The 55599-nt window shown below is 59.8% G+C and carries 52 protein-coding genes and 3 pseudogenes (1 of these 55 only partly in view); 30 read left to right on the top strand and 25 right to left on the bottom strand.

Annotated features, from left to right (window positions below; translation table 11 throughout):
- Positions 1-423: 423 nt before the first annotated feature.
- The gene (locus ACEVQ6_RS20395; RefSeq protein WP_374890890.1) at positions 424-915 is read right to left on the bottom strand and encodes a GyrI-like domain-containing protein; all 492 of its coding nucleotides are present in this window, start codon (positions 913-915) and stop codon (positions 424-426) included.
- 485 nt (positions 916-1400) lie between these two features.
- Here ACEVQ6_RS20395 and ACEVQ6_RS20400 point away from each other — a divergent pair, with 485 nt between their 5' ends.
- The 5 genes from ACEVQ6_RS20400 (at position 1401) to ACEVQ6_RS20420 (ending at position 5446) form a co-directional block, all read left to right on the top strand.
- Positions 1401-2213, top strand: coding sequence for an oxidoreductase (locus ACEVQ6_RS20400; RefSeq protein ID WP_374890891.1), 813 nt, complete (start codon positions 1401-1403; stop codon positions 2211-2213).
- Between the two features lie 52 nt (positions 2214-2265).
- Positions 2266-3267 carry an NADP-dependent oxidoreductase gene (locus ACEVQ6_RS20405; protein ID WP_374890892.1) on the top strand — a complete coding sequence of 334 codons (1002 nt, stop codon included), beginning with the start codon at positions 2266-2268 and terminating at the stop codon, positions 3265-3267.
- A gap of 6 nt (positions 3268-3273) precedes the next feature.
- Positions 3274-3753 carry a PaaI family thioesterase gene (locus ACEVQ6_RS20410; RefSeq protein ID WP_374890893.1) on the top strand — a complete coding sequence of 160 codons (480 nt, stop codon included), beginning with the start codon at positions 3274-3276 and terminating at the stop codon, positions 3751-3753.
- Positions 3754-3881: 128 nt separating this feature from the next.
- Positions 3882-4664, top strand: a complete 783-nt coding sequence (locus tag ACEVQ6_RS20415; RefSeq protein ID WP_374890894.1) for an SDR family NAD(P)-dependent oxidoreductase — start codon at positions 3882-3884, stop codon at positions 4662-4664.
- A 203-nt stretch (positions 4665-4867) separates the two neighbouring features.
- Positions 4868-5446 (top strand): TetR/AcrR family transcriptional regulator, encoded by a 579-nt coding sequence (locus tag ACEVQ6_RS20420; RefSeq protein ID WP_374890895.1) that lies wholly within the window; start codon positions 4868-4870, stop codon positions 5444-5446.
- 37 nt (positions 5447-5483) lie between these two features.
- Here the strand turns inward: ACEVQ6_RS20420 and ACEVQ6_RS20425 are convergent, their stop codons facing one another.
- Positions 5484-6053, bottom strand: coding sequence for a TetR/AcrR family transcriptional regulator (locus ACEVQ6_RS20425; RefSeq protein ID WP_374890896.1), 570 nt, complete (start codon positions 6051-6053; stop codon positions 5484-5486).
- Between the two features lie 267 nt (positions 6054-6320).
- Between ACEVQ6_RS20425 and istA the strand changes: the two are divergent.
- A pseudogene (gene istA, locus ACEVQ6_RS20430) lies at positions 6321-7930 on the top strand (IS21 family transposase).
- Positions 7920-8746: pseudogene (gene istB, locus ACEVQ6_RS20435) on the top strand (IS21-like element helper ATPase IstB). Before istA ends, istB begins: the two co-directional pseudogenes overlap by 11 nt.
- Before the next feature lie 65 nt (positions 8747-8811).
- Here the strand turns inward: istB and ACEVQ6_RS20440 are convergent.
- From ACEVQ6_RS20440 to ACEVQ6_RS20450, 3 genes are all read right to left on the bottom strand, one after another.
- Complete coding sequence (locus ACEVQ6_RS20440; RefSeq protein WP_374890897.1) at positions 8812-9051, bottom strand: YgaP family membrane protein; 240 nt, start codon at positions 9049-9051, stop codon at positions 8812-8814.
- Positions 9052-9152: 101 nt separating this feature from the next.
- Positions 9153-9584 (bottom strand): ArsR/SmtB family transcription factor, encoded by a 432-nt coding sequence (locus ACEVQ6_RS20445; RefSeq protein ID WP_374890898.1) that lies wholly within the window; start codon positions 9582-9584, stop codon positions 9153-9155.
- The gene (locus tag ACEVQ6_RS20450; RefSeq protein ID WP_374890944.1) at positions 9581-10228 is read right to left on the bottom strand and encodes a peroxiredoxin; all 648 of its coding nucleotides are present in this window, start codon (positions 10226-10228) and stop codon (positions 9581-9583) included. The genes ACEVQ6_RS20445 and ACEVQ6_RS20450 overlap by 4 nt, the downstream gene beginning before the upstream one ends.
- 125 nt (positions 10229-10353) lie before the next feature.
- Between ACEVQ6_RS20450 and ACEVQ6_RS20455 the strand changes: the two genes are divergently transcribed.
- Genes ACEVQ6_RS20455 through cydB form a run of 7 tightly spaced genes read left to right on the top strand, consistent with a single transcriptional unit; the run spans position 10354 to position 17114 of the window.
- A complete protein-coding gene (locus tag ACEVQ6_RS20455; RefSeq protein ID WP_374890899.1) occupies positions 10354-11292 on the top strand; it encodes an MBL fold metallo-hydrolase in 939 nt (312 codons plus the stop codon).
- A gap of 19 nt (positions 11293-11311) precedes the next feature.
- On the top strand, positions 11312-11743 hold the full coding sequence (locus ACEVQ6_RS20460; RefSeq protein ID WP_374890900.1) for a YeeE/YedE family protein: 432 nt from the start codon (positions 11312-11314) through the stop codon (positions 11741-11743).
- Complete coding sequence (locus ACEVQ6_RS20465; protein ID WP_374890901.1) at positions 11740-12180, top strand: DUF6691 family protein; 441 nt, start codon at positions 11740-11742, stop codon at positions 12178-12180. The genes ACEVQ6_RS20460 and ACEVQ6_RS20465 overlap by 4 nt, the downstream gene beginning before the upstream one ends.
- 14 nt (positions 12181-12194) lie before the next feature.
- A complete protein-coding gene (locus ACEVQ6_RS20470) occupies positions 12195-13886 on the top strand; it encodes a TIGR01244 family sulfur transferase (protein WP_374890902.1) in 1692 nt (563 codons plus the stop codon).
- 17 nt (positions 13887-13903) lie between these two features.
- A complete protein-coding gene (locus ACEVQ6_RS20475; protein WP_374890945.1) occupies positions 13904-14695 on the top strand; it encodes a sulfite exporter TauE/SafE family protein in 792 nt (263 codons plus the stop codon).
- A gap of 21 nt (positions 14696-14716) precedes the next feature.
- The gene (locus ACEVQ6_RS20480; RefSeq protein ID WP_374890903.1) at positions 14717-16120 is read left to right on the top strand and encodes a cytochrome ubiquinol oxidase subunit I; all 1404 of its coding nucleotides are present in this window, start codon (positions 14717-14719) and stop codon (positions 16118-16120) included.
- Entirely contained in the window at positions 16110-17114 is a 1005-nt protein-coding gene (cydB, locus tag ACEVQ6_RS20485) for a cytochrome d ubiquinol oxidase subunit II (RefSeq protein ID WP_374890904.1), read from the top strand. The genes ACEVQ6_RS20480 and cydB overlap by 11 nt, the downstream gene beginning before the upstream one ends.
- Positions 17115-17650: 536 nt before the next feature.
- Here cydB and ACEVQ6_RS20490 read toward each other — a convergent pair.
- Positions 17651-20551 (bottom strand): beta strand repeat-containing protein, encoded by a 2901-nt coding sequence (locus ACEVQ6_RS20490; protein WP_374890905.1) that lies wholly within the window; start codon positions 20549-20551, stop codon positions 17651-17653.
- 388 nt (positions 20552-20939) lie between these two features.
- On the opposite strand from ACEVQ6_RS20490, the gene ACEVQ6_RS20495 reads away from it, so the two are divergent.
- The 10 genes from ACEVQ6_RS20495 to ACEVQ6_RS20540 all read left to right on the top strand — a co-directional run bounded on the left by ACEVQ6_RS20495 (position 20940) and on the right by ACEVQ6_RS20540 (position 29605).
- Positions 20940-21203 (top strand): hypothetical protein, encoded by a 264-nt coding sequence (locus ACEVQ6_RS20495; RefSeq protein WP_374890946.1) that lies wholly within the window; start codon positions 20940-20942, stop codon positions 21201-21203.
- Complete coding sequence (locus tag ACEVQ6_RS20500; protein ID WP_374890951.1) at positions 21088-21435, top strand: hypothetical protein; 348 nt, start codon at positions 21088-21090, stop codon at positions 21433-21435. Before ACEVQ6_RS20495 ends, ACEVQ6_RS20500 begins: the two co-directional genes overlap by 116 nt.
- 9 nt (positions 21436-21444) lie before the next feature.
- Complete coding sequence (otsB, locus tag ACEVQ6_RS20505; RefSeq protein ID WP_374890906.1) at positions 21445-22260, top strand: trehalose-phosphatase; 816 nt, start codon at positions 21445-21447, stop codon at positions 22258-22260.
- A 15-nt stretch (positions 22261-22275) separates the two neighbouring features.
- Positions 22276-23655: an alpha,alpha-trehalose-phosphate synthase (UDP-forming) gene (gene otsA / locus ACEVQ6_RS20510; protein WP_374890907.1), complete on the top strand. Its 1380-nt coding sequence runs from the start codon at positions 22276-22278 to the stop codon at positions 23653-23655.
- Positions 23656-24131: 476 nt separating this feature from the next.
- Positions 24132-25355, top strand: coding sequence for a DUF2254 domain-containing protein (locus ACEVQ6_RS20515; protein WP_374890908.1), 1224 nt, complete (start codon positions 24132-24134; stop codon positions 25353-25355).
- Between the two features lie 571 nt (positions 25356-25926).
- Positions 25927-26613, top strand: a complete 687-nt coding sequence (locus tag ACEVQ6_RS20520; protein WP_374890947.1) for an SDR family NAD(P)-dependent oxidoreductase — start codon at positions 25927-25929, stop codon at positions 26611-26613.
- 392 nt (positions 26614-27005) lie between these two features.
- Positions 27006-28106 (top strand): Rieske 2Fe-2S domain-containing protein, encoded by a 1101-nt coding sequence (locus ACEVQ6_RS20525; protein WP_374890909.1) that lies wholly within the window; start codon positions 27006-27008, stop codon positions 28104-28106.
- Positions 28103-28864 carry a hypothetical protein gene (locus tag ACEVQ6_RS20530; protein ID WP_374890910.1) on the top strand — a complete coding sequence of 254 codons (762 nt, stop codon included), beginning with the start codon at positions 28103-28105 and terminating at the stop codon, positions 28862-28864. The genes ACEVQ6_RS20525 and ACEVQ6_RS20530 overlap by 4 nt, the downstream gene beginning before the upstream one ends.
- A gap of 8 nt (positions 28865-28872) precedes the next feature.
- Positions 28873-29091, top strand: coding sequence for a hypothetical protein (locus tag ACEVQ6_RS20535; RefSeq protein WP_374890911.1), 219 nt, complete (start codon positions 28873-28875; stop codon positions 29089-29091).
- Between the two features lie 70 nt (positions 29092-29161).
- The gene (locus ACEVQ6_RS20540) at positions 29162-29605 is read left to right on the top strand and encodes a YHS domain-containing (seleno)protein (protein ID WP_374890912.1); all 444 of its coding nucleotides are present in this window, start codon (positions 29162-29164) and stop codon (positions 29603-29605) included.
- Positions 29606-29677: 72 nt separating this feature from the next.
- Here the strand turns inward: ACEVQ6_RS20540 and ACEVQ6_RS20545 are convergent, their stop codons facing one another.
- From ACEVQ6_RS20545 to ACEVQ6_RS20555, 3 genes are read right to left on the bottom strand one after another with little or no spacing between them, the layout of a single operon-like run.
- A complete protein-coding gene (locus ACEVQ6_RS20545; RefSeq protein ID WP_374890913.1) occupies positions 29678-30889 on the bottom strand; it encodes a CaiB/BaiF CoA transferase family protein in 1212 nt (403 codons plus the stop codon).
- 25 nt (positions 30890-30914) lie between these two features.
- Complete coding sequence (locus ACEVQ6_RS20550; RefSeq protein WP_374890914.1) at positions 30915-32075, bottom strand: OpgC family protein; 1161 nt, start codon at positions 32073-32075, stop codon at positions 30915-30917.
- Positions 32053-33687, bottom strand: a complete 1635-nt coding sequence (locus ACEVQ6_RS20555; RefSeq protein WP_374890915.1) for a thiamine pyrophosphate-binding protein — start codon at positions 33685-33687, stop codon at positions 32053-32055. Before ACEVQ6_RS20555 ends, ACEVQ6_RS20550 begins: the two co-directional genes overlap by 23 nt.
- Before the next feature lie 291 nt (positions 33688-33978).
- Here ACEVQ6_RS20555 and ACEVQ6_RS20560 point away from each other — a divergent pair, with 291 nt between their 5' ends.
- Complete coding sequence (locus ACEVQ6_RS20560; RefSeq protein ID WP_374890948.1) at positions 33979-34587, top strand: poly(3-hydroxybutyrate) depolymerase; 609 nt, start codon at positions 33979-33981, stop codon at positions 34585-34587.
- Between the two features lie 173 nt (positions 34588-34760).
- Here the strand turns inward: ACEVQ6_RS20560 and ACEVQ6_RS20565 are convergent, their stop codons facing one another.
- The 3 genes from ACEVQ6_RS20565 to ACEVQ6_RS20575 all read right to left on the bottom strand — a co-directional run bounded on the left by ACEVQ6_RS20565 (position 34761) and on the right by ACEVQ6_RS20575 (position 37615).
- Complete coding sequence (locus ACEVQ6_RS20565; protein WP_374890916.1) at positions 34761-35243, bottom strand: hypothetical protein; 483 nt, start codon at positions 35241-35243, stop codon at positions 34761-34763.
- 46 nt (positions 35244-35289) lie between these two features.
- Positions 35290-36606: a tetratricopeptide repeat protein gene (locus ACEVQ6_RS20570; protein ID WP_374890917.1), complete on the bottom strand. Its 1317-nt coding sequence runs from the start codon at positions 36604-36606 to the stop codon at positions 35290-35292.
- A 328-nt stretch (positions 36607-36934) separates the two neighbouring features.
- Positions 36935-37615, bottom strand: a complete 681-nt coding sequence (locus ACEVQ6_RS20575; RefSeq protein ID WP_374890918.1) for an RNA polymerase sigma factor — start codon at positions 37613-37615, stop codon at positions 36935-36937.
- A gap of 657 nt (positions 37616-38272) precedes the next feature.
- On the opposite strand from ACEVQ6_RS20575, the gene ACEVQ6_RS20580 reads away from it, so the two are divergent.
- Positions 38273-39661, top strand: coding sequence for an HD-GYP domain-containing protein (locus ACEVQ6_RS20580; protein WP_374890919.1), 1389 nt, complete (start codon positions 38273-38275; stop codon positions 39659-39661).
- A gap of 197 nt (positions 39662-39858) precedes the next feature.
- Here the strand turns inward: ACEVQ6_RS20580 and ACEVQ6_RS20585 are convergent, their stop codons facing one another.
- Together ACEVQ6_RS20585 and ACEVQ6_RS20590 are read right to left on the bottom strand one after the other, a co-directional pair.
- Positions 39859-40638 carry an SDR family oxidoreductase gene (locus ACEVQ6_RS20585; RefSeq protein WP_374890920.1) on the bottom strand — a complete coding sequence of 260 codons (780 nt, stop codon included), beginning with the start codon at positions 40636-40638 and terminating at the stop codon, positions 39859-39861.
- On the bottom strand, positions 40635-40958 hold the full coding sequence (locus tag ACEVQ6_RS20590) for a nuclear transport factor 2 family protein (RefSeq protein WP_374890921.1): 324 nt from the start codon (positions 40956-40958) through the stop codon (positions 40635-40637). The genes ACEVQ6_RS20585 and ACEVQ6_RS20590 overlap by 4 nt, the downstream gene beginning before the upstream one ends.
- A 93-nt stretch (positions 40959-41051) precedes the next feature.
- Here ACEVQ6_RS20590 and ACEVQ6_RS20595 point away from each other — a divergent pair, with 93 nt between their 5' ends.
- Complete coding sequence (locus ACEVQ6_RS20595) at positions 41052-41960, top strand: LysR family transcriptional regulator (RefSeq protein WP_374890922.1); 909 nt, start codon at positions 41052-41054, stop codon at positions 41958-41960.
- 352 nt (positions 41961-42312) lie between these two features.
- Here ACEVQ6_RS20595 and ACEVQ6_RS20600 read toward each other — a convergent pair whose 3' ends face one another.
- The 10 genes from ACEVQ6_RS20600 to ACEVQ6_RS20645 form a co-directional block, all read right to left on the bottom strand.
- Positions 42313-43614: a methyl-accepting chemotaxis protein gene (locus tag ACEVQ6_RS20600; protein WP_374890949.1), complete on the bottom strand. Its 1302-nt coding sequence runs from the start codon at positions 43612-43614 to the stop codon at positions 42313-42315.
- Positions 43615-43800: 186 nt separating this feature from the next.
- Entirely contained in the window at positions 43801-44310 is a 510-nt protein-coding gene (locus ACEVQ6_RS20605; RefSeq protein WP_374890923.1) for a hypothetical protein, read from the bottom strand.
- 164 nt (positions 44311-44474) lie between these two features.
- Positions 44475-46223 carry a sensor domain-containing diguanylate cyclase gene (locus ACEVQ6_RS20610; protein ID WP_374890924.1) on the bottom strand — a complete coding sequence of 583 codons (1749 nt, stop codon included), beginning with the start codon at positions 46221-46223 and terminating at the stop codon, positions 44475-44477.
- Positions 46224-46285: 62 nt separating this feature from the next.
- The gene (gene arsK, locus ACEVQ6_RS20615; RefSeq protein WP_374890925.1) at positions 46286-47497 is read right to left on the bottom strand and encodes an arsenite efflux MFS transporter ArsK; all 1212 of its coding nucleotides are present in this window, start codon (positions 47495-47497) and stop codon (positions 46286-46288) included.
- Positions 47494-48219 (bottom strand): arsenical resistance protein ArsH, encoded by a 726-nt coding sequence (gene arsH / locus ACEVQ6_RS20620; RefSeq protein WP_374890926.1) that lies wholly within the window; start codon positions 48217-48219, stop codon positions 47494-47496. Before arsH ends, arsK begins: the two co-directional genes overlap by 4 nt.
- On the bottom strand, positions 48194-48616 hold the full coding sequence (gene arsC / locus ACEVQ6_RS20625; protein WP_374890927.1) for an arsenate reductase (glutaredoxin): 423 nt from the start codon (positions 48614-48616) through the stop codon (positions 48194-48196). The genes arsH and arsC overlap by 26 nt, the downstream gene beginning before the upstream one ends.
- Complete coding sequence (locus ACEVQ6_RS20630) at positions 48613-49317, bottom strand: aquaporin (RefSeq protein WP_374890928.1); 705 nt, start codon at positions 49315-49317, stop codon at positions 48613-48615. The genes arsC and ACEVQ6_RS20630 overlap by 4 nt, the downstream gene beginning before the upstream one ends.
- Positions 49314-49757 (bottom strand): arsenic resistance N-acetyltransferase ArsN2, encoded by a 444-nt coding sequence (arsN2, locus tag ACEVQ6_RS20635; RefSeq protein WP_374890929.1) that lies wholly within the window; start codon positions 49755-49757, stop codon positions 49314-49316. The genes ACEVQ6_RS20630 and arsN2 overlap by 4 nt, the downstream gene beginning before the upstream one ends.
- Positions 49754-50281 carry an arsenate reductase ArsC gene (locus ACEVQ6_RS20640; RefSeq protein WP_374890930.1) on the bottom strand — a complete coding sequence of 176 codons (528 nt, stop codon included), beginning with the start codon at positions 50279-50281 and terminating at the stop codon, positions 49754-49756. Before ACEVQ6_RS20640 ends, arsN2 begins: the two co-directional genes overlap by 4 nt.
- Positions 50278-50631, bottom strand: coding sequence for an ArsR/SmtB family transcription factor (locus ACEVQ6_RS20645; protein WP_374890931.1), 354 nt, complete (start codon positions 50629-50631; stop codon positions 50278-50280). The genes ACEVQ6_RS20640 and ACEVQ6_RS20645 overlap by 4 nt, the downstream gene beginning before the upstream one ends.
- A 321-nt stretch (positions 50632-50952) precedes the next feature.
- Here ACEVQ6_RS20645 and ACEVQ6_RS20650 point away from each other — a divergent pair, with 321 nt between their 5' ends.
- Together ACEVQ6_RS20650 and ACEVQ6_RS20655 are read left to right on the top strand one after the other, a co-directional pair.
- Positions 50953-53238 carry a M10 family metallopeptidase C-terminal domain-containing protein gene (locus tag ACEVQ6_RS20650; protein ID WP_374890932.1) on the top strand — a complete coding sequence of 762 codons (2286 nt, stop codon included), beginning with the start codon at positions 50953-50955 and terminating at the stop codon, positions 53236-53238.
- Between the two features lie 137 nt (positions 53239-53375).
- Positions 53376-55142, top strand: a complete 1767-nt coding sequence (locus ACEVQ6_RS20655) for an alpha/beta fold hydrolase (protein ID WP_374890933.1) — start codon at positions 53376-53378, stop codon at positions 55140-55142.
- Positions 55143-55150: 8 nt separating this feature from the next.
- Here the strand turns inward: ACEVQ6_RS20655 and ACEVQ6_RS20660 are convergent, their stop codons facing one another.
- Positions 55151-55336, bottom strand: a complete 186-nt coding sequence (locus ACEVQ6_RS20660; protein ID WP_374890934.1) for a hypothetical protein — start codon at positions 55334-55336, stop codon at positions 55151-55153.
- Here ACEVQ6_RS20660 and ACEVQ6_RS20665 point away from each other — a divergent pair.
- A pseudogene (locus ACEVQ6_RS20665) lies at positions 55325-55599 on the top strand (transposase) (its annotated part continues 155 nt past the right edge of the window); the annotation flags it as partial. The gene ACEVQ6_RS20660 and the pseudogene ACEVQ6_RS20665 overlap by 12 nt on opposite strands.

The raw sequence follows: 55599 nt of genomic DNA on the forward strand, positions 1-55599 counted from the left end.
TCACCAGGACCAGTGAATCAGACAAGCCCGACCGCGTGAATCATCAATCCGACTCCGCGTTCATCGAAGACGCTCTAGGCTGGAACTCATCGTGGGTTTGGACCCCAAGAATCCCGGTGCCGAGCAGGAGCATGTTTGGGTGCCACCGACTATGCTCCTGCTTCTCGAAAAAGCCACGTGGCTGAGTAGGTGGCGGTGATGGAAACCTTAGAAGAAGTTGTCTGTAGGCAATTCAAATACTTATGTTGAAATGATGTTAAAGTGGGAAATGTCTTTGGTTCGATTCCCATCAAGGCGAGGCTGTGACCGCTTAGCGCCTTCATCTCGGAAGTAGAGGCCCCGCCTGCGTACCCGAAAGCGGACACGAACCATGAAAACGCCTGTCGCCAGTGCGTCAGGATCGGCCTTCCGGCAATCGCTCAGTCAATCTAACAGCTTGAATAGTAACGTCGTGATCAGCTTGCTTGGATCAGGTTCGACAGAGGGATTGTTATCGTAGACTTCGAGCCGGGCGGTAAAGAGCTCGCCTGCCTCCGTGCTCCTTGCATCCCATTTCAAACCCTTCTCTTTTGCCCATCCGACAAGCATGGCGGTGGCATCGTAAAGTCCCTCATACGGACCGGTATAGGTCATTCGGACGTATCGTCCGGCCGGCAGAACGCCTTCAACGAGACGACCCGAAAGAGGAATGAGTGCATCATTGATTATGCCCACTTCGATTTCAAGATGCGGCATAGCGACGAGGTTATACTTGATGAACTCGACCCCAACTGGCGAAACACCCGCGCGCGCAAACGCATCGAAAAGTTCGTCGAAGGCTGGACCGACCTGCTGGTCGAACGGGATCATAACGGGCAGACGAACCGCGACATACCGCTGTGGTTCGCGTTCGAGCATCTCAGGCATCGTCAGCATTGGCCTTCCCTCTTCGTCTTCAAGACCTCGGGAATATAAACCGGCCGATACGCCAGTTCCTGGATTTTTTGGCAGGTTATCGCCGAAGCGTTCTCGCCGTTCGCGTGCGGCCGAACACGGACCACATAGTCCGAGGCGGCGATTTTCGGTTTGCCCGATTGGCGCCCCCGCACACGAACCGATGCGAAATGAGTTCCGCTTAGCGCCTTCGTTTCGGACATAGACGCCATCTCTGCAAGTGCCTGAAAGCGGACTCAGCTTGCTTTGGTGGCGTCTTCTCATCTGTGCGCGTTTCCAACGATGTAATCCATACGTCCCCCCGGATCCCTATCGCAGATGACGTGTGCAGCCTGGCATCTCCAGGGCGTCAAGCTGGACAGATGCGTCCCTTGACTTTTGATTATGGTCATCATATTTAATGATGACGAACATAATCAAAACTGGTTGTCCTGAGGTCGGCCAGCGTAAATGAAGAGGCAAGTCGCATGAGCAGGCAACAGAAGACAGCATTCTTGACGGGCGCATCAAGCGGGATTGGCAAGGCCACGGCCCTATCTCTCACGAAGGCTGGATACCGGGTCATCGGTACAAGCCGGACCGCAAAGCCTGGCGAAATCCGGGATGGGATCTGTCTGATCGCCTGCGACGTCACGTCGGATGCTTCTGTTGCAGGAGCGGTGGCATCAGCGCATGCTGAGCTTGGACGCATCGATCTTGTCGTCAACAATGCAGGCTTCGGTATCGTTGGCGCCGCAGAAGAAAGTTCGATCGAGCAGGTGCGGGCGCTCTACGACACCAATGTCCTCGGTGTCGTGCGTGTGACCAACGCTGTGCTTCCAATCATGCGTGCGCAGGGCAGTGGTCGGATTCTGAACGTCGGGTCCGGACTTGGTTTCATCCCCGCACCGTTCAACACGCATTATTCGGCCACCAAGCACGCGCTGGAAGGCTATTCGGAATCGCTCGATCACGAAGTCCGCGGTTTCGGCATTCGTGTCCTGATGATCGAGCCGGGTACGACGGCCACCTCCTTCGAAGCAAGCTCCGTCCCCGCAGACACGGCGCTCAAAGACTACGATCGCCTGCGTGTCGGCTACAACGTCGCCTATGCCAAGGCGATGGAAGCGGCAGACACGGCGCAAAGCGTTGCCGACACCATTGTCCGGGCGGCGACCGACAAGGCGCCGAAGCTGCGCTATCCCTCCGGCAAAGTGGCGCAGCAAGGCGCCTTTGCCCGCCGCTTCCTGCCGCGTGGCCTCTTCGACAAAGTGCTGCACAAGCAGTTTGGTCTCGGCTAGGGCCCCGCTTTCGGTGCCTGTGGAAGACCTCGTATAATTGGAGAGCAAGCCGATGAAGGCTTTTATCGTTGAGAAATACAAGAAGAACGGCCCGCTGCGAATGATCGATGCGGCAGAGCCTGTGCTTGGCGCGAATGACGTCCTGGTGGAGATCAAGGCGACGGCCGTCAATCTGCTGGATTCCAAGATCAGGGATGGCGAATTCAAGCCGCTTCTGGCCTACAAGCCGCCGTTCATCCTCGGGCATGATCTGGCCGGCACGGTCATCGCCGTCGGCTCAAGTGTCCGTCGCTTCAATGTCGGCGACGAGGTCTATTCGCGGCCGAGAGATCACCGGATTGGTACATTCGCACAGCGTCTTGCTGTTCATGAAAGCGATGTCGCCCTCAAGCCCAAGAACCTCTCCTGGGTCGAAGCGGCTTCCATTCCACTGGTCGGTCTGACGGCCTGGCAGGCGTTTGTCGAACTTGCCAAGCTCCGCAAAGGGCAGAAGGTGTTCATCCAGGCGGGTTCTGGCGGCGTGGGCACCTTCGCCATCCAGCTTGCCAAGCATCTGGGCGCCTTTGTCGCGACTACCACGAGTGCGAAAAATGCCGAGCTTGTCCGCTCTCTCGGCGCTGATGTCGTGATCGACTACAAGGCCCAGGACTTCGAAACCGTCTTGTCCGGCTATGACCTTGTGCTTCACAGCCAGGATCAGAAGGCGTTGGAAAAGTCGCTTCGTGTCCTCAAGCCAGGCGGCCATCTCATCTCGATCTCGGGACCGCCGGACCCGCAATTCGCCACAACACTGGGGCTGAATTTCGTGCTGAAGCTTCTCTTCACCGTGCTCAGCAGAGGGGTGCGGAAAGAGGCGCGGCGGCGTGGCCTGCGCTACGACTTCCTGTTCATGCGCGGCGATGGCCAGCCATTGTCCGAGATCACCTCCCTCATCGAGAATGGCGTTATCAAGCCGGTCGTGGACAGGATCTTCCCGTTTGAACGAACCGGTGAAGCGTTGGCCTATGTCGAGACAGGGCGCGCCAAGGGCAAGGTCGTCATTGAGGTGCAATAAGTACCGATGAGTGAAACCCCCGAACCGGTATTTGGCATCGCGACGCTGGAGCAAATCTCTGACATGTCCGGCAAGGAGCATCTGCAGGCGATCATCGACGGGGTTTTGCCAGCGCCGCCGATTGCCAGAACCCTGTCGTTTCGAATGGTGGAGGTTGGGGACGGCGAGGTTCTGTTCGAAGCCACTCCAGGCCCCGATCTTCTCAATCCCATGGGCGGCGTGCATGGCGGCTGGGCTCTGACATTAATCGATACGGTGACGGGATGTGCCGCGCATTCGACGCTCCCTGCGGGTGTCGGCTATGCCAGCATCGAGACCAAGGCCAATTTCTCGCGTCCAATCAAGGCCGATACGGGGCTGGTGCGCGCCGAGGGGCGTGTGGTCAGCAAAGGCCGCACGATCATTTCTGCCGAAGGCAAGATCATCGATCGTGAGGGCCGGGTGCTGGCCCATGGAACGTCGACGCTGATGGTTTTGCCGCGATAGCCATCCTGCCTCGCCGTTAGAGTAAATTACCTCAGGCAGGTTCTTGACATTAAATATGACGATCATCATCTATCATTTTAGATGACGAACGTCATCAAAGAATCATTCAAAGACGAAAGAAGCGATACATGTCTTCCAAATCCAAAGTCCTCATCACCGGCGCCTCGACAGGGATCGGTGCGACCTATGCAAAGCGGTTCGCGGAGCGCGGCCACGATCTAGTGCTCGTCGCGCGTTCGGTCGAAAAGCTCGAGGCGAATGCCGTTGAACTGAGACAGCAGACGGGTGTGACCGTTGATCTCCTGCCTGCCGATCTGACGACAGAAGCTGGCTTGCTGGCTGTGGAAGCACGACTGCGCGATGACGCATCGATTGGCATTCTCGTCAACAATGCAGGCAGCAATGTTGGCGGCTCCTTCGTCACGCAGAGCATCGATGACCTGACGAAGCTGGTGACGCTCAACGCGACCAGCGTCATGCGTCTCTCGCATGCCGTCGCCCCGCGCTTCGCCGAGAAGGGTGAGGGCTCGATCGTCAATATCAGCTCCGTGCTTGCTTTTGCCCCGGAATGGCAGACCTCCGTCTATACGGCGACAAAGTCGTTCGTCCTGTTGCTGTCCCAGGCCCTTCAGGCGGAACTTGGCCCGAAGGGCGTCTATGTCCAGGCGGTTCTGCCTGCGGCGACGCGCACTGAGATCTGGAACTTCGTTGATGAAGACAAGCGTCCGCCGTTGATGGAAGTCTCCGAGTTGGTCGACGCTGCTTTGGTCGGATATGACCGCCGGGAGCCAATCACAATCCCCCATCTTCACCGTGAGGCCTTTTGGGAGGTTCTGGAGGCAGCGCGTCTGACTTTCCTGGATGATACCAGCCATATCACCGCAGCAAATCGCTATCTCAAAGCGACCTGATCCAAGGTCTATTAAAGGCGCGGTCCAGGGACGCACTGTTGTTGATGTGAACGCATGACGTTGCCCACTGCATGAAGCGCTTAGCGCGAAGTGATTGAGTGGCCTAACAGGGGGCACCCCGTGCCCCTGGCTTTCCTAGACGTGTTTTCTAACGGCAGGACGCGAACTTCTTCGTTGTCGCAGCCAAGGAACCGAGGAATGAAATGAAAGTCACGCGCGAACAGGTCACCGAAAACAGACGTCGGATTCTCGATGCCGCAAGCCGGCTTTTCCGAGCCAAGGGCTTTGAGAGCGTCACGGTTGCCGAAGTGATGCAAAGCGCCGGATTGACCCATGGTGGTTTCTACGGGCACTTTTCGTCGAAGGATGATCTGATCGAGCAGACGCTCGCGCATTGCCTGACGATGGGAAGCGATGAGCCCTTCGATCTGCAGGCCTATGTTGCGCATTACCTTTCGCCTGAGCACCGTGACAATCCAGCCAATGGCTGTCCGTTCGCCGCGCTCGCGGCGCATGTCCAGCGGCGGGGGCATGATGCGCGGGCGGTTATGTCCGATGGCGCACGGACACTTGTCAGCCGGATGGCCGGCGATGAGGAGACGCAGGGTGGTACAGGACCTTCCATCATTGGTAGCTGGGCGGCCATGGTTGGCGCCATGATCCTTGCACGAGCTGTCAATGACCGAGATCTTTCGGACCGAATCCTTGAGGATACGCGCAGTCTGGTGGCTTCAACTCTGGCGCGGCCGAATACCGAAGTCACGGCTCTAACGGGCGCATAGTTCTCGCGTTTAAAGGTGTCGCGATCCTCGCGACGTTTCATTTTTGAAGGATAGAATGAGCCGCTGCTTCAAGGATTTCGCTGGAAACTGCTGTATCTTCTACCGCTCGTGCCAGGACCAAGGCGCCCACCATCGTCGCCATGGTCGCGATCGCTTCTTGCCGACTGGAACCCTTTCCTTCGGTTTCAACCACGGATTCGAGAAGTGTGATCTGGTCCTCGATGCCCCGTTGCATCACACGACGGGCCTCCGGACCATGGCGTGCAACATCGGGGCCGAGTGCCGCAAAAGCACAGCCCTCTGCAACACCGTTACGGTGCTGGCCGGAAAGATAAAGCCCGACGGCCTTCTCCAACGACGCGCGCTTGTCCTTGCCAATCAAGGACGACATGCGTTGCGCTGTCTGGTCCAGCGCCGCTTTCGTGGCCTTTGCGATGAGGTCGTCCTTGGATTCGAACTGCTTGTAAAAGCCGCCATGGGTTAGCCCCGCAGCCTGCATGAGCGTGCTTACGCCGACGCCGTCGAAACCCTTCTCGCGAAACAGCCGGCTGGAGGTCTCGATGACCTGCTGTCGGTTTTCCTCGGCCTTTTCCTTGGTCACCTTCATGCGAATATCTCATTTGAACTAATGCCAATTATATATGATGAATGACATCCATGTTCAACGGTGCTGGACGAAGAAGCGGTCATGAAGGCTTATCCGGGAGTCGACTGGCGTTGGGTGTCAGTTTTCTGACGCCTTAACTGAATCTGAAGCTCAGCTGTTGATTTGCAGTGAGAGCTGACCCGGGATCGCGGGATAATATCATCGAGAATTGACCCATGTTTGAACCGTCCCTCGCGTCATCGAAGCGGGGGCTCAGGAGTGATCGACATGGAGTTATTGAGCGTTATTCGTCGCTGGCGTCATCGCGATGATTTTTCGATCCGCGAGATTGCGCGTCGGACCGGTTTGTCGCGGAACACGATCCGTAAATATCTGCGGTCTGATGGCGTTGAGCCGAAGTTCAAGGTGCCGGACCGGCCGAGCAAACTCGATCCGTTTGCCGATCGGCTTTCCGCCTGGCTCAAATCCGAGACCAACAAACCGCGCAAACAGAAGCGCACGATGAAGCAGCTTCATGTCGATCTGCTGAGCCTCGGCTGTGATGGTTCGTATTGCCGGGTTGCGGCCTTTACTCGCGAATGGAAGGCGGACTGGCACAGGGAGCGCCAGACGACCGGGCGCGGAACGTTGCGGAACGTTCGTGCCCCTGATGTTTGAGCCGGGCGAAGCCTTCCAGTTCGACTGGTCAGAAGACTGGGCGATCATCGGCAGCGAGCGGACCAAACTGCAGGTCGCTCATACCAAGCTGGCCTATTCCAGGGCCTTCATTGTCAGGGCCTACCTCCTGCAGACGCACGAGATGCTGTTCGACGCCCACAATCATGCTTTCCGCGTGTTTGGCGGCATCCCTCGCCGCGGCATCTACGACAACATGAAGACTGCGATCGACAAGGTCGGCCGCGGCAAGGAGCGAGACATCAATATCCGCTTTCAGGCGATGGCCAGCCACTATCTCTTCGAACCGGAGTTCTGCAATCCGGCGTCCGGCTGGGGTGAGGAGGACCGGGAAAACAGTCCAGTGGACTGTTTTCCCGAGGAACGCCCGAAGCTCAAGCGCAGGGCCGGGTGGGGCAGGTCGAGAAGAACATGTGAGGCATGCGCGTCATCGCTTCTTCCAGCCGATACCCCGCTTTCCATCTCTTGAAGCGCTGAACGCGTGGCTGGAGGCGCGCTGCAAAGCGTTCTGGACGGAGACACCCCACGGAAAGATGCAGGGTAACATCGCCGATATCTGGGCCGAGGAAGCGCGGTCTTTGATGCCCGTTACCCGGCTGTTCGATGGCTTCGTCGAATACACCAAACGCGTCTCGCCCACCTGCCTCGTGCATCTTGAACGCAATCGCTATAGCGTCCCGGCCTCCTTTGCCAATCGGCCGGTGAGCCTGCGGGTCTATCCCGATCGCGTCGTCATCGCTGCGGAAGGCCAGATCGTATGCGAGCATCGCCGCATCATCGACCGCTCCCATGACCGGCCTGGACAGACCGTCTACGACTGGCGGCACTATCTGGCCGTGCTCCAGCGCAAACCGGGCGCTCTGCGCAACGGTGCACCCTTCGCCGAGCTTCCCGAGGCATTCCGGACCTTGCAGCAATACCTGCTCAAGAAGCCGGGCGGCGACCGGGAAATGGTCGATATCCTCGCGCTTGTCCTAAAGCACGATGAACAGGCTGTCCTGTCGGCGGTCGATATGGCGCTGACGTCCGGCGTTCCGACCAAGACCCACGTGCTGAACCTGCTGCATCGCCTCGTCGATGGCAAATCCCTCACACCGCCCACCATCGACACACCGCAGGCCCTGACACTCATCAACGAGCCCAAAGCCAATGTCGAACGCTATGATGCGCTGAGAAAGACGGATGCTCGCCATGCGTCATAACCCGGCAAGCGGCGCGATTGTCATCATGCTGCGTCAACTGAAGATGCACGGCATGGCGCAAGCCATCGGTGAACTGACCGAGCAGGGATCGCCGGCATTCGAGGCAGCCATTCCGATCCTGTCGCAGCTTTTGAAAGCAGAAACAGCCGAACGCGAGGTGCGATCGACCGCCTATCAGCTCAAGATCGCCCGCTTTCCGGCCTATCGTGATCTGAACGGCTTCGACTTCACCAGTAGTGAGGTCAACGAAGCGTTGGTGCGGCAGCTCCATCGCTGCGACTTCCTCGACGAGGCCAACAACATCGTTCTGGTCGGTGGCCCAAACATATGGGGCTTGGCACGGGTAAGACCCATGTCGCCACCGCGATCGGCGTCCAGGCTATCGAGCATCACCACAAGCGGGTCCGGTTCTTCTCGACTGTGGAACTCGTCAATGCTCTCGAGCAGGAGAAGGCCCAGGGACGTGCTGGCCAGATCGCCAATCGTCTCGCCCATTCCGATCTCGTCATCCTCGATGAGCTGGGATACCTGCCGTTCAGTGCATCAGGGGGCGCGCTGCTCTTCCATCTGCTGAGCAAGCTCTACGAACGAACCAGCGTGATCATCACCACAAATCTGAGCTTCAGCGAATGGGCCAGCGTCTTCGGCGATGCCAAGATGACCACTGCACTTCTCGATCGGCTCACGCATCATTGCCACATTCTTGAAACCGGAAACGACAGCTTCCGCTTCAAGAACAGCTCAGCCCAAGAACCCAAAACCAGAAAGGACAGAAGCAAAATCTTGACCACCAACGCCGACCCGAAACATACCTAGAAGGCGCGTCAATTCTCGGCGCAAATCCCGGGTCAGCTCTCACTGCAAATCAACAGCCGCATAACTTAAACGAAATGGCCTCCGGCACAATCGGTCCGGTTCAATTTGCAGGTCCGGATGCCAAACAGCGTATAAGCTGGGCAGAAGCGGATGATCCCCGTCACGATCAGCACTAGGCCGATTGCCGAAATGGCGACACGAAGGTAGCCCAAGGACGCCAGCCATGACGTCATGAAGGGCAATGCCATCAGGCAAAGGCCCAAAACCAAGCGGATCACGCGATCCATCGAACCGAAATTCTTCATTTCATCCTCCTGGCGTGGCTAGTGACTCCGATTGCGTCGCGTCTCGACTGAAATGGCGGCGTTGCTTCTTCACTCCCGAGGCGCCGTCTCGGGCTTGCGGCTCAGTTGGCATTTTCCAGACGCGCCCAACGCGCCACCTCTCCGGCAAAGCCTCCCTGCGCGACCGGCTTTCGTCCGGCCTGCGAGGCCGGCATCTCGATCTCGGGCGGGTTCCGGGTGACCTCGACGCCGCAAAAGACGCGCATCAGCATCTCCATGACGGCTGTCACGCGATCATCGGCGATGGAATAGTAGACCTGCCGAGATTCACGTCGCGTCTGGACGACGCCGGCCTGGCGCAGTTCTCCAAGTTGCTGCGACAGCGCCGGCTGCTTGAAGTCCAAGTCTTCCTGGATCTCACTGACCGATCGCTCCTTCTGCGCGATGTGACAGAGCAGTATCAGGCGGCTTGGCGTGCTGAACAGGCGCATAAAGTCCGCAGCCTCAGCTGCCTTTTCCTGCATCGTGTCGAGTGAGAGTGCGGCATCAATCATGCACGGCGCTCCCGATAGTACCAGGACTGACCCTCCGTTACATCCTCGGCATCTTTCATCGAAGATGCCGCCGGCTCGACCAATGGGTCGCCGGGATGCCAGCCTTCCGGTGTCAGGGCGCATTCACGCTCGGACGTCTGCAGCGCTTCCACCAGCCGCAAGAGCTCATCGACCGACCTGCCCACATTCATCGGATACCAGACGATGGCGCGAATAATGCCTTCCGGGTCGATCACGTAGGTGGCGCGCACCGTGCCGCTGTTTTCTGACGAAGCGTCCAGCATCCCGTAGGCCCTGGCAATGACCATCGCCGAATCCTCGATCAGCGGAAAGCCAATCTTGACGCCAAAGCTGCGCTCGATATCGCGCAACCAGGCTACATGAGAATAGAGGCTATCGACGGAAAGGCCGAGCAACTCACAATTCAACCTGGCAAATTGCGTCTGCGCCTTGGCCAGCGCGATGAACTCGCTCGTGCAGACCGACGTGAAGTCCGCAGGATGTGAAAAGAACATCACCCAGCGGCCGCGATAACCGGACAAGGACACATCTCCGCTCGTAGAGCGAGCCGAGAAGCCCGGCGCCTTGTCATTCAGGCGGAGCGCAACGGCGGCGTCAGCTGCGTTCAGGCTCATCTTGTCCATCATGCGTCCTCATCGTTCCCGACACGAACTGCCTATAGCGGGAGCTCAATTTCATAGCCATCGAAAATACATACTTGCATTGTTAATGTAAATATGTATTTTAAGCCCATCGACAGGAGACGACCATGGCTCACGCTAATCTCGATACGCATCTTTCGCACGCGACGGGCATCGTTCGCAGAGCTCTGGAAAGCGCAACGCTGCGCCCGGTGGTTCGGTCATTTTTCGATCCCGCCACCTTCACCATCAGCCACGTCGTAAGAGATCCGTCCTCTCATGCCTGCGCCATTGTCGACAGCGTCCTCGACTATGACCCGGCTTCCGGAAAAACAACGAACGCCTCGGCCCAGGCGCTCATCGATTACATAAAATCCGAAAGTCTCGAAGTGCAGTGGCTTCTTGAGACGCATGCGCACGCTGACCACCTGTCGGCTGCGCCCTTCCTGCAAAAGGAAATCGGTGGTCAGCTCGCCATCGGACGCGAAATCATCCGGGTTCAGGAAGTCTTCGGGAAAATCTTCAACGCCGGTACGGAATTCCAGAGGGACGGCAGTCAGTTCGACCAGCTCTTTCTGGACGGCGACCGTTTCAGCATCGGCAATCTCGATGCAACAGTCCTGCATGTGCCCGGTCACACGCCGGCATGTCTCGCCTATGTCGTCGGCGACGCCGTCTTTCCGGGCGATACGATGTTCATGCCGGATTACGGCACGGCGCGCTGCGACTTTCCAGGCGGTGACGCGCGCCTGCTTTATCGATCGATCAAACGCCTGACACAGCTTCCGGACGAAGCGCGTATGTTCATGTGTCACGATTACAAGGCGCCGGGCCGTGACGATTATGCCTGGGAGACGACGGTCGGCGCCGAGCGCATAGGCAATGTGCATGTCCACGACGGCATCAGCGAGGACGAGTTTGTCGCGATGCGCAATACGCGCGACGCGACGCTCTCGATGCCGAAACTGATCCTGCCATCGGTCCAGGTCAACATGCGCGGTGGACTGATGCCGCCGGCCGAAGACAACGGCGTGCAGTATCTGAAAATCCCTCTGAACGCGCTCTAATAACGAACGGCTTCGCGTGATGTCCGACCTCAACGTCCTCTGGCCGCTGTCCGGTGGCCTCCTCATCGGCCTTTCAGCGGCGCTCTATCTGCTGCTGAACGGCCGTATCGCCGGGATCTCCGGACTGACCGCATCCGCCTTCGGCTGGACAGGCGCAGGGATCAGCCCGCTCGGCCTCGGCTTCCTCGCCGGAATCCTGTCCGGCGCGGCCCTCGCTTTCGCCTGGATACGGCAGGCGGATCTCGCGATCACCTCCTCGCCCGTGCTTCTGATCGTGGGCGGCCTTCTGGTCGGCTTCGGGACACGCTTCGGCTCTGGCTGCACCAGCGGCCACGGCGTCTGCGGTCTGGCGCGGCTGTCGCCCCGCTCTGTCGTCGCTACTGTCGCATTCATGCTCGTCGCGGCGATCACCCTTTTCATCGTCCGCCACGTGATCGGAGGTGTCGCATGACATTCAGGGTACTCGCGTCCGTTCTATGCGGCCTGTTTTTCGGCGCAGGGCTCGTCATCTCAGACATGGTCAATCCGGGGCGCGTTCTCGCCTTTCTCGACGTCACCGGCGCATGGGACCCGTCGCTCGCCTTCGTCATGGGCGGCGCGCTGATCCCGTCGTCGATCGCCTATGCGATCAGGCGGCGCTGGCGCCGCCCGCTCCTCGAGACGCAGTTTCACGTTCCCGAAAGCAGGACCATCGATGGCCGGCTCGTGGGTGGGGCTGTGCTGTTCGGCGTCGGCTGGGGCCTCGTCGGTCTCTGCCCAGGCCCCGCCATCGCATCCCTGGTGACAGGTCGTTGGGAGGCGGCCGTGTTCGCTGCAGCCATGCTCGCAGGCATGTTTGCCTATCGCATGGCCACTTCCCCGCGCAATGCGCCGCGTCCCGCTCACTGAGGAGGAGTTTTTTCATGGATATCCGCAAGATAAACGACAGCATCAGCGTTTCGCCCCAGATCAGGCTTGACGACGCCCATGAGCTGGCGCGGCTTGGCTTCAAGTCCATCATATCGAACCGGCCCGATCGGGAGGAGGATGGTCAGCCAACCGCCGACATGATGGGCATGGCCGCCAAAGGTGCCGGCCTGGAATTCCGGCACGCCCCGGTCGTCGCGTCCGATATCGGTGATCGAGACATTGCGCTCTTCGGCGAAGCGCTGAAGCACCTGCCCAAGCCCGTCCTCGCCTTCTGTCGATCCGGCACCAGAGCTGCGACGCTCTGGGCGCTTTCACAGGCACCTCTCCTTGGCGAAGACGCCGTCCTTTCCGCCACGAAATCCGCCGGCTACGACTTGTCTCAGCTTCGGCCCCGTTTGTCTCTGGCGCCCGTTGCCGAGAATATGGGAGCGAGAGACACGACGCCCTCGACAGCCTGTGACGTTCTGATCGTCGGAGCCGGTGCTGCCGGCATCGCGACGGCCGCCAGCCTACTGAAGCGTCGTCAATGCCTTAACATCGTCCTCGTCGATCCCTCCGAGCGTCATGCCTACCAGCCCGGCTGGACCATGGTCGGAGGCGGGATCTTCAAGCCCGAGGATACGGTCAGGCCGATGCGCGATCTCATCCCCGAGGGAGTCAAATGGGAAAAGGCTTCGGTTGCGGAATTCGAACCGGATCATGATCGCGTGGTTGTGTCCGGCGGTCGTCGCATCAGCTATCGTATGCTGGTGGTTGCTCCCGGGATCAGGCTGAACTGGTCGGCGATCGAAGGCCTCGAGGACTCGCTCGGCCGAAATGGCGTGACCTCCAACTACCGCTACGATACCGCCCCCTATACCTGGTCTCTGGTCCAGAACCTTAAGGGCGGTCGAGCCCTTTTCACCCAACCGCCCATGCCGATCAAATGCGCAGGTGCTCCGCAAAAAGCGATGTATCTGTCGGGCGACCACTGGTTTCGACAGGGCCGGATCAAAGATATCTCGATCCAGTTCCACAATGCCGGACCGGTTCTGTTCGGTGTGAAGGACTACGTGCCGGCGCTGATGGAGTATGTGAAAAAGTATCGCGCCACCCTGAATTTCGGATCTAGGCTTCTTGCGGTCGATGGTTCTCGAAAGGAAGCTCGGTTTGCCAATACGGCTGCCGACGGTACTGTCACCGAAGAGACCGTCGGTTTCGACATGATCCATGTCTGCCCGCCTCAGGTCGCTCCCGACGTCGTCCGCAACAGTCCGCTCGCCAACCAGGCCGGCTGGATCGAGGTCGATGAGGCAAGCCTGCAGCACAAGCGCTATCCGAATGTCTTCTCGCTTGGAGATGCGGCAGGCACGTCAAATGCCAAGACTGCGGCCGCCGCCCGCAAGCAGGCGCCAATCGTTGCGGAAAACGTCCTCGCCGTGCTCGATGGCACATCCATGCCCGCCGCCTATGACGGATATGGATCGTGCCCCCTGACGGTCGAGCGCGGCAAGATCGTGCTCGCCGAGTTCGGCTACGGCGGCAGGCTGCTGCCGACCTTTCCGACCTGGATCATCGACGGCACCAGGCCATCGAGCCTTGCCTGGTACCTGAAGGCCGAAGCGCTGCCGCCGATCTACTGGCATGGGATGCTGAAGGGTCGCGAGTGGCTCGTCCGTCCGGACCTCAAGAAAACGGCCGCCTGAGGACCGAGACAATGACCATGATGCTCGATCCGCTACAATACGGTCTCGGCGCGGTCTCCGGGGGGCTTGTCGGCTTCACGCTGGGCCTGTTTGGCGGTGGCGGCTCGATCCTGGCCGTGCCGTTGATGGTCTATCTTGTTGGCGTGCCGAGCGCGCACATGGCGATCGGCACCAGTGCCTTTGCCGTCGCTGCAAACGCGTTCACGAATCTGCTTGGCCATGCTCGTCTCGGCAACGTCAAATGGCGCTGCGCAGGCATCTACAGCATCACCGGGATCGTTGGCGCCTTCATCGGCTCGACCTTCGGCAAGATGGTCGACGGCCAGAAACTGTTGATCCTGTTTGCCCTGCTGATGCTGGTGGTCGGCGTCCTGATGTTCCGCAAGCGCGGTGCGCTCGGCAATCCGGGCGCCCAGTGCTCGCGCGAAAACGTCCACAAGGTCGCCGGCTTTGGCGGGATGACGGGTATTTTCTCCGGCTTCTTCGGCATTGGCGGCGGCTTCCTGATTGTGCCAGGCTTGATTGCTTCGACGAATATGCCGATCCTCTACGCCATCGGCTCCTCGCTTGTTGCAGTCACTGCCTTCGGTTTGACGACCGCGCTGAACTATGCGTTTTCTGGTTATGTCGACTGGCTGCTCGCAGCAATCTTCATCGCCGGCGGTGTCTTCGGAGGTTTCGCCGGATCGTTCCTTGCAAAACTACTGTCGGCGAAAAAGGGGACACTCAACAGCCTTTTTGCCACACTGATTTTCGTCGTGGCAGCCTATATGCTTTACAGAAGTGTCGGCCCGGCGATGCACGCCTGACGCTCAATAGCTGGAGTTTCCATGTTCGAGCATTTCGACGCGGTCGTCCTCGCCCGCATCCAGTTCGCCTTCACGGTCTCGGCGCATATCATCTTTCCTGCCTTCTCGATCGGCACGGCGAGCTACCTGTTCGTACTCGAGGCGCTGTATCTGAAGACCAGACGGGAGGTCTATCTGGAGCTCTTCAATTTCTGGAAAACGATCTTTGCCGTCGCCTTCGGCATGGGTGTCGTCTCCGGCATTGTCATGTCCTACCAGTTTGGCACCAACTGGGCTGTCTTTTCCGACAAGGCAGGCCCGGTCATCGGCCCGCTGATGGGCTACGAGGTGCTGACGGCTTTCTTTCTGGAGGCAGGGTTCCTCGGGGTCATGCTGTTCGGACGAGAGCGGGTTGGCCCCGGCCTGCATTTCTTCGCCACCGGCATGGTCGCCCTTGGCACACTGATTTCGGCGACATGGATTCTTGCCGTGAATTCCTGGATGCAGACGCCGGCCGGCTTCGGCATGAACGACAAGGGGCAGTTCATCCCCGTCGACTGGTGGGCGGTGATCTTCAATCCGTCTTTCCCGTATCGGCTCGTTCACATGGTTCTCGCCGCCTACCTCACCACGGCTTTCGTGGTCGGCGCGGTCGGTGCCTGGCATCTGCTTCGGCGCACCGCACCGCTGCGGGCCCACACGATGTTCTCGATGGCCATGTGGATGGCCGCCATCGTGGCGCCGATCCAGATTCTCGCCGGCGATGCTCACGGTCTTAACACGCTCGAGCATCAGCCCGCCAAGGTCATGGCGATGGAAGGGCATTTCGACAGCCATCCGGATGGCGCGCCCCTCATTCTGTTCGGTCTGCCCAATCAGGCGGAGAAGCGCGTCGACTATGCGATCGAGATTCCGAAGCTATCGAGCCTCATTCTCAAACATGGTCTGAACGAGCCGCTCGCCGGACTCGACACAATCCCTGACGATACGGAGCCGCCGGTTGCGATCGTCTTCTGGTCGTTCCGTATCATGATCGCGATCGGCTTTGCCATGCTCGGCATGGGCATCTGGTCACTGTTCTGTCGCTACCGCGGGACGCTGACGTCAAATGTCTGGTTGCAGCGCGCGGCAGTCGCCATGGGTCCTGCCGGTTTTGTCGCGGTTCTGGCAGGTTGGGTCACAACGGAAGTCGGCCGGCAGCCCTATACGATCTATGGTCACCTGCTGACATCTCAATCGCACTCCCCGATTGCTGCGCCTGCCGTTGCGACGTCACTGATCGCCTTCGTCATCGTCTACTTCTTCGTTTTCGGAGCAGGCACGTTCTATATCCTTCGGCTCATGGCGCGTTTGCCGCGCGATCCCACCCCGGAACTGCAGGAAGGGCCGATCCGAACCCAAGGGATAACACCGGGTCCTGCGCAAGGAGCCTCCCATGCCCATTGATCTCGCCTTCATCTGGGCTGCCATCATTGCTTTCGCCGTTCTCGCCTACGTGGTCATGGACGGTTTCGATCTCGGCGTCGGCATTCTGTTCCCGTTCTTTCCGGCCGAGAGGGATCGCGACGTGATGATGAATTCCGTCGCACCGGTCTGGGATGGAAACGAGACATGGCTGGTGCTCGGCGGCGGCGGCCTGCTCGCTGTCTTTCCGCTTGCCTATGCGACCATCCTTCCAGCCCTTTACATGCCGCTGATCGCGATGCTGCTCGGGCTAATTTTCCGGGGTGTCGCCTTCGAGTATCGCTGGCGCACGAAGCGCTGGAAGCGCGTCTGGGACGTTGCGTTTGCTGGCGGCTCGATCCTCGCCGGTTTCTGTCAGGGGATCGCTCTCGGTTCTCTCGTCCAGGGTATAGCCGTGGTTGATCGCGCCTATGCCGGTGGCTGGTGGGACTGGCTGACGCCGTTCTCCGTTGCGACTGGACTTGCTCTGGTGATCGGCTACAGCCTGCTTGGCTCGACGTGGCTCGTCATGAAGACGGAAGGCACTCTCGCTGTCCGAGCGAAAAGGCTGGCTTTGCCGCTCGCCATTGCAACCGTGGGAGCCATGGGCATCTTCAGCCTCTGGACGCCTTGGCTGCGGCCGCTCTATCTCGACCGGTGGTTCGGTTTCCCGACGATGATCTTTAGTATCATCGTTCCGCTTCTCGTCCTCGGCTGCCTCTATCTGATCATGATGGGGCTGCGATCCGGCAAGGACGTCCAGCCGTTCCTGGCGTCTCTCGGACTGTTCATCCTTGGCTACGCCGGCATCGGAATCAGCTTCTATCCCTATATTGTCCCTCCCTCACTAACGATCTGGGATGCGGCCGCGCCTCCCGAAAGCTTGTCGTTTCTGCTTGTTGGCGCTTTGGTGCTGGTGCCCATCATTCTGGGTTATACTGTATACGCTTACTGGGTGTTCCGCGGGAAAGTCCGACACGGCGAGGGATATCACTGATGACGAGCGGCGTCGTCTGGGGAAAGCGTTTCCTTTGGTTCGTATCCCTCTGGATCGTCGGTGTCGGAGCAACCGGCGTCATAGCGTTCGGTATTCGCCTATGGCTAACGCTGAATTAACATTAAAGCGACTGCACCATGCAATATCAACAAGGATTGACCAGTCTAACATCTGGCGCTGTCCCGCAAAATTTGCAGTGCGCACTTCAACGGAATTTCGATTTTAAGCAGAATTTGAGGCGCCTAATAGGCGCTGTCAGCATAAACATTGTCGGCATTGTCAGGCAGTTGGTACGGCTCCTGGTCGCGCGGAAAGGTTCAATCTGGCAGGCCGGCGGTAAACGTCGGGGCGGCAACCGGTGAGGTGCCGCACACACCAATGACCGACAGCATAGGCCATGCGTGCGGATTATGACGGTGCGAAGTCAATAAACGCGCCGATGGTCTTTACCATGTAATAATCGATAATCTTCCATTATCGATTGTTTTCCGGAAACCCGGATTTCGGCCCTTGCGGAGCCCCGGACAACCTCCCGGCTAGGCGATGACGAGAAAATCGGCCGCCGTGAGAACCGCCTTGTTGTCGAGCGTGGCGAACTGCACGGAGCCGCCCGCGCCATCGCCGTTGCCGTCGAACAGCAGCACGCCGGTCTTGCTGTTGTAGACGATGCGGTCGCTTGCATCGAGCGTTGCACCGGCGACGCCGAGATCCTTGAAGGCAGCGCCGTTGAGGGGGCCGAGCGCCAGGCCGGCGAAGAACGAGCGGTCGAGGCGGATCGTTTCGCTCGGCGCATCGAAATCGGTGATCCGGTCGATGTTGCCACTGCCGGTCGTCGAGGCGAAGGCGAAGGTGTCGGCGCCGCTGCCGCCGGTGAGGATATCGGCGCCTAGGCCGCCGTCGAGGATGTTGGCGACGCCGTTGCCCTTGATGATGTTGGCGAGACCATTGCCGGTAGCCTTGATTTCGGCGCGCCCTGTCAGCGTAAGGTTCTCGATCGCCTGGCCGGCCAGCGAGAAGGCGACGGAACTGTTGACCATGTCCGTGCCCCCGCTGGCGGCCTCGAATACACGGTCGCCGATGTTGTCGACGATATAGGCATCGTTGCCGCCGCGCCCGTGCATCTGGTCGGCTTGGGTGCCGCCGTCGATGCGGTTGGCGCCGCTGTTGCCGGTGATGACGTTGGCGGAACTGTTGCCGGTCGCGTTGATCGCGGCCGACCCGGTCAGGGTCAGGTTCTCGATGGCCTGGCCCGACAGCGAGAAGGACACCGCGCTGTTGACCGTGTCCATGCCTGCATTGTTCGCCTCGAACACGCGGTCGCCGGCGTTGTCGACGATATAGGTGTCGTTGCCGCCTTTCCCGTACATCTGGTCGGCGTTGGTGCCGCCGTCGATGCGGTTGGCGCCGCTATTGCCAGTGATGACGTTAGCGGAACTGTTGCCGACGCCGTCGATTGCGCCCGAGCCGGTCAGCACAAGGCTTTCGATCGCCTGACCCGAAAGCGAAAAGGAAACGGAGGCATTCACCGTGTCCGTACCCTTGTTCTTCAGCTCGACGATCCTGTCGCCAATGGCGTCAACGACATAGATGTCGTTGCCCGCGCCGCCTGCCATCACGTCGGCATGGGCGCCGCCATCGAGCCTGTTGTCGCCCGCATTGCCGGCCAGCGTGTTGGCGAGACCGTTGCCCGTTGCCGACAGGTTCAGCGTTCCCATGAGAATGACGTTCTCGATGTCGCCGGCGAAATGGCCGGTATCCGAGATATCGACAGAAAGGACGCCCGATTTCACCGTGTCGTCGCCGTCCGGAGGAAGGGCGTCGTCGTCGTAGGCGGCAACCTCGCTGACGACATCGTCGGCATCGTCGACGACGTAGGTATCGTTGCCCTGGCCGCCCGCAAGCCGATCAGCACCGGCGCCGCCATCAAGCGTATCGGCGCCGTCATTGCCCCAGAACGTGTTGGAAAATTCGTCTCCCGTCAGGCTGTCGTCCGAAGCGCCACCGAGAATATTCTCGACACTGTAGATTTCCGAAGCGTAGAAGCCTCCCACCATGATGTAGGATTGTGCAGCACCCTGCATCTGCGCGACGACAGAGCCTGCTGCCGTACGGTAATCGACGGTATCGCTGCCATTGCCGCCGAAGATGCTGTCGAAGCCGCCGCCGCTGGCGCTGTCGACGATGAGGTCGTCGCCATCGCCCCCATCGAGGGTGTCCGCTCCGTAGCCGCCGTCGATAATGTCGTTGCCATTGCCGCCGGACAGGATGTCACTGTCAAATCCGCCGACAATATCGTCGATGAAATCGTCGCCCTTGACGATGCTGGCGCCGGATGAATACCGGTCGACGATCGAATGCCGGACGATGTTGACGATCTGCCCGCCGGTGAACCCCGCCGTCGGATCGCTGTAGACCACGGCCATGCGGCCGACGCCGATGGGGGCGATGCTCGGATCGTGCGGGTCGTTGCCGCCGTCCGGTGATCGCAGAATGTCGCGCGCCGCCAGTTCGTTGCCGTTGGCGTCGATCAGTTCGACGAAGGTTTGTATCCCGTCGCGAACGACCGTCACCGCGAAGAGACCATTGTCCAGCTGTGTGATGTCCGGCTCGGTATGGCCCGGTGCGCTGACAGTCTTCACCTGGAGGCGGACGGCATTGTTGCCCTGCGCGTTCACTTTTGCCAGCGTGATGCCGGCGGCATCCGCTCCCCACTGGTTGTCCTCGTAGGCAATGGCAAAGCCACCGTCCTTCGTCGCCGTCACGCTGGCATTGCGATTGACGGTGCCGTCCGTGTCGAGAAGGGTCGCCGCCTTGACCTGACCGCCCGTCGAGGAGCGGACGGCATACCAGATCTCGGTCTGGCTTCCGATGGTCCGGGTCCAGGTGATGGCGACGTTGCCGCCTTCCAGACGCGCCATGGAAACGTCCGTATCCCGTGCGCCCGACGTATCCAGAGCGACGGTCATGCCCGGCGTTCCGTCGTTGCCGAAGAACGAGACGACCACATCGCTGTTCGAACTGGTGATCGCCTGCTGGTAGCCAACGGCGAAGCCGCCGCCCGAAAGCCCGACGACGTCGGCATGCGTCGAATCCGGCGCGCTGAAATCCGTGGCCGGGGTGACGACATCGCCGAACGTGCCGTTGACGATGGTGAAGCCGACCGAATCGGAATCCTGGCCGGCGATGACGATATTGCCGTTGCTCAGCTCGCTGACGGCACTGTTGGTGCTGATGATCGGCCCGAACCGGCTTTGGGCGAGCTCGCCATTGCTGCCGGTGAAAAAGATATCCCCTTCGGTATGCCCGAACTGATCGCCGATACCCACGATGCCGCCATGGGAAAGGCGGGCGATGGACGCCTTTCCACTGACGAAATCGAAGGGAAGCGGCTGCGCCTCATGGCCGTCGTCGAAATCGTAGGTGACCGTCACCGTCATGGGGCCAGCTTTCTTTTTTAGCTCATTCTCGATTTCTAACATAGTTCGGCGGATTGAGAAGCGTGAACCCGACCGGCGCATGACTGCGCTTCAAAACGGCGGGATCTGTCGATGTCGCGTTTCCGGTGGGCTTTCCAGCTGGCGGCGAGCCTGAGATGAAGCAGGTGAACCACGCCGCCCTGCCGATGGAGCCGCAGTCCCCCGATCCGCAAAAAGCAATCCCGGCGAAAATGAATGCCGTCCTCGAGACAGCCGAAAGCCACTGACGTTCGTCCTGGTGCGTAGTGCAGTCCACAAAACACTCCGAAGGGTCTGGTATACGGCAGTGCAACGGGCCTTTTCCGGCGTCTTCGGGATCGGCGGTGGATTTCTGATCGCCTCCACCAGAATGCCGATCATCAATGCACTCGGCTCGTCCCTAGTCGCTGTGACCGCGCTCGGACTGACTGCCGCCGTCAGTTATGCGGTGTCCGGTCTGGTGGACTGGCCTTTGGGGCTACTCTTTGTCGGTGCGGTATTTTGGGCGGCTTCGGAGGATGACGCTGGTCAGGTGGCTTTCGGCGAAAAGAGGCAACCTCAACGCGCTATTTGCTATCCTCATCGTCATCGTCCCGATCTACACGATAGGTCATGGCCGTATTGTCATGAATAGCGGCAGAACTCTTAGGGTAGAACGCATCGGCCTGTTTTTGAAGCCAATTGCCGTCCTCGTCGCGAAGGTTGTCGAGCACCCGATGCACATTTTGTCTTCAGCCGAATGGTGCTTGTGCATGACGCGGCGAATATATCTGGATATCATAATAAAGACGCAGCACGGTATCATTGACCCAACCTGGCTCGAATCCAGCCGAGGGGAGGTTGCCACGACAGCGCCGATGTCGTAGGTAGGCGTCATGTCGCAACGGGTACAGGCGGGGCAGCAAGATGCTGCTCAGCCATTCCGCAAAGAGCCACCAGAGCTTGCCGCGCTATCTCTTTATCCCGATGACTGGGCCCTGTTTCTTGATGTGGATGGGACATTGGTGGATCTGGCCGTAACGCCGGATGCAGTTGTGGTGCCCACTGGACTGGCCAGTGACCTTGTCTCCCTGTCGCAAAGGCTGAATGGCGCATTGGCGCTCGTCACCGGACGATCCATCGCATTCATAGACGGTCTATTGTCGCCCTGCCTGTTTCCGGTGGCAGGCCTCCATGGAAGCGAGCGGCGCGGACCCGACGGCGAGCTTCATACGCTGGCGCATTCGCAGGTCTTCGAGCGGATCAAGAATGAAATCTCCATCCAAGCAGGATTGTGGGAAGGCGTTCTGTTGGAGGACAAGAGGGCGGCGGTCGCCCTGCACTATCGCATGGCCCCCGAAAGGGAGCCGGATGTCGAGCAACTGATGCTGCGATGCGCGGGCGAGGCTGGACCGGACTGGGCCCTGCAGCGCGGCAAGATGGTGATCGAGATCCGGCCCGCGCTTGCCGACAAGGGTAGCGCAGTGGAATCGTTCCTGGCCCGCGAACCCTTCAAGGGACGCCGTCCGATGGCCATCGGCGACGACATCACGGACGAGGCCATGTTCGATATCGTCAATGCACGGGGTGGGCTGTCCGTTCGGGTCGGGCCTCTCACGGACCAGACAGCGGCGCGGGCATCGTTCTGTACGCCGGGCGAAGTCCGTGCTTTTCTCGCACGATCCGGACGCGGAATCGTTCCGAAAAATTGATGGAAAGGACTCTGCATGAGTCGACTGGTTGTTGTGTCCAACCGCGTGTCCCTGCCGGCGAAAGATGGCTCCCCGCCGGCTGGCGGCCTTGCCGTTGCCCTGCAGGCGGCGCTGGAAGAGCGGGGCGGCGCTTGGATGGGCTGGTCGGGAAACACAAGTGCCCTGGCCGAATCCGCGGCGCTGACGCTCCAGCAGCGCGACAACATCACCTACGCCCTTACCGATCTGACGGAAACGGATGTCGAGGAATATTATCACGGCTTCGCCAATCGCGTCCTCTGGCCGCTCTGTCATTACCGCATGGATTTGGCGGAATACGGTCGAAAGGAGATGGCAGGATATTTCCGCGTCAACCGCTTCTTCGCGCAACGACTGGCGCCGCTGATCCAGCCTGATGACGTGCTCTGGATCCATGACTATCATCTGATCCCGCTGGCCGCCGAACTGAGGCAGATGGGCATTCAGAACCGGATCGGATTTTTCTTGCACATTCCCTGGCCACCCGCCGATCTCGTCGTCATGATGCCGGCTCACCAGGACATTGTGCGCAGCCTCTCCCATTATGATCTCGTCGGTTTCCAGACTGATTACGATTTGCAGAATTTTGTTGGTTACCTGCGGCGCGAGGAGATTGGCGACGACATCGGCGATGGGCGGTTCCGCTCGCATGGTCGCGTGTTCAGGGCCGGTGCGTATCCGATCAGCATCGAAACGGCAACGTTTGCCGACTTTGCGAAGAAAGCCGCGTCCAATGCCATGGTGCGCAAGGCTCGCCAGAGCGTCGAAGGTCGCGACCTTATCATCGGCGTAGACCGTCTTGATTATTCGAAGGGGATCATACAGCGGCTCGACGCCTTCGAGCGGTTCATCACTACTAATCCCGCCTATCAGAACAAGGTGACATTTCTCCAGGTCACGCCAAAATCACGCTCGGAAGTGCCCGAATACGAGCAGATGCAGAAGATGGTGGCCGAGCAGGCAGGGCGGATCAACGGCGCCATCGGCACAGTCGATTGGGTGCCGATCCGTTACATCAACCGCTCGATCAGCCGCAGCGTCCTTGCCGGACTCTATCGGCTGGCGGCGGTCGGCTTCGTAACCCCGTTGCGTGATGGCATGAATCTTGTGGCCAAGGAATACGTGGCGGCGCAAGACCCCGAACGGCCAGGCGTTCTCGTCCTGTCGCGTTTTGCCGGAAGTGCGCGGGAGTTGAAGGGCGCGGTCCTCGTCAATCCCTACGATTCCGAGGGGACAGCCAACGCCGTGGCGAAAGCGCTCTCCATGTCGGTACAGGAGAGACGGGAACGCTGGCGATCGATGATGGATTATCTGCTCGACAACGACGTCATGCAGTGGTGCGACACCTTCCTACAGGATTTGACGATGGGGCAATAGGGCGCGCAGTCAAGTGCGGCGCCACTGGAGGACATTTGGGGCATCAGCTATCAAGATCCGCCCGAGGCGCGCGCCCCGGAAAACTCAGTGCGTTGGCGGGATTGGCGTAGAATCTCGAACCGATCAGGCGGACCCTTTTTCCGGACACGTCCATAATGTAGCGCCCCGCCTGCTCGGGAGTTGTCTGGCGCATGCTCAACCCGACGGACAACGCACTCATATCGTTATCATCCGCAAGGCAAGCGCTCGGCGCGCCCACGCCTGCTGTCATGAGCATAGCAAGAATGCATAATTTTCCCATGTTATATCCCCTTCTGTCTGCCAAAAGACAGAACGACGGCCAAAGTTCCATCGCGCCTGCATCTCGAGACTTGTGATCGGCACCATGACAGGCAATAGACACTGCACCAACCTCGCCTGTCTGACCATGCTGATCCGGCGCGGAATTCACTGTCCGGCGTCAGGAGCGAGCACGTATGTCGAAATGGCAATGGATGATCGGCAGGCTTCTCAAGCGCCTATGGCTCCGGCCGGCCCTGTTCGCGCTTGCGGGTTTGTTTACCGCCCTGTTCTCCGTATTTTTCTCGCCTTCCTTACCGCTTGATTTCGGGAGCCGCATTGGCGCCGACGCCGTCGACAATATCCTCAACATCCTCGCCTCCAGCATGCTGGCTGTAACGACATTTTCGCTGAGCACGATGGTGACGGCCTATGGCGCGGCAACGACGAATGTCACCCCACGCGCTACGACACTGGTCGTCGAAGACACGACGACCCAGAACGTCCTGGCGACATTCATCGGCACCTTCCTGTTCAGCCTGGTGGGCATTGTGGCGCTGAGTACCGGCGCCTATGGCGAGGAAGGGCGCGGCATTCTGTTTCTGGTAACGCTGGTCGTCATCGCCATCATCATCGTCACGATGCTGCGCTGGATTGACCACCTTTCACGGCTGGGCCGTGTTGGCGACACGATCGACCGGGTCGAACGGGCTGCCATGCAGGCCCTGATGGCGCGCGCCGGATCTCCCCACCTTGGCGGCGTCCCTGCGAAAACCGACCCGGCCGGCGGCGTCCGCCTGTACCTCGACGATATCGGCTACCTACAGCATCTGGACATTGGCACCTTGAACCGCCTTGCCGAGAACCACCAGCTGCGCCTGCAGGTCCTCGTCCTGCCGGGCGCTTATGTCGATCCGTCCCGAACCGTTCTCTGGCTGCCGAGGGAACTGCACGATGACGACATGAATGCCTTTCGGGCGGCATTCACGGTCGGCGTGCGGCGGTCGTTCGAACAAGACCCACGCTTCGGACTGTCGGTTCTTTCGGAAATTGCGTCCCGTGCCCTGTCACCCGCGGTCAATGATCCGGGCACGGCCATTGATGTGCTGAGCCGCTCCGTCCGGTTGTTTCATGCGTACAGCCTGCGTGACGATCACGAGATCGTCTATCCGCTGGTCGCCGTGCCCGGTCTCAACGCGGACGATCTTTTCGACGATTTTTTCCTGCCAATAGCGCGGGACGGGGCCTCACTGGTGGAGGTTCACATCAGGCTGCAAAAGACCCTGCAGGCCGTTGGCTATATGAGCGATAGCTATCGGATTGCGGCCCGGCGCCAGTCCCGTCTGGCACAGGAACGTGCGGAGATTGCATTGCAGATTGAAAGTGACAAACGCATCCTGCGCACGCTCGTCATTCAATAGCCAATCCAAGTAAGGCAATATCCCGTTGTCTTGCAAAGGAGAATCCGCTTGTGATAGCCTGAATTGGACACCCGACCTTATCTCATATGCGACCTTGCCAAACACAACGGAATAAGCCCTGCGGAGGCGGAACGGCTGCTGAACCAGTTCGGGAATGATCGTAAGGCATCAATAGCGGACAGACCATCATGTGTGTTCGAGATGACAATTGACGGCCTGTTTTTCTTTAGAACAGGATATTGTGCTGTTCCTGTTCCGATGTCGCCCGAAATCTCTCCCGCGTGCTTTTGAAACATTTGAACTCGCCGATAGAGGGTGACACCTCCGGTTAAGGACCATTTCAGGACGACATTGTTAATTTAAAACCTCAATTATTATGGAACTTCAGCGTTGCGCAACGCTTGGGGTATGGTGAAAAAGACGTGCTTATCCTGAAGCCAAGATTTTATTTCAGCCCGTCGTAACGTTGAGCCATCACCGAAGTCCAACCCGTATGGCCCTACATTGAAGCACCTTCGATGTCGCGTCTTTCAAAACGGAGGTATTGGCTTTGCGAGATCCGACATGTGTGATCGTTACCGGTGCTGCCGGTAATCTCGGCCGTGCAGTTGTTGCCACGCTCGCTGGGCGGGATATTTGCCTGGTCTGTGTCGACAGATCCTCAGAGGAGCTGGAAGCCTTTGCGCGTACACTTCCTCCCAAAGCGAGAGTGCTAACATTCGCCGGCGCAGACCTCAGCGATCCGATAGTGGCGCAGGCTATGGTCGAGGCTGCGGTTGATCGTTTCGGCCGTGTCGATGCCATGGTCAATACGATCGGAGGCTTTGCGACCGGTCCCGTCACCACGCACGCACTGGCGCAATGGGACATGATGATGACGCTGAATGCCCGCGTCGCGCTGGTTACGAGCGTTGCCGTCTTGCCAGTCATGCAGGCAGCAAGTTATGGGCGAATTGTCCATATTGCAGCCGTCCCGGGCTTGAAGGCGGGTGCACACCAGGCGGCCTATGCCGCGTCAAAGGCTGCTGTCATCCGACTGACGGAGAGCATCGCGGCCGAACACCGCAATGATGGCATCACCGCGAACTGCATCCTGCCGGGCACCATCGACACACCACAAAATCGCGCAGCCATGCCGGATGCCAAAACGACGGCATGGGTTTCATCCAGTTCCATAGCGCAACTCATTGCGTTTCTGATTTCGCCGGCAGCGGCGGTCGTTACCGGTGGTGCCATCCCGGCAACTGGATTGGCATGAGGGCCGGGCGTATGATCAGTTTCGCCGATCCTGCTCAGTTGGCTTTAGTTCTTTGGGGCGCGCCAGGCGTCGTGGTCGCGGTTGCATTTTTGGCCCTGGGGATAGACCGCATCGATAGCGCGGCCGTTGGTGCCTATGCTTTTCGGCCCCTGCTTGTGCCCGGCCTCATTCTCTTATGGCCTCTGGTCATATGGCGTTGGGTCATTCTTGCCAAGAGCCGGGGGGAGTGAAGATATGCAACGTGCGCACAGGAGGGCTCATGCGCTGATTTGGAGCATTCTTGCCATCGCTCTGCCGCTTTGCCTCGGGGTGATACTCATATCCACGTCGGGGCCTTCGCGAGACGCACCATCTGTCCGCCTTTCAGCGCCTGTCCAGCAGGAGACGACACCATGAGCGCAGCTTACAAGCCGGTCGGTTGGAACCGGAACAAGCTTCTCTATGATGGATTTCTCCTGTGCGGTGTCATTGCCTATCTGCTCGTCTATCTGGAGCTGGCACCCCGGCTTTCGCTAGCGGTGCGGTTGGTTGATGTACCAATACTGCGCATGCGCGCCTTCGGATCGCTGGCCTTCCTGCTGCTGACCGTTGTTCTCGCCATTGGGCCGCTGGCACGATTGGATAAGCGCTTCCTGCCTCTGCTTTACAATCGCCGGCATTTCGGCGTCATGACTGCGATCGTCGCCGCCACGCATGCTATGTTTGTTCTGGACTGGTATTTTTCCTTTAGTGCGACACCAAGGCTGACGGCGCTTTTCACAAGCAATACGAGTTTCGACAGGCTCGTCGGATTTCCTTTCGAGCTCTTCGGTGTCTTCGCCCTCATTATCCTGATCGTACTTGCAGCGACCAGTCATGACTTCTGGCTTTCGTTTCTGTCGCCTCCTGTCTGGAAGGCAATGCATATGAGCGTCTATGCGGCCTATGCGGCGCTCGTGTTGCATGTGGGTTTGGCGGCGCTTGCCGATACTCAAAGCGCATTAAAGGCGGTTCTTGTAGGGGCCAGCCTAACCCTTTTGGTTGTGCTTCATCTTTTGGCCGGCCGAAAGGAACATGCCATCGACGCCAGCGGCTCGCCGGTTGCGCCCGGCACCGGCTGGATCGATGTGGGGCAAATGGCAGACCTGTCCGAAGGGCGGGCGATCATTGGCATCTTGCCAGGCGGAGAGCGCGTTGCCGTCTTCCGGTTCAAGAACAGACTGTCGGCTTTGTCCAATCTCTGTTCGCACCAGAATGGTCCGATTGGCGAAGGGAAAGTGGTACTGGGATTCGTGACATGCCCCTGGCATGGCTATCAGTACCGGCTTGAAGACGGGTGTTCGCCGCCGCCCTTCAGGGAGCGTATCCGCAAATACCGCGTATCCCTGTCAGGAACGCGCGTGTTGGTCGATCCGGTCGGAGTGCCTCTTGGAACACGGATTGAACCCCTCGATATTACCGAGGCACTGTTGCCAGCATCGCTTTCACCCGCGACCGCGAGGACGACGCCATGACGCTTCAAATGCCGGACCACGGCTTTTTCGTTGGCTATTTCAGGAAGGTTCCGCCTGCGATTCGCCGGTTTGCCTTGGTATTCGGCGCCTTTTTTCTGACCGGGCTTGTCGGCGCGTCGCTTGCTCTTGCGCTATCGGAGAAACGACCCGGCTCCGGTGGCTATGTCGATGAGCTGCGCGGCGGGCGTGTCGCCGGCTTTGTCGAAATGCGGCCTTACCCCATCCTGCGTGTTCCTGGGCAGGATGGAGGTGCACCCCGTGCCATCATGCTTTCGGGGCAAGGCAAGACCGGCGTGGCAGGCAGTGCCGCGCCGCTAAGCGGTCAATGGGCGGAGGTCAGCGGCATTTTCGTTAAGCGCGGTGATCTCGATATGCTGCTGGTCGGCGGACACGACGGCCTGCGCGCTGCGCCGCAACCTATCGATGCCGCCCAACCGATGACGGCAGTTCCGCTGGGGCGATGGCGTCTCACAGGAGAAATTTGCGACGGTAAGTGTTTCGCCGGTGCGATGAGGCCTGGATCTGGGCTCGCGCATAAGGCCTGTGCAAACCTGTGCATCACCGGTGGCGTTCCACCTGTGTTCGTTACGACATCGCCCATCGACGGCCGCAGTTTCTTGATGATGGCAGATGCAGAAGGTGGGCCGCTGCCAAAGGCGCTTCTCGATCAGACCGCTGTCCTGATCGAGTTGGAGGGTGATGTCGAGCGGCGCGATGACATCCTGGTCTTTCGCGTTGACGTGTCTCAGCAGAGGTGAACCGGCTTATGAGCGATGAGAAGAAACTGTCGGTCGTCCATCATCTTGCAGGGCTTTCTCTTGTCGCGGGCATAGTAGTCTGTCTCGCCGCCCTGTGGGTATACGGTCTGCCATTCTTGCGCGGCTCAGTTTTCAACGACCTCTTTTTGATCATCTATGCCGTCGTTGCCTTCGGCTTTCTGACAATGGCAGACCGTCTCGCAAACGCGTTGCCGCTTCGCCGATAGGGCATTCATCCTCTTTGGTTGCAGGCTTTCAGATGTGCACAGTTTAGCGGTTCTAACCGGGAGAAAATACATGACGAAGCTTATTCCCTCTGTTCTTGGAGTGTCTGTAATGGTGATGATGGCGACGCAGGGTGTCACCGGAGAAATCAATACGACGAAGGGTATCGCGATTTCGGGGTATGATGCCGTTGCCTATTTCACTGAGGAAAAGCCAGTGAAGGGCAGCGAGGCCTACTCGGTGACCTACAAGGATGCCGATTATCTGTTTTCCTCCGCCCAGAACCGCGATGCCTTTAGCGCCAGTCCGGAGACATACCTCCCCCAATATGGCGGATACTGCGCCTACGGGACGGCAGCTGGCTACAAGGCGCCGATCGATCCATCCGCGTTTACCCTTGAGGGCGGAAAGCTCTATCTCAACTATAGCAAGAGCATTCAGAAGACCTGGCGACAGGATATGTCCGGTTACATCCGCAAGGCCGATGACAATTGGCCCACCGTCAAGGCGCAATAGCGCCAATGCAGGCGTGAAAGTGCGATGAACAGGAGACTGGCTCTCGCACATTCACGCAGTCGCGCCGGCGTTTCAAGCCGGATCAGGATTGAGCAGTTTCATCACCGCATCATGGTCTTCGTCGAGATGCGGCGGCCGGCTGCGATACTGGACAGGTGTGGCGGACATTTTCAGCGGATTGCCGAGAACGCGAATGGGAGGCGTTTGATCGTCGCCGTGCATTTCGACAACCATACCGCGTGCCAAGGTGTGAGGATCGGTCAAGACAGTGTCGATCGAAGTGACACGGCCTGCCGGCACACCTGCGGCCAGCAAGCGGTTCTCCCAGGACGCCGCCGTGTCCTTACTGATCTCGGCTTCGATGATCCTTTGCAACGCCGCGATGTGGACGAGCCTGTCCCTGTTTCGGGCGAAACGCTCGTCCTTGGCGAGTTCGGGCTGGCCAATAGCTTGAGTGAAACGCGCGAACTGCGCGTCATTGCCTACGGCCACGGCGAGATGTTGGTCAGATGCTCTGAAGGTCTGATAGGGAGCAATGTTGGGATGCGCATTCCCAAGGCGAGCCGGCACGCGACCCGAAACGAGATGATTGGTTGCCGCATTGACCAGCCAGGCAACCTGACTATCATAGAGTGCCAAATCGATATACTGGCCCTCTCCAGTCCGGTCACGATGGCGCAGTGCCGCGAGAATCCCGACGGTTGCGTACATTCCGCACATGACATCGGCGATCCCGACGCCGACCTTGACGGGCGTGCCACCAGCTATGTCCGGCTCCCCTGTTATGCTCATGATGCCCCCCATCGCCTGGATCAGGAAGTCGTAGCCCGTCCGGTCGCAGTAAGGGCCTGTCTGGCCAAACCCGGTGATGGAACACCAGATGATGTCGGGCTTGATCTTGACGAGATCCTCGTATCCGATTCCGCGGCGGGCCAGATCGCCGGGCTTGTAGTTTTCAACGACGACGTCGGAGATCGCTACAAGCCTGAGGACCAGCGCGACGCCCTCCTCGCTTGCCAGGTCGATGGCGACGGATTTCTTGTTGCGATTGGCACACAGGAAATAGGCGCTGATATCGCTGTCGTTGCCCTCCGCGTCCGGTACAAACGGCGGTCCCCAGTTGCGTGTATCGTCACCACATCCGGGCTTCTCCACCTTGATCACCTCCGCACCTAGATCAGCCATCAGTTGCGTTGCGGTCGGCCCGGCCAAGATGCGCGACAGGTCGAGAACACGCAGGCCCTCCAGGCTGCCCATTACCAGTTTCGTGTCTGATGAGGTCATGTCTTGATCGTCCCGGGTAAGAGTTTCAGGCTTTCCACGGCGCTGCCTTGAACCAGCCGACGAGATAGGCGGTCGCAATCAGCAAGGCAAAGCCGGCAAGATTGGCGATCGCAGTGGGGAATGGGGTTCGGCCGGCATGGTCGAGCCAGATACCGATCATCTGCGCTACGACCATGCCGGCAATGAAGACCGCCAGGGATTGCTGCCCGACCTTCATCAAAACACGGGTTGCCGGGAAAATGGCCGGATGCATCAACCGCCGGCCGCCGTCACCGACGGCGTGAACGGCGATATAGGCAAGGGCAAGGAAATGCACCAGCCGAGCCAAGCCAAACACCGTCTTGTTCGTCAGCGGCAGGAGGGCATGGGCCGCATCACGAAAGAATGGCACCGCGTCGAGGACACGATACCAGGCAAAGGGAATGGACGTCAGCACGATGGCAATCGCCAGCACCATCCGCCATCGATTGAGCGGCGGCGGCGTCAGTGTGCCACGCATCAGAAAGAAGCCGATGAAGAAGATCAGTTGCCAGCCGAACGGGTTGAAAAACCAGGAGCGCCCGCTCCAGGGTTCGGCTGGAAAATGTACGAGGGAAAACTGGGCCGTCAGCCACAAGGCCGCCATCAGCAGCAAGGGGAGGAAGCGATGGACGCGCTCCGCCAACAGCATGGGCGGCATCAGGGCAAGGATCACCATGTACATGGGCAGGATATCGAAATAGTTGGGAACATAGGTCAGCGCCAGCAGTCCTGTGAGCAGCGGTGCGGGATCGTCGAAGAACCGCACCAGATTAAGGCTCTGGATATAGGAAGTGCCGTCGGGCTTGGTGCCCGCAACGGCCATCAGCGCTGCGATCACCAGAAACACGCAGACATGCGCCCAGTAGATCTGCCAGATACGGTGGGTGACCCGGGCCGTCAGCATACCGATGCCCTCCCGGTCGTACAGGCGCCCGAAGGCAATGGCAGAGGCCATGCCGGAGAGGAAGACGAACATCTCGGTTGCATCCGAAAAGCCGAAACGCGCGGGGATCCACAATGCCCAGTGATCGTTCGGCACATGGGCAAGAAGGATGATCAGCATGCCGATACCGCGGAAGACGTCGAGACGCGGGTCGCGTGGCCGCTTTGCGCGCTGCGGCAGGTGGGGCGCTTCAGCGCGATCAGAATGCGTTCTGGTAAGCATCAGCGTCAAATCTGCATGAGATGAGGGTAAACTGGCTTCGGGTCGCGGCTGCGGAAAGCTCCCGGCGCAGGTCGATTGCGGTCTCGACACAGACGCCATACCCGCCAAAACCCCTGGCAACGGTTGCGAAATCCGTTTCGCCGAGTGCGACGCCCGCAGCCGCCAGACCGGCGGAGGCCTGTTTCAACGCAATCAGTGCAAGACTGCGATCCTGAAAGACGACGATGGTGACGGGATGGCCAAGGTCGCGCAGCGTCGCAAGCTCGCCGATCCCCATTTCCAGTCCGCCGTCGCCCATGACGGCGAGGACACGGCGTGCCGGGTTGGCGGTCTTTGTGCCGATCGCCAGCGGCAAAGCCGCAGCCATTGTGCAGAAGCCCGACGATTGAAGCAGCGACAGCGGCCGGTTCGCCACCCATTTCTGCGACAGGAGGATGCGATGGGCGCCGCTGTCGACGGTGACAAGGGCATCTGCGCCCGCGGCCTCATGGATGGCGTCGATGATCGCATGCGGTCCCCAGTCGGCCCGCGTCGCGAACTGCGCCGCGAGTTGGCGTTTGGCGCGTTGCGGCTCGCCCTCCGCCCAGGTTTTGCAAGGTATGACGGCGTTCGCCAGCGCGGCTGCCACCGCTGCGGGATTGGCGGCGATGCGTCTCCCCGCCTGGTGCATCGCGTGATCGGGAGCAGCCGCCGTGATCTCGACAATCCGCCCGGCGTCCAGGACGGGATCGAGCCAGCCGAGGCGCATCTCGATCGGATCGTAGCCGATCGTCAGGAGAAGATCGCAGTGCTTTACCAGATCAAGCAGCACGGCATCGGCGACGGGAGACAGGCCGGCACCGCCCATGGCAAGCGGGTTGTCTTCCGGGATCAGCCCCTTGCCCTTGTACGTCGTCACGACCGGGGCTCCGATGGCGTCGGCCAGCCGTAGAACATGGGCGCCGGCATCGGCCCGCGCAGCCTCGTAGCCCGCCAGGATCAGCGGTCGCCGGGCGCGGGACAAATCGTGGGCGAGGGTAAGGATGGCAGGATCTTCCGCACCCACCGAGGGGGTGGCGATCACGGTCGGATCGAGAAGGCGCGGGGCGGGATCAGGCATGGCGGCGACCGCCGGCGAAAGATCGAGATGCACCGGCCCCATCGGTTCGGCAAGAGCGGTGGCAAGGGCTCGTGCGACCGTCGACGCGACGCTTTCGAGTTCGATCTCGAAACTGGCCTTGACCAGGGGCTTCAACATCAGCGCATGGTTAATGACTTGATGCGTGTAGCGCGCTCGCGTGGCACGATCGACCACGCCAGACAGGACGATCAACGGCACATGCTCCTGCGCTGCATCCGCGATGCCATTAACGGCATTGGCAAGGCCCGGTCCGACGGTGGTGATGAGCAGACCGGGTGTCGCCGTCGTCACGCTGGCACCCGCCGCCATCAATGCGGCCGCCGTTTCGTGACGCGCTAGATGAAAGGCGATGCCGGCCTTCTCAAGACCGTCGATCAACGTCACGACCTCGCCGCCCGGCATGCCGAATGCGTGGCGGATGCCATAGGCGAAAAGCGATGCCGCAACCGTGTCAGCAACGCGTGGTGCGATGGATGTGTGGGTATCAGGCATGGGTCATATATCTTTCGCGAAATCGTGAAGTGCCGGCAAATTGCAGCGTCTCAGCAAAGACGGTAGAGAGACGGTCGTGCAGAGGTTGGGGGCGAACGTGTGCGGTTCAAACGTGTAGCGGCGATGATCGCACTTTTTTGCGCGCCACTCTCTGTCCGGGCAGCCGATTGCGGCGACACTGTCGCCTGCAGGGTCCCGGATGGGGCCTATAGGATCGAGATGCCCGGGACGGGATTGGCTAGGGGCGTTCTGGTCTTTTTCCACGGGTATAAGAGTTCCGCCAGATTGCAGATGCAGCATCGGGCTCTTGTCGATGTCGCGCACAACCACGGTCTGGCGTTCGCCGCCGTCGATGGCCTGAATGGAACGTGGTCGCATCCCAATGCGCCTGCGCGATTCCGCGACGAACAGCGCTTCGTTGGCCATGTCTTCGACGATCTGAAAACGCGGTTTGGCTTTACGGCCGAAAACAGCATCATCGGCGGATTTTCTCAGGGCGCGTCGATGGCTTGGTACACGCTCTGTCAGCAAGGCAACCGTGTGACAGGTGCCGTCACCTTCTCCGGCGTTTTCTGGGATCCATTGCCGGAACCGCAGGACTGCGTGACCGACATGCCGCCGATCGTACACTTTCACGGAACGGCCGACCGGACGTTTCCCTTGAGCGGCCGCGCCATTGGGGATGATTTTCATCAGGGGGATACCTTGAAGAGCATGGCGGTCGTGCGGCAGCGGGCAGGCTGCGACACCGCTGCAGAACGCGAAAAACTGCTCGCCGGCGTTGTCTGCAGGGTCGCGCCTGGTTGCAACCGGGGTGAAATGGCCCTTTGCATCCATGGGGGTGGTCACACGGTCCAGGCGGACCAGCTGGATGCCGGGCTCCGGGAGATCGGCTTTTAGAGGGCAGTTCGATCTGATGGAATCAGACCGGCGCTTTAAGCCTCTATTCTGGAAACATAGCCCTATCGACCTTTGTTTTACTACGGTCGAATCATGTTCTAACAGAGGGCGCTGCCCGTAATTTTCATTACGGACAGGATGATCGCACCGAGCAGCCAGATTCAACACCGCGCTCAATGCTCGCGGAACCAGACGACATAGGCGACGACGAGGCCGAAAAGCCAGTGACCAACCAGCGACGCCCACGTCAGCGGAATGAAGCCAAGGAAAGCGGGCAGGCCGGCAATCAGGTGAGCCATCACATACAGCGCGAAGATCCACAGGCCAGTTCCAAAGCCAAGTCCGGTCAAGAACAGCGGCAGGTTCGGCACGATCATGCGCTGCAGCGGCCTGGCGATGAAGAGATAGCCGATCGGATAAAAGACGACGCCGACGATGGCGTGTATGACCTCCGCACCAAGACGGTTTTCAAAGCCGAATACACTTTGAACGAGGGCTGCGGGTTCCAGCGGGCCGCCGACGAGAAAGGGTGTAATCCCTCTCGCCCATATTTCCCAGGTGATATCCGCCGCCAGTCCGGCGATGAGGACGGTCAGAAGTAGCCTCGGGGAAAGCCGCGGCAGCAGGTATGTCTCATGGGTATCGAGCATGGTCATGGCATTTTCCCCTTGATACGGGTTGGATGATTGCGCCTTCACAGGATTAGAGAGCGGCGCGCATTTCGATGGATCCGAGTAGGCGGTCTTCGGCGCGCAGGCGGCTGCGGACATTGCGAATGCGTGACAGTCCTGCGCTGTCGCCACTGTTACCTGCAGCCTTGGCCACGGCCAGCATGAAGAAATCGCGCTGCGCGTTGCTGCCGCCGATCGTCGGCAGATCCACAACGATGCGGTCAAGCATGCGGCGGTCTGCCGCCGTGCTCAGGCCGGCAATGATGCGGGCAAGCGGCACCCCGACGTCTGCTGCGACTTTGGCCTGCTCGCCATCGCCCGTTGCCTTGCGTTCCAGTCCACTGACGATGTCGCGGACAGCAGAATGTTCACCGATCGCAACCAGAGCGGCGAGCGTATGCAGCGACGCGAACACCAGCGTTGTATCGTGCCGGCGCTTGAGGGCTATCTCTGCCATGTCAGCCCAGCGCGAGCCCACATCGACGCCGGTCTGGTTGAGGCGCCAGAGCAGCGAGACGGCGTTAGCCATGTCGCGAAAATCGTCCGTCTGCTGCGGCCGCACTTCCTCATCATAGATCTTGAGGACCTGCTCGTGTGCGCCTGTCTCCAGATGCAGAAGTGCCAGATGCCAGGCCATGTGGAAGGAAAAATTGTTGCAGCGGGACCAGGATTTGCGGCCATCCTCCAGCCACGCAATCCCCTCCGATGTCTTGCCGCGCATCTCGTAGACATGCGAGACGGCGTGAAGGCCCCAGGCATCGTCCGGTTGCAAGCGAACTGCCAATTGTCCGGCCACTTCGGCAGAATCGTAAAACCCGTGCTCCTCGAGCGCGAAGGCATGGCAGCCAAGCAGAAAGCCCGCAGCCGGCAAGTCTTCGCTCCAGTCTCCCATCACGCGCGTGCTCATGGCAAGCATACCACTGGCGTCACCGAGCATGAAGCGCAACGCATGCGATATCTTGAACGGCAGGAACGTCGCGGGACGTTCAGAAAATCCGTCGTCTAGACGCTGCGCGGCGGTCGCGAACGAACCGTCAACGGCAGCTTCCAGGGCATGAACCAGGATTTGCTCATCCCGTGTTCCCCCATCGCGACGCGCCATTGCGCGGCGCGCGGACGCAAGCGCCTCCGCTGCCGGGGCGATCAGTTCCGAGCGGGCAAGGATCAGGTTTGCGAACCCCTTGAGCGCAAGACCGGCAACATGATCGGGATCAGCTGCCAGCGCCGCCTGGAGTGCAATGCCTGTGTTGGCGCGATGGGCGGCAAGACCGTGAACGGCTTCTTCAAAAGCCCTTTCCGCTTGCGCACTCACCGTGCTCGTCGAGAGATTGTAGGCATCAAGTCTCATTCGTTCGGCTCCTTGAAAGAACCTTCTCGATCCGGAATGTCGAGACCAAGATTTTTAAGCATCGCAGTCGGGGCCGAGCCGCGAAGGCTCTCGGCTGCAAGTCTTGTTGTGATTTTAAGGCCGCGGATGTAATTCCGGCAGTTACTGCATTGCGCTATATGGACAGCGACCATCAGCCTGGTTTTTTTGGAACCCTCACGGCTGATGTAGTCGCTCGCAACGTCAGGAATGTTTCTGCAGATCAGCAATGCCGTTCGCCTCTTGGTTCAAACCCGGTCAGGTTCTGTCCGTGAGACACACGGCACTGACAAACGTTACGCTGCAGGCTTCACGTTTGTGTGATAGCACCGCCGTGGTCGTACCGCAGCAAGTTCTCGATCTCGTTGCGTATCCGCGCACGGGCGCGATGAAGCAGGACGCGCTGGTTTTCCGGCGTGAGCTGAAGAAGGTCGCAGGTAGCAGCCGCGTCACTGCCTTCGACGTCGCGCATGATCAAAACCGCCTTTTGGGCTGGCGGCAGCCGTTCGATCAATTCGCGTACGTGGTTCCAAAGTTGGCGGCCAGCAAAGATGCGCTCGGGGTTCAGTCCGTCAAAAGCAGTGGGTGGGTCAACCCAATGGCCCTTGGCATCAAATCGAGATGCCTCGATGACAGGCTCTTCATCGCTATGATCTTCTTCCTGCAAAAGGACCGTATAGCGTCCCTCGCGCTTTGCATAGGTTTTAGCTTTATTCAGCAGAATGGCTATGATCCAGGTCGAAAGAGCAGACTTTCCTTCAAATCTGGTAATATTCGCAATGACCGCAAGCCAAGTCTCCTGTGCGACATCTTCAGCAGTTGACCTGTTCTTAACAACAGTCTGCGCCAGACCCACCAAGGCTGCATGATGACGTTCGACAAGAGCACGTAATGCTTCCGGGTCGCCGCTTCGTAGTTGGGAAAGAAAAAGGCCATCTGCGTGGATACGGAGTCCGACACCGATAGCTACAACCCAGAGTGTAATACTCATTAACAAGCCGATCGATCATAGACATATTGCTAATTCATACAAATTTTGATTCCCGCTGAAAAGTAAAGATTTCGTCACAATGAAATCATTATCGGCACGAAGATCCGTAGTCGCCATGAAGGTGAGCGATCCTTCGCCGCTTAACAATGTCCCTGGAAGATATTCTTCTGCATTGGAACACGGCGCGGACGATTTCCATGTCACTGCCACTGAGCCTACAGAGACGGGAGCAATGCGTGCGTGCGCCTCCTCTCGCGGTGCGTTTCGATGAGAGCTGGTCGCGGTGTGATACTGGCTGCTTCAAGGGTGTGCTGCGACGGAAAAGTATAATTGCTTGCATTCCCTGGGCGGAGATCCCGTTCAGGAGCCGTGATACGAACGGCGAAGATTGAGGCGAAGCAATGCTATGGAGATCATAGTTGGTCGTCGCGGAGAGTGGTACTGCTTCGCTGCGAGACATGTTCGATCTCCAACGGTTGTCTCCGCCGCGATCGCCGCCGCTGTAAACATTGTCTTCCAGTGGTCAAAGAAACCTGACCCTGGCGGTCGCTGCGGCGTTGTCCTGCCAGGTCAGCTGTTGCGCGCCGGTAAATTTCGCGCGCTCAATTCTTCAGCAATCTTCCCCGGATAAAGTAGGCCCTCAATGAGGTAGAGCCTATGACAGGCGTTCAAATCCGCTTGGCGGAAATCATCGAAGCGTTGAGCAAGGCGCTTGACATGACGGAGGGGCAACCCGAAGGGCATTGCATTCGATGCTGTTACATCGGGATGCATATCGGCCGCGAAATCGGTCTCGACGACGTGCAGTTGCGTGATCTGTATTATACTCTGTTGCTAAAGGATCTGGGGTGTAGCAGCAATGCGGCGCGCATCTGCGAACTCTATATTGCGGATGACCTGCGTTTCAAACGCGACTTCAAGCTCGTTGACGGCAGTCTCGCCCAGGTTCTCCGGTTCGTCGTCAGTCACACTGGCATGCAGTCAGGTCTTGCTGAACGGTTCCGGAGCATCCTGAACATTTTGCAGAATGGCGGAGAACTATCGATAGAACTGATCCAGACGCGCTGCCAGCGCGGTGCTGAGATTGCCCGGCAGATGCGGTTTTCGGAAGACGTTGCCCAGGGAATCCTTGGACTGGACGAGCATTGGAATGGCGGCGGAAAGCCAGACGGGGTCAGCGGCGAGCAGATACCGCTATTTTCCCGCATTGCCCTCTTGGCTCAGGTCATCGATATATTCCATATCAGTGGCGGCCGGAAAAGCGCGCTTGCAGAAGTCAAGAAGCGTGAGGGCGACTGGTTTGATCCGTCGCTGGTCAAGGCGTTCATCAATGTGTCTGAACGCCCGGACTTTTGGATGTCGCTGGCTTCCTGCGAGGTGGAGGCAATCGTCTTGGCCTCGGAACCAGGCCAACACGCCATTATGGCTGACGACGACTATCTCGACGATATTGCCGCTGGTTTTGCGAAGGTTATCGACGCAAAAAGTCCTTACACCTCTGGGCACAGTGATCGCGTAGCGCTCTTCACCGACCTGATCGCAGAGCAAATGGGCATCGATTTCGAGGCGCGCCGACTTCTCAAGAGGGCGGCCCTACTCCATGATATCGGCAAACTCGGCGTCAGCAACAGCGTACTCGACAAGCCCGGCAAGCTCGATGAGCAGGAATGGCTCCAGATGAAGAGGCATGCCGAATTTTCAGAGCGGATTCTGTCGACCGTAGGTGCGTTTTCAGCGGCGGCACGGATTGGGGGAGCACATCACGAGCGGCTGGACGGCAAAGGATATCCACGAGGGCTAACGGCAGATCGAATCCCAATGGAAGTCCGGATCGTTTCGACGGCAGATGTTTTTGATGCTCTTACCGCCAACCGACCCTATAGAGCAGCGATGCCGATCGCCGAGGCGCTTGCGATCCTGTGGGGGGATGCCGGCAAGTCGCACGATCCCATTTGTATCGAAGCCCTTGAGCGTGCGTTACACAGGCTTACTCCGAATAAGGACGAACGATCCAGCGAGTTCAGCGCAGCTGCAAGGTTTGGTTAAAATCAGCCTTTGGGAAGCAGGGTGATCCATTCCACTCTCTGCTGAGCAGCGGTGGCTGAACTGACATTGAAGCCGTCGCTGTCGCTTGATCTTCATATAGTCGCCTCTGCGTCCGCAAAAATGATCCTATTGCGTTCTCTTTTAAGGGCACAGGCCATTACATTGGTTCGTATGAGATAGGTTGGATCGAACACTCTCTACGCCGTCGGCACGGTCCCCCCGTCGATCACATATTCGGTACCAGTAATCGAAGCGGCGCGGTCAGAGGCAAGGAAGGCAATCAGGTCTGCGACCTCCTCTGGCCTTGCCGGGCGACCAAGTGGAATTCCGCCCAGTCCGTCCATGATGATCTTCTTGCCGCCCTCAAGGTCTGTTCCTGCCTGCTTTGCGAGACGCTCCGCGAGATGAACGGAGGCTTGTGTCTCGATCCAGCCCGGTGACACCCGGACAACCCTAACGCCCTTCGGCGAGACCTCCTTGGACAAGGCTTTGCTGTAGGTGGAAAGGGATGCCTTGGCCGCTGCGTAAGCGGTCGTCGATTCCGGTAGCGGCAATACGTTCTGGATGGATGTGACGTGTATGACCACGCCCCTTGTTCTGGCGACCATGTCGGGAACGAGCAACCGATCCAGGCGAACAGCAGGGAACAGATTGAGAGACAGCTCCCTCTGCCAGTCGTCATCCGTCAGAGCGGAAAATCCACCGCCGGCCGTCGAAGATCCACCAAGCATATGGACGATGACATCAACACCTCCGAAACGTCTACGCGCAGCATCCGCGACGATGGCACATCCCTCAGCGGTGGTGAGATCAGCCTCGACAAACGACAGGTCCGGCAGGTTTTCAGGTCGCGCTCGTGCCGTTGTCAACACCTCAGCGCCAAGTTCGCGAAAGAGGCTGACGGTTGCAGCACCGGTCCCCTTTGTTCCAGCCGTAATGAGCGCGCGCTTGCCTTTCAGATTGAGAAAGTCTGTCATGTCCGTATTTCCAGCCTGACGATCTTGTTGTCCTTGATGGCGAAGGCGTGGGTGAGCATCACAGGGCTGCCGGGAAACTGGCCGCTCACCTGTGCTCGAACTCGGACCGTGTCCTCGTCCATGGCGGATTCCAGCGGTTTGGCGACGTAGCGGGTCGCGGTCTTTGCCGCCAACCACCATTCTCGGATTGCTGTGGTGCCTCTATGGCTCGCGTTCTCGTCCTCAACCACCGCTTCTGCTGCAAAGGTCTCTAGCAACGCATCGACGTCATTGTCGCGGTCTGCGTGAAAGTACCTGTTCACAGTATCGGGCATCAGCATTGCATTTCTCCTTTAGCTAAACTGACTTTACCTTTGAATCTGCGTTGTGATAAGCAGGATAAATTGATACGTTCTAGTGAACAGAACGGGACAATGGAACACGCCAGCCTTAAAGAGCTCGAAGCGGTCATGGCGATCGTACGCCGCGCGACATTTCGCGCTGCGGCCGTGGAGCTTGGGATGTCGACGACGGCGCTAAGCCATACGATCAGCCGGCTGGAAACGGCGCTTGGTGTGCGGTTGTTCAACCGCACCACCAGAAGCGTATCGCTGACGGATGCCGGCCGGATATTCATGAAGCAGGTCGCACCTTCGCTTCAGGATCTCCACGCCGCGCTGGAGGCGGTGCGGGCGCAACGCGAGACACCTTTCGGAACAATACGCATCAACGCCGCGCCTTTTGCAGCACGCGCGATCATATCACCGCTCGTCCTTACCTTTCTGCGACGCTATCCCGACATGAATGTCGATATTGTCACCGAAGGAAAGATTGTCGACATCGTCAAGGACGGGTTCGATTTGGGCGTCCGGGTTGAAGGTCTCGTTCCCACCGATATGATTGCAGTTTCACTTGGCCAGCCTCAGCGACACGCCGTTGTTGGATCTCCTGAATACTTCGAGCAGCACGGGACCCCGATTGTTCCTCCGGATCTTCTCCATCATCGGTGCATTCGCGTTCGACTGCCGGACGGCGCACTTTTTCGATGGCGATTTGAGAAGGACGGAGAACGGGTGCAGATCGATGTGAGGGGACCGATTACGCTGGACGAGGCCGGCCTGACGCGCACTGCCGTGCTCGAGAACGCCGGCTTAGGTTATGTTTTCGAACAGGACATCCTCCCGGACATACGGGCGGGACGCGTTTTGCGTGTTCTGGAAGACTGGACGCCATCCTACCCGGGCTTATGCCTGTACTATCCCGGACGCCGAAATCTATCAGCCGGCGTCAGAGCGTTTCTCGATCTGGCGCGTGATTTCTCGAAAAGAAATATGAAAGAATGAGCTTTGACTGGTATGGGTCGGTGAAAATTACAGGATACTTACTATCAAGGCTGATAAAGCATCAGTCGCAGTTCAATGTCTTTGTCTATGATCGACGGCAAAGTCTGTGGATAAAGTTTTTTACATTAGTATTTTATGTCAATTCATGTGCACGCGTGATCGCTGTTCTGATCCGCTGCGCGAAAGATGACGCACCCGGACGATCGCGGGCTGAATGGGTGAAATTTCTACCGGCCGACTTCGCTAGACTTTTTCCATCCCATGCGAGACCGCCTGGGATAGACATGTTGCTGATGCTGGAGGGCCCTCTCCTACGACCAGCCAGAGTGCGGTCGCATGCGGACGAGGGGCCCTAAAACTCGTCCCATCGTTCTGCCGAGGCTTGGGCGAGCCCGACGGATCGGGCGACCTTTGCTATCATCTGGCGGGCGGGGGAGACGACAGGTCGATGCTGCGACGACGCGGCTTTCGGACGCTCTCCAACCTGACCGAGCTGGAAGCGGGCCACAAGATCCTGCAGGCGGTTCGCCTCACCGGCGAGGTTTGCGCTTGCCGCATTCGACTCTTCCACCATCGCCGCATTCTGCTGGGTCACCTGGTCCATCTGGTTGACGGCCGTGTTCACCTCTGCAAGGCCGACGGACTGTTCCCGCGCCGAGGTTGCAATCGCATCTAGCTGAGTGTTGATTGTTACGACATGCGCACCAATGATCTTCAGAACATCCCCCGTTTCGCGGACACGCTTGACACCATTGTCGACTTCCCCGGCGGCCTTGCGAATGAGATCGTTGATTTCGCGTGCCGCCTGAGCGGAGCGCTGGGCAAGTTCGCGCACTTCCTGTGCGACAACGGCAAAACCCTTGCCGGCATCCCCGGCACGAGCGGCTTCGACACCGGCGTTCAGTGCAAGCAGGTTCGTCTGGAAGGCGATCTCGTCGATCACGCCGATGATGCTGGAGATCGACTGCGATGATTGCTCGATGCTCAGCATCGCGGCCACTGCGTCCGTGACCACATCAGCCGACCGTCGCGCCGATTGGTTGGCCTCGGCGGCGATGTTGCGAGCCTCCTCGGCCCGTCTGCTGGAATTGGCGACGTTGGCCGTGATCTCGTCAAGCGCGGCAGCTGTTTCTTCAAGAGCAGCCGCCTGCTGTTCGGTGCGCTTCGACAGGTCCTCCGCCCCTTGGCTGATTTCTGCAGCACCGCTATCAATCGAGCGCGTTGCGTCGAGCACGGCAGAAAGTGTCGCGGCCAGACGGCCGACAGCGCTGTTAAAATCTGCGCGCAGCTGCTCGAATTCCGCCGCAAAGGGTGTCTCAAGCCGGATGGCGAGATCTCCGTCGGCGACGCGGCGAAGCCCTGCCGCGATCCCCGATGTGGCATCCGCCATTTCTGCGGCACGCCGCTCTTCCTGTTCCTGTTGCCGTTGCAGATCTGCCTCGGAAGCGGCGCGCATCTCCTCAGTCTGCTGCTCGAGAGAGTGAGCCTTGAGGCCATTCTCACGGAAAACGTTGACCGCCCGTGCCATGCTACCAATCTCGTCTCGGCGTTCGGTTCCCTCCACTGTGGAGGCAAGATCCCCGTCCGCAAGCCGTGCCATGGTTTCCGCGAGAGCCCGTACCGGAAGGACAAGCCAAGCGCGGATCGCAAGCATCCCGAAGCCAAGCACGATGACAAACCCGACGATCACGCTGGCCAGTGTGATCAGGGCCGTTCAGGCTGCATCCGACGAGAGCGTCGCGCTTATGGCCTCGGCTCGCTCGACGATATTGCTCGTGATCGCCGTAAAGCGCTCTGAGATCGGCGGGAACTGCGGCTGACGGTCGGAAAGGAAGATTTGCTATGAACGGATGACGTCCTCGCCACGCGTGGCTTTCTCCCCGGCATTTCGTGATGCGGCACAGGTGTTGTCGAGGAGCGTTAAACCTTCGGCTTTCAGCGCGGCAATTTGCTTCTCTCCGGGAAGCGCCGCTATGGCGATGTCCATATATTTGATGAAACTGCCGCGCTGCGTTTCGAACTCATGCTGAGCCTTCACATTCAGTTCGGACGATTGCGACATCAAAATGTCGCCAAGAGCGGCGCGGGCACCTTGCAATGAACGGTTCGATCGCGCGAGATAAAGTTCTGCCTTGGCATCCTCGGCAAGCAGCTTGTCATAGGAACCGCTGATATTTGCAATCTGAAAGTCGGTGTAGACAGCAACTGCGCCGGCGAACAAGCCGAAAACGGCCATGATGGTCAAAAACTTTCCGATGATCGGCACGTTCTTCATGCCAAACCCCCAATTTCCATTCTGTCTCAGATGCACATTCGCCGCCATCATGCGGCGCTGCGACGGCCCCGTCATCAATCGTCGCATCCAGCCACCCCATCCGCCCCCGAATGTCGTTTGCCGGCATGGTCAAACCCCAGCCAGGGGAAGAGACGATGACGTTCAGATCCGACCGCGTCATGCCTGCGGATTCTGCCTACCTAAAAGTAGAGGAGAACTCTTAAGCTGTCTTTAAAGCATCAGCTCATGCTTAAGGACGAGGAGGATGCCTCAGCGGTCGCATCGGTGGCGTGTGCGGCGCAAGCTGCCACCTGATTCCGACCCTCCTTTTTCGCGGAATAAAGTGCGGCATCCGCTTCGGCAATCAGCTCTTCCAGACGGATATTTCCGCCATGATAGACGGTAAAGCCGACTGATATGGTCACGGTGGCAATCTGTCCCGGCGCGATATCGATGCTCAGACGGGCGATACCGTTGCGCAGGTCATCGAGGCGAGCATGAGCATGCGGACTATCCAATTCGGTCAGCAGCAGCGCGAATTCCTCGCCGCCGTACCGGAAAAGCCAATCGCCCTCGCGCAGATTTTCCGCAAGATGCTTGCAGACGGCGATCAACGCCGCATCTCCCGCCTGGTGCCCATGCATGTCGTTAAAGTGCTTGAAATGATCGACATCGACCATAGCGACAACCATCGGGCGGTTGTAGCGGCGGCATTTTGACATTTCTTTTTCCGCAACGACTTCAAGGTAGCGCCTATTGAAGGCGTTTGTCATCGGGTCGCGGATCGTCTGTTCCTTCAACCCTTCCCGCAGGCTGATCGAGGATATGGTCTGGGCCAGCATCTTGGCGACCATGTCGCCGAAGCGATCCGCTCCCTCCGTTTGCAGTGAAGCGTCGTCGTCATAAACGAGGCTGAGAAGCCCGATCGTCTCGCCCTGCGCGACAAGGGGAAGGCAAATGGTCCGCTCGTCGGAGATCGCCGCATGAAGATGGCTGCAGCGTGGAAAGCTCGATCCAGGTGAATGCATATGCGGCTGACCGCGTCGTAATCCCCAGCACTCGCTCGGTCCGGTGACCTCCGCAGCATCGACGTCGCCCCACAGGGCAATCGTCTTGATCTGGTTGCGTGACGCGGCAAACCGATAGAGGGCGCCGGCGCGCACCGGCATAAGGCCTTTCATGAAGGGACCGATCAGCCCGGCAATCTCATCGATGGTATTGCAACTTTGCAGGAAAGTCGCTGCCTCGTTCAGTCGAGCAATCTGGTTGCGCTCATCCGTAAGCACCTGCATGCTCTGGTCCAGATCCTCCGCATAGCGGCTGAGTTGCTCCGCCGCCTTCTCCTTGCGCGCGATCTCCTGCCGTGAGTTCCAGAGAAGGAGAAGGATCAGCACGATCGTTTCCACAATGAACGTGGCAAGCGACACGACAGAAACAAGACGATATCGATCGTTGGTCGCGCGCTGGATCGACAAAGTCCCCTCTTCGGCTTCGCGCATGGTTGCGACCTGCCGGCGAATGTCGTCCATGATCGCCTTTCCCCGGTCGGTACGGATGGCGGCAATCGCGGCCGCTTGTCCATCATCCTGGGCCAGCCTGATGGTTTCATCCATCTCGTCGAACTTCTGGCGTGCCAGTCTCGCCAGCAAATCGACCTCTGCCGTCGCCCTTCCTTCTTGCTCGATAAGACGTCTCAGATAGGCAACGCGTCCATCGAAGACGGCCTCGGCACTGCTGTACGGAGAGAGATAGCGGGGCTCACCCGTGATGATGAAACCACGCTGGCCGGTCTCCGCAGCGTTGATCTCGAAGAGGACCTCCGACAGGACCTCGCGGATATAGATCGAGCGGCGAATGGCGTCAGACGTGCCGAAGAGCCCGTTCAGGCTCCAGAACAGAATCAGGCTGTTGAGCGAAAGAACAGCGATCGCCAGAAACACAACGACGACGCGCTGGCTGATACTGGAGGGCGTCGTTTCTCGTTTCATGTTTGGGCATTTCATTTGCGGGCATGTTCTGCGACCTATGTCACATTACGGATCTTGACACCTCATGGATCATGCTGCGACCGATCAAATCGTCTAGCCGATGCCTGTTGTTGAAGCACGCAGATCAAAACAATCGCGACCGCGCCCGCAGAAACCGAAATCGCCAGGGATGGCGCGATCCCGAGGTGCTCCATCGTGTAGGCCAGAATGAACGGTGCCGTGGCCGAGATGATCAGCCGGACGGCCATCAGCTTGCCCTGCAAGGTGCCATAACCGTCGCTGCCAAACAGCGCCAGCGGCACGGTGCCCGACACGATGCTGAGCAGGCCGTTGCCCATGCCGAAGAGGAGGGCGAAGACCATTGCGCCTGACGCAGACGAGCCGGTGGCCGTCAGCAGCAGGACGCTTCCGCCTATAAAGAGGGCTGCGATCAAGGCCAGACGCAGCGGAGGCAGGGACTGTCCGAACAGCATGTTGATCAGGCGGCTTGCGACTTGCGACGGTCCGAACATGGCGCCGATCAGGGCAGCGGAGGCGCCGAGGCCAAGACCCACAAGCAGCGGCAGCATGTGGACGAGGATCGCCGCGCTGACGAGGTATTGCAGGGCGAAGGCCAAGGCAAGCAGGATAAAGCCGCGCTTCCGCCTTGCAGGTGGCAGGACTCCGACGACCGGTGCTGCTGTCACGGCGCTTTTAGGTTGGCCAACGGTAGTTTGCCGGGCGAGCCAGGCATGCAGCGGCAGGCACACAGCCAGGTTCATGGCCGCGAACACCATATAGACCTGCTGCCAGGACAAGGCTTCGTGTAGAACCGAGGTCAACGGCCAGAAGATCGTTGAGGCGAACCCGGCGATCAGCGTCAGATAGGTAATGCTGCGCTGCGCACTCTGTGGATGGAGTTGCACCAGCAGCGCGAACGCCGCGCCGTATTGCACAAGGTTGGCGGCGGTCTGGATCGCTATCAGCGCGACCAGATAGACGGCGCCGTTCGACGCCAGTGCGCAGGCGATGAGGGCGGTGCTCGCCAAGGCCGAGCCGAGGGTCATGACTCTGCCGGCGCCATAGCGGTCGAACCCGGCGCCTAGCCACGGCGCCGAGAGACCCCCGATCAGAAGTGCGATCGACAGCGCACCGAAGATCCATTCGCGCGACCAGCCGAGATCCGCCGCCATCTGTGGTGCGAGGATGCTGAAGCTGTAATAGAGGCTGCCATAGCTGATGATCTGGGTCAGGCCGAGGGCGAGGATCGGCTCCACCGGCAGACGCTCGCTCATATGGCGGTCAGGCTCACGCGCTGTTCGAGTCTGTCGGCGACTTCCTTCCGCTCGCTGTAGCGATCGGTGAGGTAAGCCGAGGCATCACGGGTGATGAGCGTGAACTTGACCAGCTCCTCGCAGACATCGACCACGCGGTCATAGTAGGACGAGGGCTTCATGCGGCCATCCGCGTCGAACTCCTGAAACGCCTTGGCGACCGATGACTGGTTCGGGATGGTGATCATCCGCATCCAGCGGCCGAGGACGCGCAGCTGGTTGACGGCATTGAACGACTGCGAGCCACCCGACACCTGCATGACGGCAAGGGTCTTGCCCTGGGTCGGCCTGACTGCGCCAACCGACAGCGGAATCCAATCGATCTGCGCCTTCATAATGCCGGTCATGGCGCCGTGACGTTCCGGACTGACCCAGACCTGGCCTTCCGACCAAGCCGACAGATCGCGCAGTTCCTGCACCTTCGCATGCGTCACAGGCGCCGCGTCGGGGAGCGGCAGGCCTTCGGGGTCGAAGATCCGCACCTCGCAACCGAGATGTTCGAGCAGGCGCGCCGCCTCGTGCGCCAGCAGGCGACTGTAGGAGACCGTGCGCAACGAGCCGTAGAGAACGAGAATGCGCGGGCTGTGCGTGGAGAACGGCGGCCGCAGCGCGTCGAGATCCGGGCGGGGCAGCAGCGCTGTGGTCGCGGCAGGCAGGTCAGCCAAGGCGCTTGCCCTCCGCATCGAGCACCGCTTCGCCGTCCTCTTTGACGAAGGCGCCCTTGAAGGTGTCGGGCAGGATGTCGAGCACGGCTTCGGACGGCCGCGCCAGTCGGGTGCCGAGAGGCGTCACCACGAAAGGACGGTTGATCAGGATCGGCGTGGCCAGCATGGCATCGAGCAGCTGGTCTTCGGTCAGGGCCGGATCGTCGAGGCCCAATTCGGCATAGGGCGTGCCCTTCTCGCGGATTGCCTGGCGCACGGTCAGCCCGGCATCGGCGATCATCCGCACCAGCTCCTCCCGCGATGGCGGCGTGTGTAGATATTCGATGACGGTCGGCTCGATCCCGGCATGGCGGATCAGCGCCAGGATATTGCGCGAGGTGCCACAGGCGGGGTTGTGATAGATGGTCACGTTCATGGGGCAGGTTCCGGGGTCGGGAGGGATTGAGGGGTGCGCTCCATCAGCAGCCATCCGGCGATGGCCAGCGCCAGCAGCGCGCCGAAGGTCTCGGCGAGGAGGAAGCCGGGCAGATCGACGGGTCGGATGCCTGCGAACGTGTCGGAGGCCGCACGGGCGATCGCCACGGCGGGATTGGCAAACGAGGTCGAGGCGGTGAACCAGTAGGCGGCGGTGATGTAGAGGCCGACCAGCGCGGGGATCGCCTGCGGCCGGAAGCGAAGCCCGGCGAGGATCGTGAAGACCAGGCCGAAGGTGGCCACCGCTTCCGCCAGCCACTGGCCGCTGCCTGTGCGGACGGTGGTCGACACCTGCATCAGCGGCAGCTCGAACATCGCATGTGCCAGCAGCGTGCCCGCCATCCCACCGAGAATTTGCGCGAGGGCATAGGCCTGCGCTGTTCGATGAAGAATATCGCGGCGCAGGGCGAAGACTAGGGACACGACAGGGTTGAAGTGGGCGCCGGAGATCGGGCCGAGCGTCGTAATCAGCACGACGAGCATGGCCCCCGTTGCCACCGTGTTGCCGAGCAAGGCCAGCGCCGTGTCACCGGTCAGCCGGTCGGCCATGATGCCGGAGCCGACGACCGTCGCCAAAAGGATCAAGGTGCCCAGCGCTTCGGCGCCGAGACGGCGCGACAGCGGAAACGCTTGCTCGCTCATGCCGTAAGATCCTTGACCATCAGCGTGGCGGAGGCCGGGCAGAGGCCTGCGGCCTGGCGTGTCGCTAGGATCGCGGCCGGAGCCAGATCTCGCGATATGGCGCGGAACCCCAGCCGTGTGAAGAAGCGAGCGGCGGACTCCGTCAGCAGATAGACCGCACCGATACCAGCATCGTGCGCCTGATCGAGAAGCTCCTGCGTGATCGCCCGGCCGAAGCCCTTCCCCTGCTGTTCCGCCGGCACGACAACGGAACGCAGCAACGCATAAGCGCCATGCCGTTCCAGGCCGCCAAAGCCGACCGTGCGGCCATCATCGAGAAAATGATAGAAAACCCGGCCGGGTTCGTCCAGATCATCGACCGGAAGACGGGCCGTGGCGAGCGCCGTGCGCAATCCGTCGTCGCCGCCGGGAACAGTCTCGATGGTGAGCGGCTGGCTCATGCGACGTCCGGCGTCCTTGCGGTGGAGCCTTCCATGCGACCAATGCTGCGCAGCTGCCGTTCCAAGGCCAGCTTATCGATCGACGCGAGCGGCAGGCTGGTGAAGGCCATGATCCGGTTCTTGAGGTAGCGCGCCGCCTGGGAAAAGGCCTGCGCTTTCTCAAAATCCGCGCCTTCGACGGCCGCAGGGTCTTCAACGCCCCAATGAGCGGTCATCGGCTGGCCCGGCCAGACCGGGCAGGCCTCTCCGGCCGCATTGTCGCAGACCGTGAACACAAAATCCATCTGCGGCGCACCGGGTACGGCGAACACGTCCCAGCTTTTCGAGCTGAAGCCTTCGGCGGGATAACCGAGCGCGTTCAAGGTGTCGAGGGCGAGCGGATGGACTTCACCTTTCGGCTGGCTACCGGCGGAATAGGCGTTGAAGCGCCCCTTCCCTTCCGCCTGAAGCATGGATTCCGCGAGGATCGAGCGGGCGGAGTTGCCGGTGCAGAGGAACAGGACGTTATAGACGCGATCGCTCATTGCAGGTTCTCTTTCGGGTTCGAGTTGCAGCAGGCCACGGATGTGGCCGGGGCGCAGATCTCCGGATGTCCGGAGCAGCAATCTTCCATCAGAAAGCGCACGAGACCGCCCAGCGCCTCGTAGTTGGCGCTGTAGATAATCGAACGGGATTCCCTTTGCTGTGTGATTAGGCCTGCCCGTTCGAGTTCCTTCAGGTGGAAGGAGACGTTCGAGGGCGAGACCTTGGCTTTCACGGCGATGGCGCCGGCCGCCATGCCATCCGGACCGGAGATGACGAGCATCCGCACGATTTGCAGACGGGTTTCCTGCGAGAGTGCTGCAAACGATGCGAGGGCTTGACGTTCTTCCATACTTCTATAATCCTTTGAATATAGAAATATATAGCGAACACCGAGATCCTTGGCAAGGCCTGTAAGCATGGCTCGCGATTCTTGAGACGTTCAAGACGTGGTTATCCTTTCGGCGGAGAGGTAAGCGCCGGTGGGCCTCGGCATATGGGTGAGGCGAAAGGCGTCGCGCCCTGCCTCGACCGGCAACCCGAACAATGGATGCCGCTGAAATCCGGCCGCATACCGCAAATGTGGTATGCGCAGCACTTGTCTGTCCGATAGCGTCCCGCATAGCGAACGCCGTTACGCTGTTAAGGCCACATCAGACAGAAAGGGGATGAAATGCCGACGACACACTTCACCTTTGCCGAGGCCGGCGCCCAGATCGGCCGCAACAATGCCCCCTGGCACGATCGCGATCCGGCCAGCACGACGACGATCACCTTCGGCTTCCTGCGCAGCAACGGAGCCGGTGAGATCCGTGGTTATACAGCTGAGATGAAGGCCCAGGCGGAGATCATCCTCGGCATGTGGCAGGATGTCGCCAATATCCGCTTCGAGCGTTTCAGCGATGGCCCGGACGGGAATATCGGCTGGAACAATTTCGGCGCAAACGTCTGGTTCGAGGCCAACAATTTTGTGGGTTCCGGCGACGTCGGCGGGCTCAATATTGGCCTTGACGGGCCGAACGGCCAGCGGTCGTCGCTGGTCATCGTCGCCAACGGCAATGGAGCATTCAACGACCTGTCGCCTGGAACCTACAATAATTATACGATATCGCATGAATTCGGCCACGCGCTCGGTCTTGCGCATCCGGGCAATTACAATGCGGGTCAGGGCGCTCAGATCAGTTATGCTGCGGACGCTCTCTACATCGAAGACAGCCGCCAATACACTCAAATGTCTTATTTCGGCGAAGACAATACGGGAGGAAACTTCCGCGACCTTAGTTCGATGATGCCGTTACTCCACGACATCGCCGCCATCCAGTTCCTTTACGGTGTCAATCTGACGACGCGCACCGGAAACGATACCTACGGCTTCAATGCAACGGTCACTGACCGTCCCGTTCTGTCGATCACCGGCCAGAGCGACAAGATCGTCGGGGTCATCTACGACAGGGGCGGCCGTGATACGCTCGATTTCTCCGGCTATGCCAACAGCCAGGTGATCGATCTCAACCCCGAGGCATTCTCTTCGGTGGGCGGACTGACATTCAACCTCTCCATCGCGCCGGGAAGCGTCATCGAGAATGCCATCGGCGGCTCGGGCGCCGATACGCTCATCGGCAATGGCGTCGGCAACACTTTGACCGGCGGCTCCGGCAACAATGTCTTCGACGGCAATGGCGGTGCGGACGAGATGATCGGTGGTACGAACAGCGATCGCTTCAGGCTCTCGACAGGGGATGTCGTCGCCGGAGAACGCATCCGTGGCGAGGGCGGCCGCGACTATCTGCATATCAGCGGCGTCGTCGACGCCCAGCCAGCCCAGATCTCCGGCATCGAGGTCATCGTCTTCGACGGGGCGGGAATGGCCGGTACGGCCAATCTTCTTATCATCGGTGCCACGCAAATGAACACGTCGGGCATCCTACCCAATGGACTGGTGCGCGGCAGCCTTGCCGACGGTACGACGGGCGGTGCGATCGAGACTGATACGTTGATCGTCCGCCTAAATGGAGCGACGGGCGTCGACCTCGGCATGCTGGATTTCCTTACATGGGACACGCGCGACGCTGTCATCGTCGTCGGCAACGACGCGAATGGAGGCGCTGACCGGATTGTCGGCTCGATCGTGGACGATGAGGTGCTGGCCGGCGCCGGTCAGGACGCGGTGTCCGGACAGAGCGGCAACGATGTCCTGCGCGGCGGAAGCGGCAATGACAGCCTTGCTGGTGAGACCGGCAACGACATGCTTTACGGCGAGGCCGGAGCCGACACGCTGGAAGGCGGTGCCGGCGCGGACATGCTCGACGGTGGCGCCGGCATCGATATCCTGAAGGGCGGGGCAGGTAATGACATTTACGTCATCGACAGCACGTCCGAGAAGGCGGATGAATCCGCCACGGCGATCAGCGGCAGTGATACGGTTCGCACCTCCGTCAGTTTCGATCTCTCTAGCGACCGGCAGACGGCCGGCTCGGTCGAAGATCTCGAACTGACCGGTAGCGCCGCGATCAACGGAACCGGCAACCGTTTGTCCAACACCATCACCGGAAATAGCGCCGTCAACGTGATCCGAGGTGAAGCTGGCGCCGACGTACTGGCTGGCGGTCGCGCCAACGATACGTTGACCGGGGGCACTGGCGCGGACCGCTTCGTCTTCGACACGGCGCTCGCCGCCAATGTCGATACCATCGTTGATTTCGTCGCCGGAACAGACGTGATCGCGCTCGACGATGCCGTCATGGCCGGCATTGGCTTCGTCGGCGGTGTCCTGCAGGTCTCTGCTTTCGCCGCCAATGTCGACGGGCTTGCTCGCGATGTGTCCGACCGCATTGTCTACGACACGGACTCCGGCCGGCTTTTCTATGACGCAAATGGCAGTCTCGCGGGCGGCCGGGTGCAGTTCGCCATGCTCGCCGCCAGCCCCGCGCTCAGCCATACGGATTTCCTCGTCGTCTGAGCAGGGCTCCGGCCCGCTGCCGGGCCCACCTCGCCCAGCAGGTCGCTTGACAAGCATTGGTCCATCACACCACACTGTTACAGCCGCTTCTCATGGAACGGTTGCGTGGATCGATGTTCTCAGCCGTAGGGATACGAATGGCGGCACCCGAAGACGGGCGCCCGGGCCTGACCGACGGGCAGAAAGCCGAAATCATCGACTGCGTCTACGAGGTCGCCGTCGATCCTGAGCGATTTGAAAGCCTCATGAACCTCTGGGAGGAAAAGATCGCGCCGATCAGGCGGGCCGTGGGGGAAGCTGGGCCCGGTCCACTGTTCAACGACCCCTTCTTCGAGGGCCATTTCCACCGGGCTTCGACCGTGCTCGACCGCCAGCCGCAGGCCGGCGGTAATGCCATGTCCGAGATCCTTGCCGGCTTCCTGCCGTCCGCCGCCTTCGCCGTTAGTGGCGCGGGGATGATCGCCGACGTCAACTGGGCGGCGCGATGGATCTTCGGGATCAAGCCTGGCGATAGCCTGTCCGCCCTCCCCTTCGCCGACGACCAGATCGCCGATATTGCCGCCTGCATTCGCCGCGTCGCGCGCCATGAAGAGGTGACCGACGCTTTCTTTCGCGGCCAGTCACTGGCAACGCAGCGCCTTGTCGTCTTTCGTATTTCACCGCTGCCTGCTGGGCGCGGAGAGGACGGCGGTCATGCGCTTGTCGTGTCGACCGAACTCGTCTGGCCCCAGGCGCTGACCGGCATGATCCGCGACGCCTTCAGCTTGACGCAGGCTGAGGTCGAAGTCGTTCGCGGACTGGCCGAGGGCGCAACCCTGCAGGCGATCGCCCGCGAGCGCCGCCGCTCGGTTGCGACGGTGCGCACGCAATTGCGCTCAATCCTCGCCAAGACCGAGACCCATACCCAGGCCGAGCTGGTGCGTATCACGCTCAATCTGATGGACGTCGTCGGTCCCGCGCGGGAAAGCGCGCGCGACGTCGCCACCGTCGTCGGTAGCGGCGGGCTGGAGCCGCTGCCATTCCGCAGCCTGTATCGGCCGGCCGGCCGCAGGATCGACTACGTGATCATCGGTGACCCGGCAGGACAGCCGATGCTTTTCCTGCCGATGAATTTCGGGCTTATCCGATGGCCGGCGAGCGCGGAGCGCTACGCGCGGGCGGAGGGCTTGTGCGTCATCGTGCCGATCCGGCCAGGGTTTGGCCACAGCACGCCGGTCAAGGACCGCAAGACACTGACTGACATCGTCTCGGACGACATGGCCGCCCTGCTCGACGCACTGGGGATCAGGGCCCCATGTCCCATCATTGCGCTGAGTTGCGACGGCTATTTCGCCTTCCACTTCCATAAGCGCCATCCGGGAAGGCTGTCGGCGATCTTCGTGTGCGGCGCCGGCCTGCCCTTCTTCACCCGGCAGCAATACGAACGCATGCACAAGTGGCATCGCTTCATCATCGCCAATGCGCGTTACGCACCGGTCATTCTGCCGTTCCTGGTCAAGGCCGGTTTCTCGCTGGCTCGCCGCATCGGCAAGCGCGCCTTCGTTCACGCCGTCTATGGCGACGCTGCCGGCGATGTCGATGTCTTCGAGCAGCCGGACGTGATGCAGGCGCTGATCACCGGCTCCGAGGTCTGCATTTCAGACTGGCACAGCGCCCACGACGCATTCTCGCACGAGGTCATCCTCCAGCAGGCTGACTGGCGCGCGGTGGTTTCCGGCTGTGACATCCCGGTTACCTGCTATCAGGGACACCAGGACCCGGCGATGCCGCCGGCGACGATTGAGGAGATGAAGGCCGCCTTCCCGCACATCAACTTCATCGAAGATCCGCGCGCCGGCGAGCTTATCTTCTTCAAGCATTGGCGGGAGATCGTGGATCGAGCCCGGTCCTTCCCAAGCGGATGAGCCCGCCTTCATGGTGCGCGGGTCACTCCCTTCAATGTCGTGTTTCGAAGCCCGAAGATGAAAATATGAGGCATGAGAATATGATCGACACGATGAATATCGTTTGAAAGTCCGAACTCGGCAACCGCTTCAGCAAGATCCTGCGGCTGATGATGATTAAGAACGCCTAACAAAATGGGTTTGTTCACCAGCATGGTGCCAACGCTAAAAAGGGTGATCTGCCGATCCTTGCATGGGACGTTCGCGTGGCGACCTGACAACCAAAATCCACGTACTTGTCGATGCTGACGGCTTGCCTATGCGCCTGGAATTAAGCGTAGCGCAGCCTGCGGATGCACCCATGGCTGAGAAGTTGCTGAGTGATCTGCAGGCCGTGGCAACAATCCTTGCCGACAGGGCATATGACACCGATGCAATTCTTCACTTTGCCAAACAACGGAAATGCTGAGGCGAACAT

Origin of the sequence: Ensifer soli (genome assembly GCF_041928815.1) — a bacterium.
GTDB lineage: Bacteria > Pseudomonadota > Alphaproteobacteria > Rhizobiales > Rhizobiaceae > JBHFEI01.

Bases quoted from the DNA above. Each gene is read 5' to 3' on its own strand.
- ACEVQ6_RS20395 (WP_374890890.1), bottom strand. From the start codon at position 915: ATGCTGACGATGCCTGAGATGCTCGAACGCGAACCACAGCGGTATGTC.
- ACEVQ6_RS20400 (WP_374890891.1), top strand. From the start codon at position 1,401: ATGAGCAGGCAACAGAAGACAGCATTCTTGACGGGCGCATCAAGCGGG.
- ACEVQ6_RS20405 (WP_374890892.1), top strand. From the start codon at position 2,266: ATGAAGGCTTTTATCGTTGAGAAATACAAGAAGAACGGCCCGCTGCGA.
- ACEVQ6_RS20410 (WP_374890893.1), top strand. From the start codon at position 3,274: ATGAGTGAAACCCCCGAACCGGTATTTGGCATCGCGACGCTGGAGCAA.
- ACEVQ6_RS20415 (WP_374890894.1), top strand. From the start codon at position 3,882: ATGTCTTCCAAATCCAAAGTCCTCATCACCGGCGCCTCGACAGGGATC.
- ACEVQ6_RS20420 (WP_374890895.1), top strand. From the start codon at position 4,868: ATGAAAGTCACGCGCGAACAGGTCACCGAAAACAGACGTCGGATTCTC.
- ACEVQ6_RS20425 (WP_374890896.1), bottom strand. From the start codon at position 6,053: ATGAAGGTGACCAAGGAAAAGGCCGAGGAAAACCGACAGCAGGTCATC.
- ACEVQ6_RS20440 (WP_374890897.1), bottom strand. From the start codon at position 9,051: ATGAAGAATTTCGGTTCGATGGATCGCGTGATCCGCTTGGTTTTGGGC.
- ACEVQ6_RS20445 (WP_374890898.1), bottom strand. From the start codon at position 9,584: ATGATTGATGCCGCACTCTCACTCGACACGATGCAGGAAAAGGCAGCT.
- ACEVQ6_RS20450 (WP_374890944.1), bottom strand. From the start codon at position 10,228: ATGGACAAGATGAGCCTGAACGCAGCTGACGCCGCCGTTGCGCTCCGC.
- ACEVQ6_RS20455 (WP_374890899.1), top strand. From the start codon at position 10,354: ATGGCTCACGCTAATCTCGATACGCATCTTTCGCACGCGACGGGCATC.
- ACEVQ6_RS20460 (WP_374890900.1), top strand. From the start codon at position 11,312: ATGTCCGACCTCAACGTCCTCTGGCCGCTGTCCGGTGGCCTCCTCATC.
- ACEVQ6_RS20465 (WP_374890901.1), top strand. From the start codon at position 11,740: ATGACATTCAGGGTACTCGCGTCCGTTCTATGCGGCCTGTTTTTCGGC.
- ACEVQ6_RS20470 (WP_374890902.1), top strand. From the start codon at position 12,195: ATGGATATCCGCAAGATAAACGACAGCATCAGCGTTTCGCCCCAGATC.
- ACEVQ6_RS20475 (WP_374890945.1), top strand. From the start codon at position 13,904: ATGATGCTCGATCCGCTACAATACGGTCTCGGCGCGGTCTCCGGGGGG.
- ACEVQ6_RS20480 (WP_374890903.1), top strand. From the start codon at position 14,717: ATGTTCGAGCATTTCGACGCGGTCGTCCTCGCCCGCATCCAGTTCGCC.
- cydB (WP_374890904.1), top strand. From the start codon at position 16,110: ATGCCCATTGATCTCGCCTTCATCTGGGCTGCCATCATTGCTTTCGCC.
- ACEVQ6_RS20490 (WP_374890905.1), bottom strand. From the start codon at position 20,551: ATGACGGTGACGGTCACCTACGATTTCGACGACGGCCATGAGGCGCAG.
- ACEVQ6_RS20495 (WP_374890946.1), top strand. From the start codon at position 20,940: ATGCCGATCATCAATGCACTCGGCTCGTCCCTAGTCGCTGTGACCGCG.
- ACEVQ6_RS20500 (WP_374890951.1), top strand. From the start codon at position 21,088: ATGACGCTGGTCAGGTGGCTTTCGGCGAAAAGAGGCAACCTCAACGCG.
- otsB (WP_374890906.1), top strand. From the start codon at position 21,445: ATGTCGCAACGGGTACAGGCGGGGCAGCAAGATGCTGCTCAGCCATTC.
- otsA (WP_374890907.1), top strand. From the start codon at position 22,276: ATGAGTCGACTGGTTGTTGTGTCCAACCGCGTGTCCCTGCCGGCGAAA.
- ACEVQ6_RS20515 (WP_374890908.1), top strand. From the start codon at position 24,132: ATGTCGAAATGGCAATGGATGATCGGCAGGCTTCTCAAGCGCCTATGG.
- ACEVQ6_RS20525 (WP_374890909.1), top strand. From the start codon at position 27,006: ATGAGCGCAGCTTACAAGCCGGTCGGTTGGAACCGGAACAAGCTTCTC.
- ACEVQ6_RS20530 (WP_374890910.1), top strand. From the start codon at position 28,103: ATGACGCTTCAAATGCCGGACCACGGCTTTTTCGTTGGCTATTTCAGG.
- ACEVQ6_RS20535 (WP_374890911.1), top strand. From the start codon at position 28,873: ATGAGCGATGAGAAGAAACTGTCGGTCGTCCATCATCTTGCAGGGCTT.
- ACEVQ6_RS20540 (WP_374890912.1), top strand. From the start codon at position 29,162: ATGACGAAGCTTATTCCCTCTGTTCTTGGAGTGTCTGTAATGGTGATG.
- ACEVQ6_RS20545 (WP_374890913.1), bottom strand. From the start codon at position 30,889: ATGACCTCATCAGACACGAAACTGGTAATGGGCAGCCTGGAGGGCCTG.
- ACEVQ6_RS20550 (WP_374890914.1), bottom strand. From the start codon at position 32,075: ATGCTTACCAGAACGCATTCTGATCGCGCTGAAGCGCCCCACCTGCCG.
- ACEVQ6_RS20555 (WP_374890915.1), bottom strand. From the start codon at position 33,687: ATGCCTGATACCCACACATCCATCGCACCACGCGTTGCTGACACGGTT.
- ACEVQ6_RS20560 (WP_374890948.1), top strand. From the start codon at position 33,979: ATGCAGCATCGGGCTCTTGTCGATGTCGCGCACAACCACGGTCTGGCG.
- ACEVQ6_RS20565 (WP_374890916.1), bottom strand. From the start codon at position 35,243: ATGACCATGCTCGATACCCATGAGACATACCTGCTGCCGCGGCTTTCC.
- ACEVQ6_RS20570 (WP_374890917.1), bottom strand. From the start codon at position 36,606: ATGAGACTTGATGCCTACAATCTCTCGACGAGCACGGTGAGTGCGCAA.
- ACEVQ6_RS20575 (WP_374890918.1), bottom strand. From the start codon at position 37,615: ATGAGTATTACACTCTGGGTTGTAGCTATCGGTGTCGGACTCCGTATC.
- ACEVQ6_RS20580 (WP_374890919.1), top strand. From the start codon at position 38,273: ATGACAGGCGTTCAAATCCGCTTGGCGGAAATCATCGAAGCGTTGAGC.
- ACEVQ6_RS20585 (WP_374890920.1), bottom strand. From the start codon at position 40,638: ATGACAGACTTTCTCAATCTGAAAGGCAAGCGCGCGCTCATTACGGCT.
- ACEVQ6_RS20590 (WP_374890921.1), bottom strand. From the start codon at position 40,958: ATGCTGATGCCCGATACTGTGAACAGGTACTTTCACGCAGACCGCGAC.
- ACEVQ6_RS20595 (WP_374890922.1), top strand. From the start codon at position 41,052: ATGGAACACGCCAGCCTTAAAGAGCTCGAAGCGGTCATGGCGATCGTA.
- ACEVQ6_RS20600 (WP_374890949.1), bottom strand. From the start codon at position 43,614: ATGCTTGCGATCCGCGCTTGGCTTGTCCTTCCGGTACGGGCTCTCGCG.
- ACEVQ6_RS20605 (WP_374890923.1), bottom strand. From the start codon at position 44,310: ATGACGGGGCCGTCGCAGCGCCGCATGATGGCGGCGAATGTGCATCTG.
- ACEVQ6_RS20610 (WP_374890924.1), bottom strand. From the start codon at position 46,223: ATGAAACGAGAAACGACGCCCTCCAGTATCAGCCAGCGCGTCGTCGTT.
- arsK (WP_374890925.1), bottom strand. From the start codon at position 47,497: ATGAGCGAGCGTCTGCCGGTGGAGCCGATCCTCGCCCTCGGCCTGACC.
- arsH (WP_374890926.1), bottom strand. From the start codon at position 48,219: ATGCGGAGGGCAAGCGCCTTGGCTGACCTGCCTGCCGCGACCACAGCG.
- arsC (WP_374890927.1), bottom strand. From the start codon at position 48,616: ATGAACGTGACCATCTATCACAACCCCGCCTGTGGCACCTCGCGCAAT.
- ACEVQ6_RS20630 (WP_374890928.1), bottom strand. From the start codon at position 49,317: ATGAGCGAGCAAGCGTTTCCGCTGTCGCGCCGTCTCGGCGCCGAAGCG.
- arsN2 (WP_374890929.1), bottom strand. From the start codon at position 49,757: ATGAGCCAGCCGCTCACCATCGAGACTGTTCCCGGCGGCGACGACGGA.
- ACEVQ6_RS20640 (WP_374890930.1), bottom strand. From the start codon at position 50,281: ATGAGCGATCGCGTCTATAACGTCCTGTTCCTCTGCACCGGCAACTCC.
- ACEVQ6_RS20645 (WP_374890931.1), bottom strand. From the start codon at position 50,631: ATGGAAGAACGTCAAGCCCTCGCATCGTTTGCAGCACTCTCGCAGGAA.
- ACEVQ6_RS20650 (WP_374890932.1), top strand. From the start codon at position 50,953: ATGCCGACGACACACTTCACCTTTGCCGAGGCCGGCGCCCAGATCGGC.
- ACEVQ6_RS20655 (WP_374890933.1), top strand. From the start codon at position 53,376: ATGGCGGCACCCGAAGACGGGCGCCCGGGCCTGACCGACGGGCAGAAA.
- ACEVQ6_RS20660 (WP_374890934.1), bottom strand. From the start codon at position 55,336: ATGCTGGTGAACAAACCCATTTTGTTAGGCGTTCTTAATCATCATCAG.